This is a genomic window from Paenibacillus agricola (assembly GCF_011440305.1).
Classification (GTDB): domain Bacteria; phylum Bacillota; class Bacilli; order Paenibacillales; family NBRC-103111; genus Paenibacillus_S; species Paenibacillus_S agricola.
Genome location: NZ_JAAOIW010000007.1, coordinates 1 through 57,671, shown reverse-complemented (window position 1 = coordinate 57,671; position 57,671 = coordinate 1). Strand labels below are relative to the sequence as shown.

At 48.4% G+C, this 57,671-nt stretch carries 48 protein-coding genes, 1 other RNA gene, 1 pseudogene and 1 riboswitch (1 of these 51 running past the window's edge); of the genes and pseudogenes, 35 read left to right on the top strand and 15 right to left on the bottom strand.

Annotated features, from left to right (window positions below; translation table 11 throughout):
* The 4 genes from G9U52_RS19435 to G9U52_RS19420 form a co-directional block, all read left to right on the top strand.
* Positions 1–1,719: the 3' portion of a methyl-accepting chemotaxis protein gene (locus tag G9U52_RS19435; protein WP_166152312.1), read on the top strand. The gene continues 492 nt to the left of window position 1, outside the view; the window shows 1,719 of its 2,211 coding nt (coding positions 493–2,211); its start codon lies beyond the left edge, outside the window; it ends in the stop codon at positions 1,717–1,719.
* Between the two features lie 391 nt (positions 1,720–2,110).
* Positions 2,111–3,568 (top strand): circularly permuted type 2 ATP-grasp protein, encoded by a 1,458-nt coding sequence (locus tag G9U52_RS19430; RefSeq protein ID WP_166152552.1) that lies wholly within the window; start codon positions 2,111–2,113, stop codon positions 3,566–3,568.
* 62 nt (positions 3,569–3,630) lie between these two features.
* Positions 3,631–4,584 (top strand): alpha-E domain-containing protein, encoded by a 954-nt coding sequence (locus tag G9U52_RS19425; RefSeq protein WP_166152311.1) that lies wholly within the window; start codon positions 3,631–3,633, stop codon positions 4,582–4,584.
* Positions 4,581–5,441 carry a transglutaminase family protein gene (locus G9U52_RS19420; protein ID WP_166152310.1) on the top strand — a complete coding sequence of 287 codons (861 nt, stop codon included), beginning with the start codon at positions 4,581–4,583 and terminating at the stop codon, positions 5,439–5,441. Before G9U52_RS19425 ends, G9U52_RS19420 begins: the two co-directional genes overlap by 4 nt.
* 95 nt (positions 5,442–5,536) lie before the next feature.
* On the opposite strand, the gene G9U52_RS19415 is transcribed toward G9U52_RS19420, so the two are convergent.
* On the bottom strand, positions 5,537–8,455 hold the full coding sequence (locus G9U52_RS19415) for an ATP-binding protein (RefSeq protein ID WP_166152309.1): 2,919 nt from the start codon (positions 8,453–8,455) through the stop codon (positions 5,537–5,539).
* 270 nt (positions 8,456–8,725) lie between these two features.
* Here G9U52_RS19415 and G9U52_RS19410 point away from each other — a divergent pair, with 270 nt between their 5' ends.
* Positions 8,726–9,904: an EAL domain-containing protein gene (locus tag G9U52_RS19410; protein WP_166152308.1), complete on the top strand. Its 1,179-nt coding sequence runs from the start codon at positions 8,726–8,728 to the stop codon at positions 9,902–9,904.
* Positions 9,905–9,908: 4 nt separating this feature from the next.
* On the opposite strand, the gene G9U52_RS19405 is transcribed toward G9U52_RS19410, so the two are convergent.
* Together G9U52_RS19405 and G9U52_RS19400 are read right to left on the bottom strand one after the other, a co-directional pair.
* A complete protein-coding gene (locus tag G9U52_RS19405) occupies positions 9,909–12,935 on the bottom strand; it encodes a DEAD/DEAH box helicase (protein WP_166152307.1) in 3,027 nt (1,008 codons plus the stop codon).
* Complete coding sequence (locus G9U52_RS19400) at positions 12,932–14,506, bottom strand: SWIM zinc finger family protein (RefSeq protein ID WP_243767443.1); 1,575 nt, start codon at positions 14,504–14,506, stop codon at positions 12,932–12,934. Before G9U52_RS19400 ends, G9U52_RS19405 begins: the two co-directional genes overlap by 4 nt.
* A gap of 186 nt (positions 14,507–14,692) precedes the next feature.
* Between G9U52_RS19400 and G9U52_RS19395 the strand changes: the two genes are divergently transcribed.
* Positions 14,693–14,986 (top strand): hypothetical protein, encoded by a 294-nt coding sequence (locus tag G9U52_RS19395; protein ID WP_166152305.1) that lies wholly within the window; start codon positions 14,693–14,695, stop codon positions 14,984–14,986.
* A 14-nt stretch (positions 14,987–15,000) separates the two neighbouring features.
* Positions 15,001–15,306, top strand: a complete 306-nt coding sequence (locus G9U52_RS19390) for a 4a-hydroxytetrahydrobiopterin dehydratase (protein ID WP_166152304.1) — start codon at positions 15,001–15,003, stop codon at positions 15,304–15,306.
* Here the strand turns inward: G9U52_RS19390 and G9U52_RS19385 are convergent.
* Positions 15,251–15,760: a GNAT family N-acetyltransferase gene (locus tag G9U52_RS19385; RefSeq protein ID WP_166152303.1), complete on the bottom strand. Its 510-nt coding sequence runs from the start codon at positions 15,758–15,760 to the stop codon at positions 15,251–15,253. The two genes, G9U52_RS19390 and G9U52_RS19385, sit on opposite strands and share 56 nt — an antisense overlap.
* Before the next feature lie 158 nt (positions 15,761–15,918).
* Between G9U52_RS19385 and G9U52_RS19380 the strand changes: the two genes are divergently transcribed.
* Positions 15,919–16,755, top strand: coding sequence for a sulfurtransferase (locus tag G9U52_RS19380; RefSeq protein ID WP_166152551.1), 837 nt, complete (start codon positions 15,919–15,921; stop codon positions 16,753–16,755).
* Positions 16,756–16,764: 9 nt separating this feature from the next.
* Here G9U52_RS19380 and G9U52_RS19375 read toward each other — a convergent pair whose 3' ends face one another.
* The 4 genes from G9U52_RS19375 to G9U52_RS19360 form a co-directional block, all read right to left on the bottom strand.
* Positions 16,765–16,923, bottom strand: a complete 159-nt coding sequence (locus G9U52_RS19375) for a hypothetical protein (RefSeq protein WP_166152302.1) — start codon at positions 16,921–16,923, stop codon at positions 16,765–16,767.
* Positions 16,924–17,179: 256 nt separating this feature from the next.
* Positions 17,180–17,647: a C40 family peptidase gene (locus G9U52_RS19370; protein ID WP_166152301.1), complete on the bottom strand. Its 468-nt coding sequence runs from the start codon at positions 17,645–17,647 to the stop codon at positions 17,180–17,182.
* Positions 17,648–17,650: 3 nt separating this feature from the next.
* Positions 17,651–17,789: riboswitch (cyclic di-AMP (ydaO/yuaA leader) on the bottom strand.
* Between the two features lie 531 nt (positions 17,790–18,320).
* Positions 18,321–19,136: a hypothetical protein gene (locus G9U52_RS19365; RefSeq protein WP_166152300.1), complete on the bottom strand. Its 816-nt coding sequence runs from the start codon at positions 19,134–19,136 to the stop codon at positions 18,321–18,323.
* A 15-nt stretch (positions 19,137–19,151) separates the two neighbouring features.
* On the bottom strand, positions 19,152–21,320 hold the full coding sequence (locus tag G9U52_RS19360) for a M1 family aminopeptidase (RefSeq protein ID WP_207953078.1): 2,169 nt from the start codon (positions 21,318–21,320) through the stop codon (positions 19,152–19,154).
* A gap of 116 nt (positions 21,321–21,436) precedes the next feature.
* Between G9U52_RS19360 and G9U52_RS19355 the strand changes: the two genes are divergently transcribed.
* A complete protein-coding gene (locus tag G9U52_RS19355; protein WP_166152298.1) occupies positions 21,437–22,039 on the top strand; it encodes a YwhD family protein in 603 nt (200 codons plus the stop codon).
* Between the two features lie 254 nt (positions 22,040–22,293).
* Here G9U52_RS19355 and G9U52_RS19350 read toward each other — a convergent pair whose 3' ends face one another.
* Entirely contained in the window at positions 22,294–22,971 is a 678-nt protein-coding gene (locus tag G9U52_RS19350) for a SanA/YdcF family protein (RefSeq protein WP_166152297.1), read from the bottom strand.
* Between the two features lie 429 nt (positions 22,972–23,400).
* Here G9U52_RS19350 and G9U52_RS19345 point away from each other — a divergent pair, with 429 nt between their 5' ends.
* Positions 23,401–26,271, top strand: a complete 2,871-nt coding sequence (locus G9U52_RS19345; RefSeq protein WP_166152296.1) for a 2-oxoglutarate dehydrogenase E1 component — start codon at positions 23,401–23,403, stop codon at positions 26,269–26,271.
* A gap of 53 nt (positions 26,272–26,324) precedes the next feature.
* Positions 26,325–27,638: a 2-oxoglutarate dehydrogenase complex dihydrolipoyllysine-residue succinyltransferase gene (gene odhB, locus G9U52_RS19340; RefSeq protein WP_166152295.1), complete on the top strand. Its 1,314-nt coding sequence runs from the start codon at positions 26,325–26,327 to the stop codon at positions 27,636–27,638.
* 143 nt (positions 27,639–27,781) lie between these two features.
* Here odhB and G9U52_RS19335 read toward each other — a convergent pair whose 3' ends face one another.
* Positions 27,782–28,201 (bottom strand): organic hydroperoxide resistance protein, encoded by a 420-nt coding sequence (locus tag G9U52_RS19335; RefSeq protein WP_166152294.1) that lies wholly within the window; start codon positions 28,199–28,201, stop codon positions 27,782–27,784.
* Positions 28,202–28,470: 269 nt separating this feature from the next.
* Between G9U52_RS19335 and G9U52_RS19330 the strand changes: the two genes are divergently transcribed.
* The 3 genes from G9U52_RS19330 to G9U52_RS19320 all read left to right on the top strand — a co-directional run bounded on the left by G9U52_RS19330 (position 28,471) and on the right by G9U52_RS19320 (position 31,819).
* Positions 28,471–29,298, top strand: a complete 828-nt coding sequence (locus tag G9U52_RS19330) for a sugar phosphate isomerase/epimerase family protein (RefSeq protein ID WP_166152293.1) — start codon at positions 28,471–28,473, stop codon at positions 29,296–29,298.
* Between the two features lie 120 nt (positions 29,299–29,418).
* On the top strand, positions 29,419–30,432 hold the full coding sequence (locus G9U52_RS19325) for an aldo/keto reductase (protein WP_166152292.1): 1,014 nt from the start codon (positions 29,419–29,421) through the stop codon (positions 30,430–30,432).
* 193 nt (positions 30,433–30,625) lie between these two features.
* Positions 30,626–31,819 carry an MFS transporter gene (locus tag G9U52_RS19320; RefSeq protein WP_166152291.1) on the top strand — a complete coding sequence of 398 codons (1,194 nt, stop codon included), beginning with the start codon at positions 30,626–30,628 and terminating at the stop codon, positions 31,817–31,819.
* A 299-nt stretch (positions 31,820–32,118) separates the two neighbouring features.
* On the opposite strand, the gene G9U52_RS19315 is transcribed toward G9U52_RS19320, so the two are convergent.
* Positions 32,119–32,940 carry a dienelactone hydrolase family protein gene (locus G9U52_RS19315; RefSeq protein WP_166152290.1) on the bottom strand — a complete coding sequence of 274 codons (822 nt, stop codon included), beginning with the start codon at positions 32,938–32,940 and terminating at the stop codon, positions 32,119–32,121.
* A gap of 229 nt (positions 32,941–33,169) precedes the next feature.
* Here G9U52_RS19315 and G9U52_RS19310 point away from each other — a divergent pair, with 229 nt between their 5' ends.
* Entirely contained in the window at positions 33,170–34,042 is an 873-nt protein-coding gene (locus tag G9U52_RS19310; RefSeq protein WP_166152289.1) for an alpha/beta fold hydrolase, read from the top strand.
* A gap of 109 nt (positions 34,043–34,151) precedes the next feature.
* Here G9U52_RS19310 and G9U52_RS19305 read toward each other — a convergent pair whose 3' ends face one another.
* Entirely contained in the window at positions 34,152–36,230 is a 2,079-nt protein-coding gene (locus G9U52_RS19305; RefSeq protein WP_375790266.1) for a transglycosylase domain-containing protein, read from the bottom strand.
* 260 nt (positions 36,231–36,490) lie between these two features.
* Between G9U52_RS19305 and speE the strand changes: the two genes are divergently transcribed.
* Together speE and speB are read left to right on the top strand one after the other, a co-directional pair.
* Complete coding sequence (gene speE / locus G9U52_RS19300; protein WP_166152288.1) at positions 36,491–37,318, top strand: polyamine aminopropyltransferase; 828 nt, start codon at positions 36,491–36,493, stop codon at positions 37,316–37,318.
* An 89-nt stretch (positions 37,319–37,407) separates the two neighbouring features.
* A complete protein-coding gene (gene speB / locus G9U52_RS19295; RefSeq protein ID WP_166152287.1) occupies positions 37,408–38,277 on the top strand; it encodes an agmatinase in 870 nt (289 codons plus the stop codon).
* Between the two features lie 152 nt (positions 38,278–38,429).
* On the opposite strand, the gene G9U52_RS19290 is transcribed toward speB, so the two are convergent.
* Complete coding sequence (locus G9U52_RS19290) at positions 38,430–39,278, bottom strand: metallophosphoesterase (RefSeq protein ID WP_243767442.1); 849 nt, start codon at positions 39,276–39,278, stop codon at positions 38,430–38,432.
* A gap of 25 nt (positions 39,279–39,303) precedes the next feature.
* Positions 39,304–40,134, bottom strand: a complete 831-nt coding sequence (locus tag G9U52_RS19285; RefSeq protein ID WP_166152285.1) for an AraC family transcriptional regulator — start codon at positions 40,132–40,134, stop codon at positions 39,304–39,306.
* 117 nt (positions 40,135–40,251) lie between these two features.
* Between G9U52_RS19285 and G9U52_RS19280 the strand changes: the two genes are divergently transcribed.
* Entirely contained in the window at positions 40,252–40,518 is a 267-nt protein-coding gene (locus tag G9U52_RS19280; protein ID WP_207953077.1) for a hypothetical protein, read from the top strand.
* Between the two features lie 112 nt (positions 40,519–40,630).
* A complete protein-coding gene (locus G9U52_RS19275) occupies positions 40,631–41,059 on the top strand; it encodes a YwiB family protein (RefSeq protein WP_166152283.1) in 429 nt (142 codons plus the stop codon).
* Here G9U52_RS19275 and G9U52_RS19270 read toward each other — a convergent pair.
* The gene (locus G9U52_RS19270; RefSeq protein ID WP_166152282.1) at positions 41,045–42,226 is read right to left on the bottom strand and encodes a S8 family peptidase; all 1,182 of its coding nucleotides are present in this window, start codon (positions 42,224–42,226) and stop codon (positions 41,045–41,047) included. The two genes, G9U52_RS19275 and G9U52_RS19270, sit on opposite strands and share 15 nt — an antisense overlap.
* Before the next feature lie 371 nt (positions 42,227–42,597).
* Here G9U52_RS19270 and rpoE point away from each other — a divergent pair, with 371 nt between their 5' ends.
* The 16 genes and pseudogenes from rpoE to G9U52_RS19190 all read left to right on the top strand — a co-directional run bounded on the left by rpoE (position 42,598) and on the right by G9U52_RS19190 (position 57,353).
* A complete protein-coding gene (rpoE, locus tag G9U52_RS19265; protein WP_166152281.1) occupies positions 42,598–43,185 on the top strand; it encodes a DNA-directed RNA polymerase subunit delta in 588 nt (195 codons plus the stop codon).
* A 398-nt stretch (positions 43,186–43,583) separates the two neighbouring features.
* Positions 43,584–45,188, top strand: a complete 1,605-nt coding sequence (gene pyrG, locus G9U52_RS19260; RefSeq protein ID WP_166152280.1) for a CTP synthase — start codon at positions 43,584–43,586, stop codon at positions 45,186–45,188.
* A gap of 220 nt (positions 45,189–45,408) precedes the next feature.
* Positions 45,409–45,798, top strand: coding sequence for a response regulator (locus tag G9U52_RS19255; protein WP_166152279.1), 390 nt, complete (start codon positions 45,409–45,411; stop codon positions 45,796–45,798).
* A gap of 146 nt (positions 45,799–45,944) precedes the next feature.
* Complete coding sequence (fba, locus tag G9U52_RS19250) at positions 45,945–46,799, top strand: class II fructose-1,6-bisphosphate aldolase (RefSeq protein WP_166152278.1); 855 nt, start codon at positions 45,945–45,947, stop codon at positions 46,797–46,799.
* Between the two features lie 130 nt (positions 46,800–46,929).
* Entirely contained in the window at positions 46,930–48,183 is a 1,254-nt protein-coding gene (gene murA / locus G9U52_RS19245) for a UDP-N-acetylglucosamine 1-carboxyvinyltransferase (protein ID WP_166152277.1), read from the top strand.
* Between the two features lie 81 nt (positions 48,184–48,264).
* Positions 48,265–49,492, top strand: a pseudogene (gene rho, locus G9U52_RS19240) (transcription termination factor Rho); the annotation flags it as partial.
* A 525-nt stretch (positions 49,493–50,017) separates the two neighbouring features.
* Positions 50,018–51,298, top strand: coding sequence for a radical SAM family protein (locus G9U52_RS19235; RefSeq protein WP_166152276.1), 1,281 nt, complete (start codon positions 50,018–50,020; stop codon positions 51,296–51,298).
* Between the two features lie 68 nt (positions 51,299–51,366).
* Positions 51,367–51,564, top strand: coding sequence for a 50S ribosomal protein L31 (gene rpmE, locus G9U52_RS19230; RefSeq protein ID WP_166152275.1), 198 nt, complete (start codon positions 51,367–51,369; stop codon positions 51,562–51,564).
* Between the two features lie 92 nt (positions 51,565–51,656).
* A complete protein-coding gene (locus tag G9U52_RS19225) occupies positions 51,657–52,067 on the top strand; it encodes a hypothetical protein (protein ID WP_166152274.1) in 411 nt (136 codons plus the stop codon).
* A 43-nt stretch (positions 52,068–52,110) separates the two neighbouring features.
* An RNA gene (gene ffs, locus G9U52_RS19220) (signal recognition particle sRNA large type) lies at positions 52,111–52,374 on the top strand.
* 158 nt (positions 52,375–52,532) lie between these two features.
* Positions 52,533–53,594 (top strand): ATP-binding protein, encoded by a 1,062-nt coding sequence (locus G9U52_RS19215; protein WP_166152273.1) that lies wholly within the window; start codon positions 52,533–52,535, stop codon positions 53,592–53,594.
* 65 nt (positions 53,595–53,659) lie between these two features.
* Positions 53,660–55,468, top strand: a complete 1,809-nt coding sequence (gene dnaX, locus G9U52_RS19210; RefSeq protein WP_166152272.1) for a DNA polymerase III subunit gamma/tau — start codon at positions 53,660–53,662, stop codon at positions 55,466–55,468.
* 78 nt (positions 55,469–55,546) lie between these two features.
* The gene (locus G9U52_RS19205) at positions 55,547–55,858 is read left to right on the top strand and encodes a YbaB/EbfC family nucleoid-associated protein (protein WP_166152271.1); all 312 of its coding nucleotides are present in this window, start codon (positions 55,547–55,549) and stop codon (positions 55,856–55,858) included.
* 29 nt (positions 55,859–55,887) lie between these two features.
* Entirely contained in the window at positions 55,888–56,484 is a 597-nt protein-coding gene (recR, locus tag G9U52_RS19200) for a recombination mediator RecR (protein WP_166152270.1), read from the top strand.
* Positions 56,485–56,763: 279 nt separating this feature from the next.
* Positions 56,764–57,039: a DUF2508 family protein gene (locus tag G9U52_RS19195; protein ID WP_166152269.1), complete on the top strand. Its 276-nt coding sequence runs from the start codon at positions 56,764–56,766 to the stop codon at positions 57,037–57,039.
* A gap of 44 nt (positions 57,040–57,083) precedes the next feature.
* A complete protein-coding gene (locus G9U52_RS19190; protein WP_166152549.1) occupies positions 57,084–57,353 on the top strand; it encodes a pro-sigmaK processing inhibitor BofA family protein in 270 nt (89 codons plus the stop codon).
* Positions 57,354–57,671: the final 318 nt, after the last annotated feature.

Below are 57,671 nucleotides of genomic sequence, written 5' to 3'. Positions count from 1 at the left end.
ATCGTCCCCATTATGGAAAAGGGTGTTTGGAAGGGTGCGTTATGCGGCAGGGTACCCAATGACGTGATTGGCGACCTGATTCAACGGGAATCAGGCCATGTTTACCCGGATTCGGGAGATAATTATATATTTATGGCCCGGCCGGGCTTGAATAAGCAAATTGAACCGGGTATAGCGCTGTCGCGCAGTCGCTTCGAGGATCGGACATTTACCCATGGAGAGAACCTGAAAGATGGCGTAACGACGGATTGGGGTACGGTATCCATCAAGGAGCATACGGAGCTGGAAATTATGTTTACCGATCCTGCAACCGGCAAGCTGCATCCGGGAGTGGCCAATACGATTGCTAACGGAAGTAATCTATTCGTGGAATTTCCAGGTTATTCCGATTATCGGCACATTTCAGTTATTGGTAAAGGCGTCACGTTCCAACTGCCGCATTGCCCGGATGTATGGGGGATGATGTGTGAAGGCGATTTGGAAGAAGTGTACCGTATTCGCAGTATAGGCTGGAAGATTGCGCGGGTGCAGATGCCGTTGATTGGGGGATTTGCGCTTGTAACTGCGCTATTGATATACCTTCTAATAGGGGGCGTGTCGCCGCTTATGGTTTCGTTAATCATTGGTTTCATGAATTTGCTTTTTGGTCTATGGGTCGTTGCAACGCTTCACAGGAAAGCTGCAATGCCGGTAGTTGAAAATTTGCAAAAAATTAGCCAATTTATCCGGATCAATGCCGAAGGAAAAGGCGACCTGACACAAAGGATTGACCACAACCAATTCGGCCATGATGAGACAAAGGAATTGGCGATGTGGATTAATAACATGATCGATTCGCTGGAAGGCATCATGCTGCAGGTGAAAAGGGCGGCCTCTGATGTGCTCTCGAACCAGAAGGTGCTGCATCAATCGACGGTGAGCACGGAAGGATCCACGGAACGGATGAGCGAGATTATCCATGATATGATTCGGAGTATCCGCAGGCAATTGAAGGATATTGATATTGCCAAGGATGTCGTCGGGGATATGCAGGGGACATTGCAAGCATTGGAGTTGAAGGCTTCTGAGCATATTGCGGTTGCTCATACGGAAGTGGAACGTATTGGCGAGAAGATGGGACAGATTTCTGCGAAAGTAGCCGACACGAATCGGACGATTGTTACATTTATGGAAACAACACAGCAAATCCGCAGTGTGCTGCAGGTTATTGAGGAAATTTCCAGCCAAACCAATTTGCTGTCGCTGAATGCTTCTATTGAAGCGGCCCGTGTCGGGGAGCATGGCAAAGGGTTTGCCGTTGTAGCGGGAGAGATTCGCAAGCTGGCAGACCGGACGCGCAGGTCAACGGAGGAAATTAACGAAACCGTCCAGCTGATCTATAAGAATGCCAAGGATGCTTTCGCCTCTATGGAAGAAGGTACGCAGGTCGTCGAAGAAGGCACGCAGCTTGTAGCGGCTGCTTCCATGATTTTGAGCGGAGCCAATGCGGAGGATATGCAAAAAACGCAGGTGGTTGAAGAAGTTGTTGGGCTGATGGAGCAAATTGCCGAGGTCAGTATGGAAAACCGTAAAATTTCGACGGAAGTAGAAGGCAAGGTTCAGGAGTTATTGGCGGATATCGTAAACGTTCGCCATACATCCAACCATGTAGAGGTGATCACCGACTTTTTGCAGCAGCTGGTTAACCAGTTCCACCTTACCGATAGCCGTCGTAAATGAGTTGTGAATAGTTCTTGAATAAGTCATGGACTGCCTATAGATTGAGGGTTATTCTCGTTATCCGGCATGTTGCCTTTTCCCGAAATTGTGGATGAGGAGCATGCTGCTTTTTTTTGTTGTCTTCATTGAACTTGGAGGTTTCTTGTTTTAAAAAGCTTTGGCATATCCCATGTGAAGTAATGTCAAATTTAAAGAAATATTTGTTAAATACCTGTCATATACATTGACACAAAATAGCTCAAAGCGTATGATAAACAGTATTAAATGCTTTAACATTCGGAAATAGCTTTTAATATTACGCAATATGTAACAATAATTAACATTAATTAAGCAAATGAAGGGGGGACTGGGTTTGCAGGTCTTATCAAGACTTGTGAAGTCGGGACATCTTATGACAATTATCAATCAATCTCACCACACTCCATATCCCTTAGAATCATTTTATGATGAGATGTTCCAGGACGACTCTGTGGTCCGGGAACATTATGCACAGGCACATCGATGTTTCTCGCGGCTGAAAGAAGATGAGCTGGCTGCCAAGCAGAAAGCGATGGATCGTCGCATGCTCGAAGAAGGCATTACGTTTACACTATACCAGCCAGAGCAATCACATCCGCTTGAGCGGACGATTCCTTTCGATATGATTCCGCGTATTATTCCTAGTGATGAATGGGCTGTACTGGAAAAAGGCTTGCTGCAAAGAGTAAAAGCCTTAAATTGTTTCCTCCAAGATATGTACCACGAGCAGAAGATTATTGCTGACGGTGTGATCCCTCGTAAAATGATTTTAACGAATCGTTATTTCCGCCCGGAAATGATGCATGTCGATGTACCAGGCGGTGTATATATTACTACTTCAGGTATTGATTTAATACGCAATGCAGATGGCAGCTATTATGTTCTGGAGGATAACCTGCGGTCCCCCTCCGGATTTTCTTATTTATACAAGAGCCGCTCTGTGATGAACCAGCTGTTCCCGGAACTGGCTTTCTCTTCGTCGATTCGTGATGTTGAGCATAGCTTGAATCATTTCCTATCCTCACTACGAAGCTTGTCGCCTACCTCCAAGGCAGAGCCGGTCATTGCCTTGCTAACTCCAGGCGAATTTAATTCCGCTTATTACGAGCATGCCTTCCTTGCCCAACAAATGGGGATCCACTTGGTGGAAGGCCGGGATCTCGTAACGATTGACCATAAAATTTATATCCGCAGCATGAAAGGCCTCCAGCAGGTCGATGTACTCTATCGCCGGATCGATGATGATTATCTTGACCCGCTTGCTTTTCAGGCGGATTCGGCTCTTGGCGTAGCTGGCATCATGAATGCTTATCGGGCAGGCAATATTGCGATTGCTAATGCACCGGGAACCGGTATCGCTGATGACAAAGCCATTTATATCTATGTTCCTGACATGATTCGTTATTACTTAAACGAGGAACCAATTTTGAAAAATGTTCCTACCTATTTGCTGGACCGCCCTGATGAGAGAGCTTATGTACTGGAGCATCTCCATGAAATGGTTGTGAAGGAAACGTCACTCTCTGGCGGCTATGGCATGCTGATTGGACCTTCTGCAAGCGAGCAGGAGCTTGCTGCATTCGCCGAGCAAATCAAGCGCGATCCTGGGCGTTACATTGCCCAACCGACGATGCAGCTTTCACGGGCGCCGGTCATGCTTGATGGCAAAATGACGCCGCGTCATATTGATTTACGCGCCTTCGTCTTGGTAGGCAGCGAAAGCACACATGTCATACCGGGTGGCCTTACTAGAGTAGCGTTAAAAGAAGGGTCGTTAGTCGTTAACTCGTCACAAGGTGGGGGCTGTAAGGATACTTGGGTATTGTCATAGGCTTGTGATAGGGCCTTTTGCAGAAGCTAGACCAATAAAGAAATTAATGAAGGGTGATGTCTATGCTCAATCGAAATGCAGAAGCTTTATTCTGGGTAGGTCGTTATGTGGAAAGAGCGGAAAACCATTCAAGACTAATAGATGTCCATTATCATATTCAACAAACAGCCGACTTTCAGGATGAGGAACACAAATGGGCGAGACTCGTTGATGCACTGGGAGCGCGTGATGCTTATAAGCAACAATTTGAGGCATTTACAGAGAAAGATGTGCTTTCGTTTATCACCTTGGATCGGGGCTATGCGAATTCATTATTTTCCTGCGTTAGCAAGGCGAGAAATAATTTGCGCACGCTGCGGGAAAAGCTGCCGAGTGAAATGTGGGATGTGCTGAATTCCTTTTATTTATGGCTGGGTGAGAAGCAGGTTGATGATATAATGAAGGAATCGCCACATGTCTTCTACAGGCAGATTAAAGAGCGGATGGCAACCTTTCAAGGTGTGGAGCATTCCGTGATGCTGCGGCAGAATGAATGGCATTTTGTAGAAAGTGGACGGCTGCTGGAGCGGACGGAGAACACGGTTCGCATTCTGCAATCGGTAACTGGTACCTTGACGGAAGCTGAAGCGGTCCCTTACCCCGGCATGCTTGCCGTGTTGAAATCGGTTAGTGGCTACCAGGCCTTCCGCCGCTTTTATGCAGATGGCATGTCTGAGCAGCATATTATGGAATTTATGATTATCAGCGAAAGCTTTCCGCGTTCGATCCTGTTTTCTTTTACCGAATTGGAAAAACACCTAAAGGGCATCCAATTGGATGCAAGTGGGCAGCATCTTCCCCACGAGAAGGCGATCCGCCAAGCAGGTAAAATGAAGGCGGAGCTAGCTTGCCTGGATAGCGAGGATTTCACGCCTGAGCAAGTAACCAACATCTTGGATAAACTAACAAGCTCCTGCCTGGGTTTGGGTGCAACGATGGCAGTAGCCTTTTTTCAAATCGAGGAGGCAAGTGCATGAAGATCGAAATCAGCCATGTGACCAGGTATTCCTACTTGGAGCCGGTCATGGACAGTGTCAATGAGCTTAGGCTGACGCCACGAACGAATTACCGCCAATCCTGCTACCACCATGAGGTTACCACGGAGCCTGTTGCTTCGTTGTTTACCTATGAAGATTATTTTGGTAATCGCGTCCATTCGTTCTCCGTCAACAAGCCTCATAAAGAGATGGTTGTGAAGACGAAGGCGATTGTAGTTACGCAGGACCAAAGCTCGATAGCCAAGTTTGGGTTGCCTTTCAAGGGGCAATTGGAGCTCCTTAAAGGGGAGCACCTGCAAAATCGTTATATCGAATTTTTGCTACCAACGGTCTACACAGAAATTAATGATGACCTCTATGCTTATTCGGTAAAATATCCGTTGGGTGAGGAAGGCTTCTATGTTTGGGCAAAAAACCTGATGTCCGGTATTAATAGCGATTTTATTTATGATCCTACTGCAACACACGTGAATACCCAAGTTGGGGATACGCTTCGCCTTCGCCGGGGCGTCTGCCAGGATTACACGCATCTGATGATTGCTGTATGCCGCAGCATCGGGATGCCGGCACGTTATGTAAGTGGTTATCATTTTGTGGGTGACCTTCATGGCGGCAGCACCGACTTTGAGCAGGCCTCGCATGCATGGGTGGAGGCGCATGTGCCAGGCACGGGCTGGCTAGGCTTTGACCCGACCAATAATGCTGAGGTGGACTGGCGTTACGTGAAGCTGGGCCATGGACGGGATTATAAAGATATCGTTCCGGTGAAGGGTGTTTACCGCGGCACTGCCAAACAGAAGCTGGACGTCACCGTAGATGTGCGCCTGCTGGATTAAATGAAGAAACCCGACGCTCTTGGAACAACCGGATCATAAACGTGGATAGAAAATGATTCGGTTGATCTGTAGCTCCGGGCTTTTCGTTTATCAGATTAAGGCTTTTTGCTGTCAGCACCAGTATTGGATTTTAATTCGAAAAGCATCACGTCCTGGTCATGGGTAATGCCGGAGACTTGGATGCCATTTCGTTCCAATGAGGTTTTGATCAAGGCTTCATCCTGCATAGGGAAAACGTAGGACGTATGGGATTGCTTATTGTTAAGAAGATTTTCAACCACCTGAACCAGCTTCTTCATGGAAAAAGGCTTTCGCATATATTTTTCAATATCTTTCTCATGATAGTTCAAAGGTGCTTCTAAAGCGGTCGACACAATAACCGGTGTGTTGCAAAAATCAGAGTGTTGATAAAGCTCTGCCATAAAATCCCAACCATTTTTGATCCCTTCCAAATGAATATCCACGATACATAAGCGGGGTGCCAATGATTGTATGCGGTGGAGGGCTAGTATACCTTCTTCGGCTGAGCGTAAATGTACAATTGGAATATCCAGCGTTGAGAGGGCAACTTGAATGAGCTTGGCCAGGTTGTCATCATCCTCAAGGATGATAATACTGCCATCAACATGAGGAACCTGGTAGATTCCTAGCCCTACAGTAAAGGTGGTGCCTACCCCCATTTCCGAAGTGAAGGTAATGGAGCCGTTATGCGCATCAATAATTTCTTTTACGATAGCGAGGCCTAATCCGGTACCGCCGATTTGCCGCCGGTCAGAATTGTCAACCCGATAAAACTTGGTAAATAGCTTATCCTTGGCATCTTCGGGTATCCCTAGTCCATAGTCTTGCACGCGAAGCTGGACCTGGTCATCGATGATATCGATAGTTACATCTACTTGATTGGCTTGCGGAGAGTATTTGAAAGCATTGCTAAGCAGATTATGAATAATTTGTTTAAAGCGGTCGGAATCTCCACGAACCCAGATTTCCTTGTTGGAGGCGTGAAGTTGTATATGGTGGCTTTGCTCGCCTTTCCATTGGTCGGCAACCTCCAGCACTAAGCTTGCGAGATTGAGAGGGGCGAAATGATAGGTTTCTTTACCAGACTCCATTCGTTGTAAATCTAGAAAGTCATTAATTAGAGTGGAGAGGCGAATGGCTTCCTTATATATCGTCTGTAAATATTTTTCCTGCTTATCTGGCGCCAGCTTGCGGTAGAGCAAGATTTCCACAAAGCCTAACACACTGGCAAGCGGGGTGCGTAGCTCATGGGAGACGATACTGATGAATTCATTTTTCATCACATCGACCTTCTCTTCCTCGGTGCGGTCACGGAACACGAATAGATAACCTTGCTCGAGCTGGGTTTCCTTCCCGCCAACCTTTGTTGCATACAGCTCTACAAAGCGCTGCAGCCCCTCAGGATCGGCGAATTCAAAGCGTTCTGTCGTTGTGTTTAGAGAACCTTGGAATAATCCTTCTATATTCAAACGCGTTTGGACTAGGCTGGGATTGGTTTGTTTAATCTTTAAGCCCAATTCGGTCCAGCTTTTCCCTATAAACTTGTCTATCTTCAAGAAATCATGCATGCGATGGTTGGCAAATTGGATGAAGCCCTTGGCATCTACAAGCACCATGCCTTCATGGGTGGATTCCAAAATATTTTCGATTAAATCCCGCTGCCCTTCAATATGGATTTTTTCGTTTAGCAGCAGGTCGTTTAATTGGGAGAGCCGGATCGACTGGTTACGGCGGTCTTCATTCATGAGCTGGGCATGAAAGGCAAGCCCAAACTGCTTAGCTAAGCCCCGCGCTAAGCGAATCTTGGCTTCGTTTCGTGTAAGGATGTACCCCGATAGCAGCAGAAAGCCGATAACATTCTGGCTGTCGTCGAATAATGGATAATATTGGTCTAAAGCCGATCCGGTCGCTTGGTGGAAGCCACGCTCGGCGTCGGAAAGGTCCCTCTGGCATTCTATGGGCGCTTTCTCGGTAAATACCCGCAAGGCGGGTCCAAAGATCGCGGTTTTCACCGAGGGTGGCAGCTCCTGTGGGTAGCCGGTCGCATATAAAATACGGTAGGATTCGCTGCTTTCCGAGTGGGCTATGGGCAATGCACTTTCTTTGACCACGAGCAGGGCGGCATCCAGCTTCAGGGATTGAAGCAGGCTTGGAATAGAAGCGGCAAGAAATTCGGACATCTCAAGGGCGCCCGTCAATTTTTCCTGATACGTACTAATGGCTTCGAGCTCCAATTCCCGCTGGGAGAGCATTTCTAAGGTCTGCTCCTGCTCCTCTTGTTGGGCGATAATTTCTTCGTTTTGCACTTCAAGGCTTTCTGCCATATAACGGTACGTTTCTTCGCTTTTGCGTAGCGAGGTTTCTGCTCGGTTGGCACGGTTGAATATGATCGCGGAGAATAGCCCAACGACCAAGGCCAAGGCACCGCCAACTGAAATGATAATACGGGCAGAGCGGCCGGCCTCCATGGCGTCGGCATAGGCTTCCGTGGCAATCGTATCGATTTCGGTACGCAGCTTAAGATGGAGCTGGCGGAAGCGGTCCATCATAACTTTGCCGCTGTTGGAGCGAGCCAAAGCTTCATCGCTTTTCCCGGCGCGCACCAACTCGATTTGGGTGCTGTTAAAATTCTGCAAACGCTCGATCTGCGGAAGTAAATCGTCTTCCATTAAGCTTTTCAAGCTAGCATGTTTTTTTTGATACATGGCTAAAGTGTTAAGGTCTTTGCTTAGCTGGAGTTTGCCCTGCTCGTAGATTTCTAAATATCTCTCATCACGTGTTACCCCGAAGCCGCGTACTCCTGATTCTTGGTTGACTAAATCCTCGATTAGATTTCCGGCAACAACAGCCAGCGGGAACGCTTCAGTGACAACGCTGTTCATCTCCCGCTCCATATTCGTTGAGGCGAGGTAGCTGGATATGCTGATGAAGGCGAGTAGAGTGACAATAATGATGACGTAGATGATGGAAACTTTAGATCGAGTCAAATTCATGCTAAAACCACCAATCAGTGATGTATTTTCTGGAGGGGGATAGAGTTAGGGTGACCTAGGAATTACCAGCCACATGGTATTTCGAAAGTATTCGACAAAGTTAGAGCTTATCCTGCGTATTTTCACAAAAACATGAGTATTCGTTTATTTAACAATAAAGAATTGCCTGTTTACACATTCTGCCTTACAATAGCTTTAAAGAACATGTCAGGAATCTTATCACTTAACTAACGCTTTCAGGCAGTAGGGAGATGAATGGAGTTGTTACAGATGAACCCTTTGCTGGAAGAACGTGAACTGAAGCCTTATTATCAGCCGATTTTATCCTTGCAAACTCAAAAAATTATTGGATATGAAGCACTAGGACGCCGAATCCAGGATGGGAAACCCTACAGTCTAGGTTCATTCTTCCATGATCCGACTATTAATGATGAAAGCCACCTGCAAGTCGACAGGATGCTGAGGGAAAAAGCAATTTCGAACCTGGCTCGATCCAAGGGGGAGGCCTTGTTATTTTTAAACCTAAAGCCGTCTTGGATTTATAGAAAGTATCGGGAAACCGGTGTACTTCAAACCCTGCAGCTGGTGGAGAAATATGGTTTAGATCCATCGCGTGTAGTGATTGAGATTACTGAAGAAGAGTTTCATGGGAAGCTGGACGAGCTCTCGGCTATTGTTGATGTATATCGGCAGAAGGGCTGCCTCATTGCCATTGATGATATCGGCAGCGGGTACAGCAACTATGACAGGATTGCCTCCATTAAACCGAATATTTTAAAAATTGATTTGAAGCTATTAAAAAAAAGCAGTCTCCATGATGGTTACAAAGCCCTCTTAAATTCGTTTTCCATTTTATCTGCACAAATGGGTTCCTCCTTATTAATCGAAGGTGTAGAGACGAAGCAGGATCTGTGCCATTCCTTGAAAACAGGGGCAAGGTATGTACAAGGGTTTCTGTTCTCGGAAGCCAAGGCGGAATTTCAGCACGTAGAGAACTACTCGCCCATGCTGAAGGAAGAAATACGGATCTATACCGAAAATGAGGTTACCCGTTATAGGGATCTATTTGCCGTTCAGGAAAGCCTCAACATCCTGGTGGATTCGGAGGTGTTGATCTCGTCAGCCGAAGATGCAGACGCTATGATCGGAAGCCTTCTGTGTGATGTAAACGAGAATGTGGTACGGATATATATTTGCCGTGAGGATGGTTCACAGGTATCTTCGAATTATACGAGGCATGTAGAGGAAGGGTGGCAGCGGGACGCGCAATTCCAAGGCTCGAACTGGATTTGGCGCCCATACTTTATACCCAATATGCTGCGGATGAGCAAACAACGTGATGGCATGTTATCACAGGAATATATGGATCTGGATACATCAAGGCTTATGCAAACCTTCTCTTGTCCTGTAGGTGATTCGCATTACATATTTCTAGACCTGTATGTTTAAGGGGTTATCCTTCTAGCCATTCATTGCGCAAGGAAAATAACTCTTTCAAATCGGTAGTGGACATTTCGGTAATCCATTGCTCGCCGCTTCCAACGATTTGTTGGCTAAGCTCTTGCTTTTTCTCGATCATTTCATCGATACGTTCCTCCAGGGTACCCAGTGTGACGAATTTATGCACCTGAACATGACGGGTTTGCCCGATTCGAAAAGCCCGGTCGGTCGCTTGGTTCTCTACCGCGGGATTCCACCAGCGGTCAAAATGGAATACGTGGTTGGCAGCAGTGAGGTTTAGCCCCGTGCCGCCGGCTTTAAGCGACAGTAAGAAAATACTTGGCTGCTTATCTGCGGCGGGCACCTCGTCTTGAAATTCAGCAATCATCTTGTCTCTCGCTATTTTCGGTGTACCCCCATGCAGGAAGATAACGGGCTCGGCGAGCTCTTTCTCCAAGATGCGCTGCAGCAGATGGCCCGTTTCTACAAATTGCGTAAAGATTAGGCATTTATCGCCTTCCTGGCGCAGCTCCTGTACCATTTCGAGCAGCCGCTCGACTTTATTGGAGCGCTGCTCCCAAGGTGAGCCTACAGGTTCTTTAAGCATAAGCGACGGATGGTTGCAAATTTGCTTGAGCTTCGTCAAAGCCGCAAGAATTAAGCCCCTCCTCTCCATAGCTGTCAAGCGATCCAGCCTATCAAACATATCCTTAATGTAATTCTCGTATAAAATGCCTTGCTCCGACGTAAGGGACACGAAGGTTTTATATTCGTTCTTATCCGGTAAATCAAGCTGGATAGCCGGGTCCTTCTTGACTCTGCGCAACAAGAATGGGCGGATCAGCTGCTGTACCTTGGATACCAGTACAGGATCATTCGATTTCTCAATCGCATGGACATACCGCTGTGAGAAATCGCGCAAGGTGCCCAAATACCCAGGGTTTAAAAAGTCGAAAATCGACCATAGCTCCGTTAGCCGGTTCTCAATAGGTGTTCCTGTCATCGCGATGCGATGGCGCCCTGTCAAAGAACGGATCGAGGTGGCTTGCTTAGTGTAGGCATTTTTAATGTTTTGTGCTTCATCCAGGCAAATCGAATTCCATTCAAACTGCGCGAGCTCGGTTTCATCCAAATGGGACAGCGTATAGGTGGTCAAGATAAGGTCATGCCCTAGGCAGGTCTCTTTGAAGAATTCGCCCTTGGCCCGTGCCGGGCCGTAGTGCAGATGGACCTTTAGCTGCGGTGCAAATCGCTTTAGCTCCTTTTGCCAATTGCCGAGTACAGAGGTTGGGCAGATCAGCAGGGAAGGGATCCGGTTTATTGCCAGATTGCTGGGGCTGTCTCCAGCTAGCGCCGCCTTATTATCCATTTCGCGGATGTGCAGCAGATAGGTAATCATTTGGATCGTTTTGCCTAGCCCCATATCATCGGCCAGACAGCCCCCAAGGCCCATCTGGCGCAGGAATAAGAGCCAGGAGATGCCTTCAACCTGATAAGGGCGCAAGGTTCCTTGAAAGGTGTCAGGAGGTTCAATACTCGGAGGCCGCTTGGTATGATTAAGCAATGCGGCCATTTCCTCCAGTTGCTCGTTCAGCTCGACCTCCATCTGCAGGGAACGGTGCAGCCCCAGCTCCTCCTCGCCTGCAGAGGAGCCGAGCAAATGCAGCTCCAGCACATCCCTCAGTGTGAGGCCCTGCTTCTTCTGTACCTGCTTCATCACTTGCTCAAGCTGGGCAAGATGGGCCGGGTCCAATTGAACCCATTGGCCACGTATTTGCACAAGCTTGCGCTTTTCTGCCACCAAGGCACGGAATTCCTCTTCCGTTAGCTCGATGTCGCCAAGCGCGATCTTCCAGTCGAACTGCATCAGCTGTTGCAAGCCGAACATCGCTTGCGGTGCGGTGCCGACGGATGATTTGATCTTCGCTTTAAGTCGCGGGCGCCAGCGGCGGATCCGTTCCCACCAAGCAGGCAAGAAAACCGAGTAGCCCGCTTCCATCAAGCGCAGGCTGCCTTGGGTGAGCAGCTCCCAGGCTTCGTCATGGGAAAGCTCGGTGCGTATAGCAGCAGCGTCTTGATCCTGCTGCTGAAGTGAGGGGACTATGCGCCGCCATTTGGCCAGGTCTCTGGACGCCCGTTGCAGGTGGGGGCGCCAGGCATCCGGCAGCCTGGATAGTGCTGGGGATAGTGGAAAATAGCTTTCGGCATCGAGGGTGAGATTCATCATGCTATCACCACTAGGTAAAGCTTCGTGGTTATGGGCGCCTTCATGGTTACCTTCATGGTCGCTGTAGAAGGAATCGTCCAGCTCAGCCAATGCGAATACATCGACCTCATGCAGCACGTCCTTATTGGAGCGATCCTGTAAAATAACGCTAATCGGCCAATGGCCCTGCCCATGCGGCGGCTCGCTTAACTGCAGGCAGGTGCGGAAAGGGGTGCCATCGGTTTGCCAGCCAATCGAGAAAAGCCAATCCTCTTCGTCCATCCACAGGTCGGTGGGGAGCTTGCCCCTCAGCATGAGCGGGTATTTCTTCTCAAGAAGCATAATACTTTGGCGCAAAGCGCCGTCCTCCATACCCCATTCGGGTATGAGCTGGTCGATCCATTGCTCGGCGAGCGGCGTTAACGCATCAGCAGCGACGCTATCGGGCAGAGCCAGCCTCCAGCTGAGCTCGCCTGCCTTCCATTTGCGGAAGTCGGGCATGCAGCGGCCTTGCACCAGCGCCTCCTTCACATGGGGCGCCAAGCGCATCAGCTCCAGGAGCTCGCGGCTCCAATCGAGCTTCATATGCAGGACGAAGCTTGGGGTGCAAAAGTAATCCAAAGCGGCAAGCGCTGGCAGCTGTAAGCCCTCGATATTATTGAACTCGGTGACCTCAATAAAAGTGCCATAGAAAGAAGGCTGATGCCAAGCGAATAAAAGGTTCTTCAAGTCAGAGGCATCAATTGCCCCGCCATTAGGGCGCGAACCGTATAAGAAAAAGCAGCCCGGAGCCATCCAGCGGGTTTGAACGGTTATCGCAGATGCATCAATCATGGAATCCACTTTCCTTTCCGTAGTTCCTCTTGCAGCGCGCGCAGACGGGAATATCGCGTTGCCAGGCGATAAATAAATTCATCCCAGGTATCGGGCTTATCCAGCTTTTTATAGTAGGCTTGAAGCTTTTTCAAATACTTCACGGCCATCAAGTAGGCGGTGCGGTTCTTCTCGGCGATACAGCGTTCTACCGCCTGGTGGTAGATGGGCAGCAGCAAGGAGGGATCCTTGGCCTCCACCAGCTTTAGGTCTGCCGAGTACAGGTCAATCGGAGGGACGCGATTGGCGATTTGCAGATCGACCCAAGACTTGAAGCGCTCCGATTTCATTAAATAAGACGTGTAAAAATAATAAGTACGGGGCAGCAGGCTGATCATGACATCGACCCATTCGCTGTCATCGGGCTGGAGGCTAACGGCTTCCATCCAATACGTACAAAACATCCTCAGCTCTTCTTGTTGTGCACGCTGCATGGTTGGCAGCAGCCACCTGAGCCATGAAAGCATGCGATCCCATTGCTGCGCCTCGTAGAAACGGTGCAAATACAAGAAAAAATCACGTGCTTCCCGTTTGCTAAGCTGCTCCAGCAAGGTTCTCGCTGCGGAGTCCTGCCGCTCCATCACTTGAAAATGCGCAAGCGCCATCAGTAACACATCCCGCTTGCGTGTTAGCGGCGTGGACTTGGCAGCAAGTAGCTCTAGGCGCTTCTGTTCCTTAGCCAGCCGTTTGGGCTGCTCGGCCAGCCGCCACCAGAAGCTGCGGTATACGCCAAGCCATTGCATCGGGGAGTCGCTGCCGCCTAGCGCCATTTCGCCAAGAAGCGAGAGGGTTTGATCCAGCGCGGCTGAATGATGGTCCGCCAGACGCTTACAATCCAGCTTCGGCATCAACAGATCCATCTGTTCCTGACATAGCTTGGCTACAACCTTGCTGCCGGATTCAATGTACAAGGAAAGGTAGGAGGACTTGGAGTCGACCAGGAACTGCTCAACCTTACGCATCACAAATAAAAGCACATGTAGCTCAAATAACCTGCGTACTGAATTCTCCCAGGCGTTGGCCAGAGGAACTAACGAGTCTTGAGTGGCATGGTAGAACAACTCTATAGAGTGCTGCTGGGAAAGAGAATATCCATAAAATTGCTGGTCAAAGAAACGCTGCCATTGGCTCGGAGGCTGGCTGGCTAGCGGGGCTTCGAGCCGTTCGGCTTTTTTCTCTGCTTTAAGCGTTCCGGTAGCTGCCCTCGTTTGCTGCTGGCGCCCCTTAACCAGAATGGCCTGCTTCAATTGCTGCAGCAATATTTCCGGTCTTGCGTAAGGTGCGTAGAGTGTGAAAATAACCGCAGCCATATGGCGGCAGGACTTACTCTTTGTGCAAGAGCAGGAGCTCTTTGTAAATTGTTCCAGGTCCAGAATGACTTTGTAGATCTGTGCACCATGTACCTGAGCATGGATTTCGATCCCATGCATAAGCTGGATGTCCTTGACACGTCCCTTGTGGACAAATTCCCATCCCCGCTCCAATACTGGCACTTCAAAGTCATGCTGCATCCGTTCAATTAAATAATTCATTCGGTTTTTTGGGATTTGCAGCTTCAACATGAGAAACGTTCCGCCTCCGAACTTTTTGTCTATCCTTATAGTGTAACAGATTTTGAAATGGAATGCTTATTTCGCCCAGTTGCATAGAGAGCTTTTTTCGGGTTAAAATGCTTAGTAAGGGTTTTCATGCAATTTCCAACCGGAGGAGTGACAAGGATGGGCATTAAATTCGGGCGCGAATACGAGGATATTATTCATGATTTCACAGAGGCGTTGATGAGCATCGACGAGTGCTGTACTTTTTTGGAGATGACTGCTGAGGAATGGAACGAATTGGAGCTTGAAGAGCGTCGGGAATGTACCCAAACGATGGCTGATGACTTATTTTATGGACTTGGCAGCAATTCGAGAATGGTGATTGGCAATTGTGCCATCAGCCATGATAAAGAGAAGCATGTGATTGTCATCCACCACGAAGAAACGCTCATTCATATTGTTTACTTAGTGTAAAGGGGTGGGAATGAATGGCCAAGCTGTCGGAGGAGGCCCTGATCGAGCAGTTGGAGCAAAGGGCAGGATGGACGCGCGAGGAGGGCAAATGGATCGTGAAGAAATACCGGTTCGCCCAATTTCTCGATGGCATCGCCTTTGTCCAGGAGGTGGGCCGCATCGCTGAAGAAGAGCTAGACCATCACCCCATGATCGCGATTGATTATAAAATGGTAACGCTCCGGCTTACCTCCTGGCATGCAGGTGGATTGACGGAGCTGGATTTTATAGCGGCGGCGTGTTTCGATGAGGCTTCCAAACCATACAATAGAAGGTCGTAAGACCGGTAGGTGTTTTCTTCGTATAGGTATCGGTTTGCACGAATCCTGCCTGCTGGTAAGTGCGGTAAGCGCGTATATTCCAAGCGAGTACCTCCAAATCAATCTCGTTGGAGGGCTTGCTACGCTTCGCTTCTGCGGCAATAGCTCGTACAAAGGCAACCCCGTGGCCTTGGCCGCATAAATCTGGACGCATGCCGAGCCCGATGCGGGTCACTCCAGCAATAGGGAACAATTGGGCAAAGCCCCATAGTCCCCCCTCTTCATTAACAACCGCACGGTATTGTTCGTCGCGCAGCCGCTCATCAGCAAATTCATCTTGCCCAGCCAGCATAATCTCCCAAGGATGCCAGTTATAAATATCGTAGGGCGTGGGATAAGACCAAGTGCAAATATCTTGGCAATGCGCTTCAGTTAAAGGAACGACATGGAATACAGAGGCAGACGGTGCTAGCATAAGGGCAAGCCCCTTTCATGGATTTTCCGAATAGCTATCCTTTTATTTTACTCGTATTGGTTAGGGTTGTCGACTTGCCCAAAGCTATTGATGAATAGGTGTGTTGCTGTATAATGGTAATATTAGGTAAATACAACTTGCTGAAGGAAGTGTTAAGCATGCTGCACGTGGTTACTCAGGATTGGTTATTCGAGCATGGAACAGATGAGCATATCGTTATTGTCGATTGTCGCTTTACACTCGGCCAACCGGAAGCGGGGCGTAGGGCTTATATGGCTGACCACATTCCCGGGGCTGTGTACTTAGATTTGGAGCAGGATTTATCTGCACTCATCACCGAGCATGGGGGTAGGCATCCGCTTCCTAACTGGGAGTTATTTGCCGCCAGGTTAGGCGCATCCGGTATTAATCATGCATCTACGGTGATCGCTTATGATGACCAAGGTGGGGCTATGGCTTCGCGCTTATGGTGGATGCTGCACTATTTGGGGCATACAAAGGCTTATGTGTTAGATGGCGGTTACGCAAAGTGGAAGCAAGCTGGGTATCCGACAACGGATGAGCCTCCGGTTGCGAATGCTACTCTATTTAACGCGATTCCCCAAGAGGAGATGCTGGTTGGTATGGAGGAGCTTAAGGGGAGCTTAGGGCGTCCTGGCACGGTGCTAGTCGATTCCCGGGAAGAGCTCAGGTACTTAGGCGTTGAAGAGCCCATTGACCGTGTGGCCGGCCATATCCCGGGAGCGAAGTCATATTTCTGGAAGCAAAGCCTAGATGAGCAGGGCAAGTGGAAGGATGGGGAGGCGCAAAAGGAACGGTTTGCCGACCTTGCAGATGCAGAAGAGCTGATTGTTTATTGTGGCTCGGGTGTAACAGCCTGCCCTAATGTACTGGCACTTATGGAGGCCGGATTTACTAAGGTGCGGCTTTATTCAGGCTCGTGGAGCGATTGGATTAGCTATAAGGGCAACCCCGTAGCTGTAGGAAGCGAATAGCACGGAGTGTCAGTAGGCAACGCTTGTAAGGTTAATAAGCGCGCCGGGTTCGACATCCTTTAGTTCGAGAATAATCACGTGCAGGCGGGGCTGCTGCAAAGCATGTATATAATCAAAGGCATGCATATCGTCTAGGCGAAGATCCTTCCGATGAATAAATAAGAACATGCCGATCAACCTCTTTTAATCATATATAATTGCCGTTTAGGGGTATGAATTAAAATTGTGAGAATAATCTAATTATTCACACAATATTTGATTCAGCCCTTTTATCAATGGGTAATAAAAAGAAGAAAGCCCTTCAGGTTTGTCCGACGCTTTGCGGGCGTAAAGGAAGCAAACACTGAGGGCTCCAATAAAAAAAAGTTCACGTCAACAGTAGAAGAGTTGTCTTAGAAAGTTAGGTTTCTTCGACGGTGCTCTATTAATTATCTGACATCATAGCTTCGTACTGGTCGTCAGATAAAATACGTTTGGCCGTAACATAGTACTTTGCATAGTAATTTTCACTAAGCATGTTGACAACGACGCCTTTGTTTGTTGCGGAATGATAAAACTTGCCATCCCCAACATAGACGCCTACGTGAGAAATTCCTACGCCATCTGTTTTAAAGAATACGAGATCGCCAGGACGCAACTCGTCTTTTTCAACTTTGGTACCAAGTTCTGCTTGACCTTTGGACTGGTGCGGCAGGTTGATATCAAACTTTGCAAAAACGAAAGCTGTGTAACCGGAGCAATCAAAGCCGTTCTTTGTGGTACCGGAATACTTGTAAGGCGCCCCTACACCGTCGTTGACTGCTTGGCTCAAGGGAGTTTCGGCAAACGCGCTGCCTACATGCACACTGCAAAACAGTGCTAGAGATAAAGCGATACCAAAAAACTTTTTCAAAAAATTTTCCCCTTCCGGTGCCTACGAGGTTAGCTGAGGGTTCGGTTGAAGGTTCCCTATGATCACTTTGTTACGAGATCAATTCACCCAGGATGGATCCCCCGTTCTCCGAATTACTTCGGAAATTCGGCAATATCTTAGTTTTTTTATTGCTTTTATAACAATTCGCACATAATCTTGAATATCCTCCTTTAGTCACAGAATGTTCATAATTTAAGGTCGAAACGTGAAACTTTTTATAAACTATCATAAATGCTTATTCAGCAAGGCTTTTTGGTTTATTGGAAGGCTTTTTTTTATGCCAAAAATACAATATTAGAGATATTGATAACATTTTTTCTAATTACATCGTTTGAATGTCGACAAAAGTACCATGAAAAATGCTGATTTTCAAGTATATTAGGACTTAAGTGACTGTACACGGTTTGGGCTGTTTAAATCGCGATTTGATGGTGGCGTTTCAAGAAAATAGGTGATTAATCCACATGGAATGACCGCATAATCTCAGGTGGTAGCCATGATTCCTTGCAAAGCAAAGGCCGCATTCCTCTTAGGCTGTTTACGCCAAGGGGGTGCGGCCATTTCTATTTGGCAAAGCTTTTCTGTAAGCTGTATGACTCTTTAGAAAGGCTAGTCGTTTTTGCGTTCATTCGGTAATCGGCTTTTGCGTTCATTATTCGTTTTTTGCATTCCATAATGTATGTTGGGAGGTGATCATCCATATTTTTCCGAACACCTGCACAAGCCGGTAAGCCTGGACAACCAAGAGGGCAGCAAAGCCTGCCCACACCATAGCTGAGGCCATAACAAGGGCTGTAATAGTTACAGTAACGACCAGTGTGATCAAAGCGAGCAGCATCACAGGAGCTAAATTGCGAATGAGTAGCCCGAGGGACCAAGTCGGGGATTTACCGCCTGCAAGCCCAAATTGCATATACATAAATACGGTATTCAAAAGAAATAAATATGCCAGATACCCGAGAATCCAAGGTGCCATATACCAAGTTATCGCCGCTAGGGAATGCTGCGTGCTATAGGCCTCCATCAGCTTTGGGCCCAGTAAGTAGAAAGGGACGATTACAAGCACGATTTGGATCGCATATAACAGGATAAAGGGGAGAGCCAGCTTGCGGATGCCCTGCATAAACCGGTAGCCCGCGTTCAGCTCCAAATGCTCCAATGAATAATAAAGACCGGCGCTGAGCAGCGGGGTGAATAACAGGCGTACAAGCAGCAAGGCCAAGCCCCACCATAGGTAAGGATACATGAGGTCGGTTTTCATAAGCTGAAATTGCCCCTCCAGCCAAAATAAATGGACAGCCTCGCGTGGCAGCTCCGGGCTTGGATAACGGTGCAGCAAGGGGACAACAATAGACCGGATAAGGGCATATAGAAGCACGCCCCATAGCAGGTTATATATAAATAATAGGCATACGGCAAAAGGCTGGCTCCAGGCTTGCAACAAGCCGTTTTTTAGCAATTTCCCCATCTACGCATTCCCCTCTCACCAAACAATCCAATCAAATAAGGTTTCAAGCAGCTTGGTTACTCCCAAATTCCAGCGTATGGCGAGCTGGGGCTCCACGTCTGTTTTCATAAAGTTGTTCATCCGTTTGTTTTCCAATACGACTTTATATTGGGGGTCAATGGCAGCCCAATCCAGCCGGGCGGGGTGATGGAGCTTGAAGTTTACATCCGCGTCGAGCCCATCCCATATTTGGTCAATCTGCGATCCGTCGGCAAAATGAAAGCGGATTGGCACCTGATGGTAGGTCCCCCCATACTTTTGAATGCGTACGTTGTTTTCATACATGGGAATTTCGTCTACGGATGTCTTTTTGGTTTGGATGCCTGTGATAGCGTAATCCACCATTTGCCCGCTGTAAACGTACTGTGTGAAAAATTCAGCCCAGCTGGTTTTGGTCGTGTCCTCCAATATTTTTTGGAAATCGGCAGTTGCCGGATGCTTAAATCTCCAAGCTCGAAAATACGCTTTTAATACGCGCTGCATCGTTTCGCTGCCTACCTGATCTTCGATCGCCCGCAGCACGAGTTTACCTCGTGTGTACACATTTTCGGCGTAGGCATCATGCTTGCCATAGCTCCAGGAGTTGAGATTAAGCGATTCAGGCTGGGTCATGTAGCTGGCTTCCACGGTCGTGTTCGGCCTGACGCCATATTCCCGTTCCATCAGCTTATCCTCCGCGTAGGAGGTGAACGCTTCATCGAGCCAAGCCTCCTCGAATTCATTGCTGGCGACCATGCCATACCAGAACTGGTGCCCAATCTCATGGACAATCACGCGTTCCAACTCCAGGTCGGGCTGGTCGTCGGCTGCGCCCCAGCCTGTAACCAGCGTCGGGTACTCCATCCCTCCAGCGCCATTGCCATTAGCGGGAGGCACGACGATCGACAAGGTCGAATAGGGGTAGCTGCCGTACCATTCGGAATAGCGGGCTAGCGCTTTTTTGGCGGCGGTCATATACCTGCCCTTCAATTCCTTATGGTTGGGGTCGAGGTACAGCTTAATGCGGACACCGGGCACTTGGGGAGTCGCATAAGGCTCCTCATAGTAAATGAAATGCGGTGAGGCTGCCCAAGCAAAATCATGCACATCATCCGCGTAAAACGCGTAAGTTTTTTTCTTTCCATCATCGGTGGGCGGCTTGAGCGGGAAGCCGGTTGCGGCGACGGTATAGCTTGACGGCACTTGAACCCGTACATCGTAGATACCAAAGTCGGCGTAAAACTCCGAGTTCCCATGGTATTGATGCAGATTCCAGCCTTCTGTGCCTCGCCCTCTACTGCCTGTCGGCTCATACACGGCGATTTTGGGAAACCATTGGCCAGCCATCACGAAGTCGCCGGCATAGCCCATGCGGGCAAATACGGAAGGCAGCCTGACGGTAAATACCGACTCTAACGTCACCTTTTGCCCGGGATTAACCGCTTTGGGCAGCGTGACCTTCATGAGAGAGCGGTCGTCCTTATTGCCATCATCAGGTTGGACATATTGGAAGCTGCCCATCAGCTCTTCGCCGTCCAGCGTTTTCATGGAGTTGACCTCCATGCCGCCGTAGCTGCCATCCTTGCTTTTATCATCGCGCAGCCTGCCGCCCGATTCCTTCATAAACGTCGTTTTTTTCGAGCTGAAGGCGTTTGGGTACAGATGGAAATAAAGCTCCTGCACAGGCAGCTTCCCAGGATTTTTCCAGGTTAGCGACTGTGTTCCCGATAACAGCTTGCCTTCTGCATCCAGCTCTACATTCATATGGTATTCCACAATGCGGTTGCTAAGCGGGGTAGGGGCGGGCTTTTCGACAGGCTTAGCAGGTAGGCTGGGGGGCGCTTGTGGGTTAACGGGAGGCAAAGCCGGCTCCTCCGCTTGCGCTGCCAAAGCCGAGGAGGCGGGCTTGGCGAGTGGCTGGGCTTGGGACTGCTGCTGAGCTTGGGTCTGGGTCTGAGCTTGGGTCTGGACCGGGCTCGGGCTCTGGGCTCCCAAGGAAGAGGGGTGCGTCCAAGCACTGATGCTGTCTGGCTGGTTGGAAGCAGTTGGACTCGGTGATGCTTCAGGAGTGGGCGGAAGCAAGGCATGGCTTGCCCAAGTGAGCCCCATAGCTAGTACTAAAAGCGAACACCATTGCACAGAAAGGCGGCCAAATCGTTTTATCATTTCATTTTTCACCCCGTTGACAAGCATCTAAAGCATGTATATGTTTGCAAAACGGGGATTATTAGCTAAAATAAATAAGAAAGACAAACTTTATTTACAATGGGATGGTGCCATCGATGGATATAAATAAAGATCAGCCTGTGAACCAGGCTGCACAGACGCCAGCAGAGGCTGTTGAAGCGAAGCCGGCAGATGCAGTTGAGAAGCCAGCAAATGCTGCTGATGAGCCAGTTGCAGTGAAGAAGAAGATTGCCCTGAATATCGTTAGCGGCAAGGTGGAGCACCGCGGCTTTGGAGCGGGCTCGATTAACCTGAGCCAGCTATCGAGCGTAATCATCGAGGGCGATGAAGCATACCTGGATATGGGAGCGCTTCATGCCAAGAGCAAGGTCGAGAAGGGGATCAAGTTCTCTGTTAACAAGGAAGACGTTCCGAATGGCGAGTCCAGTTGGATCGTTTGGGTGGCGGCTGACCGCAAGGAAGAGGGCAATTATTATGCTGGAGTGACCTCTTGCGAAATGCTGATCGACCGAGAGGCGCGGCGCGGATGGAAAATTCTTGCGGATCACGTTAACCGGATGGACTATGCCTTGAAACGGCGCATTATGCTCGATAATGTGGGCGACAAGGAGAAAGCAGCGCTGAAGAAGCTACTTATGGAGTATAACCCTGAGATGTGGGCGAACTCCGGTGATGATTTAAAAGCGGCGCTCGGTTAAAGCACTGAGCACTGAGTTGAGGCACTGAGTTAACAATTAAGGCAATTATGTGAAATACATTGTACTTGGCAGGTTGTTGGTTGTATACTGGACGCTAGTATATCACCTATACTAGGACAGCAAAAAGGCGGGCCCCCGGGCCTGCCTTTTTGCCATATATCCTTTAATCGCTCGTAATAAACATGCTTCTCTATGACGGCGACCGTGAGTGCCTTCCCTCCCTGTTTATCAACTGTCCCGCTGGGAGCATTCGCTCAACGGCTTAAGCCGTCCGCAGTCAGCCTTCCGTCGCTTGTAAGCGGGATCGCGTCGCCCAGGTACGTTGGCTTCGGCTGGAGCAGGTGCACGAAGGCGTAGTCTTTAATGCGTGCCAATACCTCGCGCCGTTCATTATGTTCCATAAAAGCGTAGTCCTGCTTATCCGAAGCAACTCCGTAGGCATCCAGGCCCATCGCTCTGGCTGTATATACAGCACGCATCAGGTGATACTGTTGGGTAACGATGAGAACCTTCTTAGCCTTGAATATATCTCTGGCGCGATACATGCTTTCGTAGGTGCTGAAGCCGGCGTGGTCCATAAATATGTCCTGGGGCAGCACTTCCCTTTGCTCAAGGAAACGGCGCATGGCATTGACTTCGTCGTAGTCGGTTTGCCCGTGGTCGCCACTGACAATAAACCGGCTTGCTTTTCCGGCGTCCTTAAGCTCCAAAGCAACCTCAAGGCGGTCGCCAAGAATAGGCGAAACGGCTCCGTTGGAGTAAACCCGTGCGCCCAATACAAGAATAGCATCAGCGGCAGGAGCATGTTGCTGGCTGTAGATGTAGGGCAAGGCTGCCTCTTGTACATGGGCATTAATGCCCATCGCCCCGCCCAAGGCTACGAGGGTCAATGCCAAAAGTGCCAATAGCTTGCGGCCAATAGGTCGTTTCATAGTGGAATCTCCGCCTTATTTAACAATACTGTTCTTGCACGAGGTTAACATTCCGGGTTTACCTGAAAACACGGCTCTCCACCAAGCACTTATTAGATATATCACCTCATATTACCAATTAGACGCTTGTGCCCGGTAAGAAGTTGCTTAAGCACCCTGTTAATTGATCTCAATAATAGATTGGTTTAATACAAACTAAGCAATTTACGGTATGGAAATTCGTATTATAATTTAAGGTAGCTTATACTTAGTAATGAACCTGTCTGTAATGGTGATTTTTTTCACAATAATACAGCTATGACATCAGGAGCAGCACAATTTTGGTTCTGCGTGGGCAAAGTTATTAGGTTTGACCATATAAGGTTATTATAAGTAATAGGGAGTTTCAGCAAGGTATCCATAACATCATAGAAGTGGAGAGATTAACGAATGACAACTGGCAGTACAACCCTGGGACCCTGGGATGCTTATTTTGGACCCAATCTAGGTTACCTTTATGAGCAATATGATCAATATGTTAGCAACCCCGACTTGGTGGAACCCACGTTCCGTGAATTGTTCGACCGTTTTGGAGCTCCGCCAACAGAGCAGCCTTCCGATTCGGTATCTGTGCAAGCGAATTCCCAAGGGTCCGTGCAAGCAACGGCGGCGACGCAACAGGATCATCTGGCACTTATGAAAAAAGCAGTTGCTGCAGACAGGCTTGTGTGGAACATCCGCACCTATGGCCATCTTGCCGCGGATACAGATCCGCTTACATTGCGTGCTCCATCCGATACCCGTATTCTTGAGGCGGAAACGTACGGGCTGACCGAAGCCGATTTAAAAGCGGTCTCGGCTTCGTTAATTTGGGAAAACGCACAAGGTGCAGTAGTAACAGGCTTGGATGCGATCCAAAGGCTTCGCCAAATTTATACGAAAACAATTGCTTACGAATTCAGCCATGTGCACGAGGAAGAAGAACGGGACTGGCTGAATAAGCAGGTAGAAGCGAATACTTGGCCGACGCCACTTGCTACAGAGGAGAAAAAGTCGCTGTTAAAGAGGCTGGTTCAGGTTGAGCAATTCGAGCATTTCCTACAGCGCACCTTTGTTGGGCAAAAACGGTTTTCCATCGAAGGCTTGGACGTTCTTGTCCCTGTAGTTGATGAAATCGTCAACCGCTTTACAAAGGATGGAGCGGACCACATCCTTATGGGGATGGCGCATCGCGGCCGATTGAACGTGCTTACGCATGTTTTGGGCAAGCCTTATAGCAAAATATTTTCCGAGTTCCACCATTCCCCTAATAAGGATATGATTCCTTCCGAAGGCTCAATGGGGATCAACTATGGCTGGACCGGCGATGTCAAATATCATCTGGGTGCTTATCGTTCCGTCGCAGACGGAGAGCAGGGCGAAACCCGCTTGACACTGGCAAATAATCCGAGCCATTTGGAGTATGTCAATCCGGTAGTGGAAGGCTTCACACGGGCGGCCCAAGAGGATCGTACGGAGCCAGGCTTTCCAAAGCTGGATGTCAGCAAGGCAGTAACCGTCATTATCCATGGTGATGCGGCTTTCCCAGGCGAGGGCGTCGTTGCCGAAACTTTGAACTTTAACAATTTGCCTGGCTATCGTAATGGTGGAACGATTCATATTATTGCGAATAACCGTTTGGGCTTCACCACCGAAAGCTCAGATTCGCGCTCCACGCATTATGCGAGCGATTTGGCCAAAGGCTTTGAAATTCCGATCGTTCACGTTAATGCAGATGATCCTGAGGCTTGCGTCATAGCGATACGTTTGGCGAGCGAATACCGGATCCGTTTTCAAAAGGATTTCCTGATCGACCTGGTGGGCTATCGCCGATATGGCCATAACGAAACCGATGATCCAGAGGCTACACAGCCAATTATGTACAACAAGGTGCATAAACACCCGACTGTTAGCGAAATTTACGCCAATAAGCTGGTGCAAGAAGGCTTTGTGGATGCGAGCCAAGTAGCCCAGATGAAGCAGGATTCACTTAAGGATATGCAGGATGCGTATGACCTGGTTAAAAATAAAGAAGTTAACGGCAAAGAAAATAATCTTAGCGAGAAGCTGCTGGATCAAATCGATCCGACAACGCTTCCCACGGCTGTACCACTTGAAGAGCTTCAGGCGATCAATGCTGAATTGCTGAATTTTCCTAAGGATTTTCAGGTGTACCCGAAGCTTCAGCGCATTCTGGAGCGCCGAGCCCATGCCTTGGACGAAAATGGAAAAGTCGATTGGGCGCTTGCCGAAACCTTGGCTTTTGCCACGATATTGTCCGAAGGCAAGCCGATCCGTTTAAGCGGACAGGATTCACAGCGTGGTACCTTTGCCCACCGTCACTTGGTTCTGCATGACCCGAATACCGGGCGCAGCTATTCCCCATTGCATGTACTGCCACAGTCGAAGGCATCGTTTGCCATCCACAACAGCCCGTTGTCGGAAGCTTCCGTACTTGGCTTTGAATATGGGTACAATGTATTTTCGCCGGAAACGCTTGTGATCTGGGAAGCACAATACGGGGATTTTGCCAACGCGGGCCAGGTTATTTTTGACCAGTTCATCGCAGCGAGCAGAGTGAAATGGGCACAGCGGTCGAGCTTGGTCGTTATGCTTCCACACGGTTCCGAAGGCCAAGGGCCGGAGCATTCAAGTGCCCGCTTGGAGCGGTTCCTGCAGGCTGCTGCCGAGGACAACTGGACAGTAGCGAATTTGACGAGCGCGGCGCAATATTTCCATCTGCTTAGACGCCAAGCGGCGATGACCGAAACCGAATATGCACGCCCTTTAATTTTAATGGCACCGAAAAGCTTAATTCGTAACCAACGTGTAGCATCGCCTGGCATTGCATTTAGCGAGGGCTCCTTCCAGAGCGTGCTGGAGCAAACAGGCTTGGGTGGACAGCACGACCAAGTGGAACGTCTAATTTTATGCAGCGGTAAAGTAGCGATTGATCTGGAGGATGCGATTGCAGCCGAAGAGAAGGATTTGGATTGGCTGCATGTGGCGCGTGTGGAGCAGCTGTATCCATTCCCGCAAGCCGAGCTGGAAGCGATTATCGAGCGTTATTCGAACCTTAAGGAAATTGTTTGGCTGCAGGAAGAAAACAAAAACATGGGCGCATGGACTTATATGGAGCCTCGAATTCGTAAGCTGCTGCCTGAAGGTACAGCGATTCGCCATATTGGGCGTCCCGACCGCGCGAGTACGGCAAGCGGCTACCAGAACGTCCATAGCTTTGAACAACAGAAAATTATTACAGAAGCGTTGGAGCAGCTCTAATATCATAGATTTGTGAAAGTTATCCAATAATAAGCACAGGAGGCGGCAATTGCATGGATATTAAAATACCGGAATTGGGTGAATCCATCACAGAAGGAACGATTTCTTCTTGGATGAAAAATGAAGGAGACGCCGTAAAGTTTGGCGATTTGCTGCTTGAATTGGAAACAGATAAGGTGAATTTGGAGATCAATGCCGAAGCCGATGGCATTTTGCAAAAGATTACGCGCCAAGCTGGCGACACCGTACAAGTAGGCGAAAGCGTTGGCGTGATTAGCGCTGGCGCTGCTGGGGGAGCGGGCGGCCAGGAGGCTGCTAAAGCCCCAGCCGAAGGCTCGGGCGGCGCAGCAGCTGAATCAGCTGGCAAGCCAGCGGTTGCAGCCCCGGCCGATGCTGGCGGAGCCAAAAACGACAGCGGTCCTGCTGCCGAGACGAACGAGGACGGTGCTTACACCGCATCCCCGTCGGTCCGCAAGCTGGCAAGAGAGCGTGGCATCGACCTGAACCAGGCGCGCCCTGTTAACGGCGTGGATACGATCCGCGTTTCGCGCGGCGACCTTGACGCTTTCTCGTCCCAAGCCGCATCGAATGGCACACAGCAAGCTCAGCCGCAACAGGTGCAAGCACAGCAAGCAGGTCCTGCTGCAGGCGCAGCAGATGCGTCCAAGCCAACTGAGCGCAAGAAAATGTCCAGGCGCCGCGTTACGATCGCCAACCGTTTAGTTGAAGCGCAGCGCACAGCTGCCATGCTGACGACCTTCAACGAAGTGGATATGACCGCGATTATGGATCTCCGCAAACGCCGCAAGCAATCGTTTCAAGAGAAAAATAATGTTGGCCTAGGCTTTATGTCCTTTTTCACGAAAGCAGTTGTGGGTGCATTAAAAACCTTCCCTCTGCTGAATGCGGAAATTGAAGGCGAAGATATTTTAGTAAAAAAATATTACGATATCGGGATTGCAGTTGGCGCTAAGGAAGGCTTGGTTGTTCCGGTAGTACGTGATGCCGACCGGTTGAGCTTTGCTGAAATTGAGCGCAAGATTGGTGAATTGGCCGTAAAAGCGCGCGATAATAAGCTTGCGCTTGCCGATTTGCAAGGGGGCACCTTCACCATCACCAATGGCGGCGTATTCGGCTCGCTGTTGTCGACACCGATTCTGAATACCCCTCAGGTTGGTATTTTAGGCATGCACACGATCCAACGGCGCCCTGTAGCTATTGGCGAGGATGGCATCGAAAACCGCCCTATGATGTACCTGGCGCTTTCCTATGACCATCGTATCGTTGATGGCAGCGAAGCGGTTCGCTTCCTGGTAACGGTGAAGCAATTGCTGGAGGATCCAGAAGCGTTGCTGCTGGAAGGTTAATCTCTTAATAAGCTATTTCCATAACAAAAAGCAGCTACCCATCGTTTACTCAAGATGGATAGCTGCTTTTTTTGACTTGAATCTGCACATGCAGCTGATTATCATTTGTTTTCGCTATAAATGTCTAAACTATAAGGTGTCTATCATTTCGGCACTGGGGTACCAACTTTTAGCTTCACTTCAATGTTGTTGCGCGTTGCCTTGGAATAGGGGCATACCTGGTGAGCGGCTTCGGCAAGCTCCATAACTTGAGCCTCCTCTAGGTCAGGCACAGTAACCTCCATTTCAACGGATAAATGGTATTCCTTACCCTCGCTATGAAGGGTGACATGTGCAGTCACCTGAGAATGGCTTGCATCGATTTTTTTGCTTTTGGCGATGCTTTTTAGGGCACTATGGAAGCATGCAGCATAAGCCGCACCGAATAGCTGTTCAGGATTCGTACCTTCTTCGTCGCCCTCCTTGGCTGTCCCAAGCTTCAGGTCGAATTTGCCATCTGACGTACGGACAAAGCCATTTCTTCCAGCGTGTGATGTAACATGAGCGGTATAAGATTCTGCCATTTTAAATGTCCCCTTTCAGATTTAGTTGCCTATTTGTTGCATGTATGAGGTTGGAGAATAGTTTGCCACAAGTCCCTTGCTTACCTGTAATAAATACCCGCGGAGCCGATTAATGAACCTTCCAAACGCTTTCCTGAGACAGCAGTATGTCCTTCCTTTTGCCAGTAATTACTCTAAATAGATATCATGATTGTCGTGGATGTCGCACCCTATACGTTTGTTGTGGTATGATGAAAGCGCTTGAATATATTCGGGGAGGATAGAAAGGAATGTCGTACTTATCCGTGAGTACTTGGAGCCTGCATCGGATGCTGGGACCCCTTAGGTGGACAGTGTGGGATGCCAATGAAGGCATGCACAAAATGAATGAGCAGGAACAGCCGCAGTTGTTAAGCTTGCTTGAGCTGCCGGCTGAAGCAGCGAAGCGTGGATACCAGGCTTTGGAGGTATGTCATTTTCATTTTCCTTCGACGGAGCCCGATTACTTGGAGCGATTGCGGGAGACTTTTATAGCAGCGGGCATAACGTTCGATACGCTGCTGTTGGATTACGGCAACCTGACGACGTTGGACGAAACGCGGCGGGAGGCAGACTTCAACCTCATCCGCAATTGGATAGATATTGCCGCAGGAGCCGGAGCCAAGCAGATCCGCGTCATTGCGGGCGAAGCAGACCCAGCAGAAGAGGGTGCAATCCGGCAATCAGCTTCAGCCTTATCAGAGCTTGCGGATTATGCAGCCGGCAGGGGCGTCCGTGTTATTACGGAAAACTTCAGATTGCTGACATCAACGGGTGCAAGCTGCGTCAACCTTCTCCAGCTTACCGGCGATAAGGTCGGAATGATCACGGATTTTGGTAATTTCAAATTGCCAAGCAAGTATGATGAGTTTCTTATGACCTTGCCTTATAGTGTATCCGTACATGCCAAAGCACAATATGACGAATACGGAATGCCGGATGAATTAGAATTCCTCAGCTGCCTTGAAACTGTACGGGCAGTAGGCTGCAACTGTGCAATCGTGCTGATCTATGATGGACCGGGTGACATGTGGGAAGGGCTAGAACGAATTAAACGAATTGTTGAGCCTTATCTGTAAGAAGTGGCCCATACGAAGAGAGTTAATCAAAAGCAAACAAAGCTAGTGATACTTACGAAGTCAGTTTCCACGAACAATCTTGCGACAATGATCACGAAAACTCTAAAGGAGGAATTTCAAATGAATTATCGTTCATTAGGAAAGACAGGCTTGCGGGTTAGTGAATTATGCTTAGGCTCGATGACGTTTGGGGAAGCAGCAGACCAAGATGAAAGCTTTCGGATGATGGACCGTTTTTCGGAGCAGGGTGGCAATTTTATAGATACAGCCAATGTATATTCGCGGGGTATCTCCGAGGAGATCGTGGGCAATTGGTTAAAACAGCAGAAGCGGGACGATTATGTAATCGCCACGAAGGTGCGCTTCCCGATGGGCGAAGGGCAAAATGACGGCGGGCTTAGCCGCAAGCATATTTTGGCTTCGGTAGAGGACAGCTTAAATCGTCTGGGCACCGATTATATCGACCTGTACCAGGTGCATGCCTGGGATCCGGCTACGCCGCTTGAGGAAACCTTGAGCACACTGAATGATTTGGTACGAAAAGGGGTAGTCCGCTACATAGGCGCAAGTAATTTCCGAGCTTGGCAGCTGCAAAAGGCGATATATACGAGCCGGCAGCATGGCTGGGAAGCTTTTGTCAGCCTCCAGCCACAATATAATTTGCTTTGCCGTGCGACCGAATATGAGCTATTGCCATTATGTACGCATGAAGGCATTGGGGTGATCCCTTGGAGCCCCTTACGGAGCGGCTGGTTGAGCGGTAAATTCCGGCGTGGCCAGCAGCCACAGGCCGACACAAGAGTGGGGTCGAATAAGGCAACATGGGATCGTTTCAATAACGAATCGACTTGGAATATTATTGACACGCTGCATACCATCGCTGAAGAGACGGACAAATCTCCAGCACAAGTAGCGTTAAATTGGATGCTCAGCCGCAATGTGATTACAGCACCCATTATCGGAGCCCGCAACGTTGCCCAACTGGATGATAATCTAGGCGGAAGCGGATGGTATCTAACAGAAGAGCAAATCGCGCGATTAGACGATATCAGCGAGCTGCCAGTCAGCTACCCTTACGACCTAGCTGCAGAAAACCAGCAAAGAAGAGGGCGGGCACCTGAGGTGTCCAAATAAGAATAGCATTAGGGGGATGCATCGTGCAGCCCTCTTTTTCGTGTATCGGCAAGCATCCAAAAGGTTTACAGCAAACGGCAATGGTGCTACCATTACCACGATACAGAAAATTGAAAGCTGTTGCGATGATAATAATGGCTTGTAATCGGCAGGTCTTGGACGTATACGAGATAAGGCACGAGGAGTGTGGGCAGTGGAAATCTGGAAACGAAATTTGTGGCTCCTGTGGGTAGGATGCTTTATTACGGCGGCTAGCTTTTCTATGGTCATTCCATTTTTGCCGCTGTTTTTGATACATATGGGCGTTAACGAGCATCTTGAAATGTGGTCAGGACTTATCTTTAGCTCTGCATTTTTGGCTGGAGCGATTGCTGCCCCCTATTGGGGAGCGATGGGCGATAAATATGGCAGAAAGCCGATGATCGTACGCGCGGGTTTTGTGCTCTGCGTGATCTATTTGCTTACTTCCCTAGTAACAAATCCCTATCAATTGCTGGGCTTGCGTGTGCTGCAAGGGCTGCTTAGTGGCTTTATACCGGGATCTATCGCCCTGATCGGAACGAATACACCTGAGGACAAGATGGGATATGCGATGGCGACGATTTCTACATCAACAGCAACAGGTTCGATTCTGGGCCCGCTCTTGGGAGGGGTTATAGCTAATATATTCGGCAGCCGGATTGCCTTCGCAAGTGCTGGTGTATTTGTGCTGATGAGCGCGTTGCTTGTCCTATTCTGGGTAAAGGAAGAAAAATTCGTGCCCAGCAAGGGGCGAAACTCCATTATAGGGTCTATGAAAATGGCTGCCAACAACCGCCCATTTATGGTCATATTAGGCCTTATGCTGCTTACCCAATTTTCCGTAATGACGATTGAACCGGTATTGCCCTTATACATTGTACAAATCGGAAGCTCTTTAGAAGATGCATCGCTAATGGCAGGCATTGTTTTCTCGCTTGTAGGTGTGGCTGGCGTGCTCTTTGCATCAAGGTGGGGAAAGCTAGCAGATAAAATCGGCTTCCATCAAATTTTATTTATTGGGCTATTGGCCGGAGGCTTGGGAAATTTGGCGCAAATCCCTTTTCATGATATATGGGGATTCTCGATTGTACGGTTTGTATATGGAGCTTTTTTCTGTGCGGTGTTCCCAGCCTTAAATGGACTAATTATTCGTACGACAGCCATTGAGTTTCGTGGACGGGCATTTGGGCTGAGCCAAACGGCGAATATGCTGGGGGGGATGCTTGGCCCTTTGGTAGGCGGGGCGATCAGTGGGATGTTCTCGATCCATAGCGTATTTTGGGTGACCGGTATCTTATTAATTATCGCCGCTGGTGCTGCCTATTGGTCCAAAGGCTCCGCCACACAGCGTGCTTATGATGCGTAGGGAGCTTTTGACCGAAGGCCAGACAAGTCCAGAAGCCATCACCGTGCCGTTCCTGCTATATCCAGGACTGGCAATGACAACTTCGCGGCAGAAGTTAAATACCGCCTCCTGCACAATGCCTCGATTTCCGAGATCTCTGTGGACACCGTTTGAGATCCTTCTTTTATCAAGATCCTGCTTGCTGTCAATGATTATTTGTTTATATGTAAATTGTATGTCAGCTATGAGTAAAAATGAGAAAAAAGCGATATTCCGCCATCCTTCTGGCAAAAAAATCGCTTATTGGTAAAAAGCTTAAACTAGGCTAATTTGTCTCTCATAAAATTAAGAGTCTTGGCAAAAGCGTCCTGTGCAGGCTCGGCGCGGTAGGAGGCGCGGGTATCGTTACCGAAGGCATGGGGCGCGCCCTCATAAATTCGATAATCGAATGGCTTGCCTTGCTGCTCCATAGCCGTAGCAAAGGCGGGCACCTGGTCGGTGATTCTTGTATCCAGCTCGCCAAAGAAGCCGAGCATCGGGCATTGCACCTGCGCAGCCTGCTCCGCTTGCGGCAGGTTGCCGTAGAACACGACTGCGCCGCGCAGCTCCGCATCGCGCAGAGCGAGCTGGGCGGCTAACGCTCCGCCCAGGCAGAAGCCCACCGCGGCAACCGGGCGCCGCCGCGGACCGCTCTCGTGCGTGCGCAGAAAAGCTGCGCTGGCCTCGAGCGTGGCCACATACGCAGCCGCGTTCGCGCCGGCCGCGAAGATCCGCTCGAGCGTCTCGCCGATGGCACGGCCCTGCGCTTCGGGCAGCGCGGCCAGTGCCTGGCTCCGCGCTTGCGCATCACGCCATGCTGCCGGGGGCAGCGTATCGAGGAAACGCTTCGCATCCTCGATGCGCTGCTCCTGCAGCTCGTGCGGCTTCCCGCCGGCCTGGTGGAACAGATCCGGCGCGAAGGCAATAAAACCAGCCTTGGCGAAGCGGGCGGTTACATCCTGGATATGGGGGTCAACACCCCATATTTCCTGGATAACCATCACGGCCGGCTTCTCTAGCGGTGCCGGTCCTTCGGGAAGCACCAAGTAACCCGAAAGCTGCTGCTGGTCGCCATATTCGATCCATTCACTTTGCAAACCCATGCGCTCACGCTCCTTATCTCATCTATACTGCTAGTTATTGCAAGGTTAACTTGTGCCGTATTATCTGTCATTACTTAAAGATAAGCCAGTGGGGAAAGGAATACAAGCTTTGGCCTTGTTTGCTCTTTTGAGTGAGGAGTGCGTTATCAAAGTTTGAAGTTGGAAAGTAATAGGGTAAGAAAGAGGAGAACATAACCAAACTAATGCGCATCAACAGGAGGGAATAATAATGGGACAATATATCCAGGTTGAAGACAAGGTAAAGCTATATGTAGAAGATATCGGTGAAGGCACACCTGTTGTGTTTATCCACGGCTGGCCGTTAAACCATAAAATGTTTGAGTACCAGTTTATTCAGCTTCCTCGTCAAGGCTACCGATGTATCGGCATTGACCTGCGCGGCTTTGGCAAATCCGATAGCCCATGGGAGGGCTATTCCTATAACCGGATGGCGGATGATATTCGTGCCGTTATTGATGAGCTGAAGCTGGAAAATGCTGTGCTTGCGGGCTTCTCAGTAGGCGGCGCGTTAGCTGTCCGTTACATGTCCCGCCATGCAGGCCATGGTATTTCCAAGCTTATACTGATGGGGGCGGCGGCACCTTCCTTTGTCCAAAGGGACAATTTCCCGTTCGGGGCTCCTGAGGAGCAGGTGGAGAATCTATTGGTCGCGACCCACACGGACCGTCCGCAAATGGTGACGGATTTCAGCGAATTGTTCACGGCTAATAGCGGCAGCGATAGCTTCGCAGCTTGGCTGCATCAGCATGGTGTAGATGCTTCTGCGCAAGGCACAGTTCGCGTGCTGGAATCGCTGCGCGATGAGGACTTGCGTGGAGATATCGCCAGTATTCATGTACCGACTGCTATTTTCCATGGGGAACAGGATAAAATTTGCTCTATTGAATTAGCCAAGCTGCTTCACCAGGGCATCGCCAACTCCAAGCTAGTCGTTTTCGAAGAAAGCGGGCATGGCATGCTGTTTGATGAGCCGCAGAAATTCAGCGAGGAATTAACCGGATTTTTAGCGGGGCAGCAAGTGCCGCTGGAAGCGATAACGAGTGAGGATGTTATATTAAACAGTGATAAGGTAATTCTATAATAGCTAGTGAGGCGGCATGGGCGGTTTCGGCGACTGTTTCCAAATAAAACCTCCATCTCCACTTGTAAGGTGGTTATGGAGGTTCTTTATTTTATTCTCTATTAGTCGTTTATTCGCCCCACCAGCGCTTCAAATCCTCCCACCACGTTCCTTTAGGTTTGACAGGCGTGCCAACGCTATCCTTTTTGGGCTGCTGCTCCGTGCAATATTGCGTTGGCTCCGTCCCTTGGATGAATGTTTCCAGCCGTGATTTTGGGCAATCCTCATTGGCTAATTTGCCTGAGATGGGGTCGATATTGACGCTAACTACGCCTGGGGGGATGGGAAACAGCTTAGGGGGCACGGATTCAAGCGCCCGCTCTGTAAATTCAGCAAAAATCGGTGCCGCCAGATGGGATTCGAGCGTGCTGATATTGCGGTCTTTATCATAGCCGACCCAGACGGCTGTCGATAGCTCTGGCGTATAGCCAACAAGCCAGGCATCGGTATTCGTCGTACCGGTTTTGCCGGCAACGGGACGCTTGAGCACTGCGGATACACGGTTGCCCGTGCCGCCTTGCTCGAACACGCCCTCCATCAAATGGGTCATCACATAAGTGTACGCAGGGTCAAAGACCTGCTCTTGGACGGGCTTCGCTTCATACAAAACGCGCCCAGTGCGGTTCTCGATGCGTAGGATCGCTACCGGATCGGTCCGCATGCCGCCACTGGCGAAAATTGCAAAAGCCGAAGCCATCTCGAAGGGGCTGACCGGGAAGGTGCCAAGCGCGAGCGAAGGCAATGGCTTCATAGGGCTGGTGATCCCCATTCTGCGTGCGGTGGCAATTACATTGTCGGCACCTACCTCGATAATCGAATGGACGGCAAAAATATTGTCTGATTTCGCAATAGCCTGCCGCAGGTCGATCCAGTTAAAATAAATATTGCCGAAGTTATTCGGCGTATAGCTCTGCCGACCATTGTCGTAGGAGAAGGTGGTCGGCTCGCTTTTGAAGCGCGTTAAGGGCGTAAATTGCTTTTGCTGCAAGGCAGTTATATACACGATCGGCTTGAACGCCGAGCCGGGCTGTCGGGTGTTGGCGAACACGCGATTGAATTGGTTCTCTGCATAGCTGCGTCCGCCGACCATCGCACGTACGTAGCCATTGCGAGGATCAATAGCAATCAGGGCTGCTTGTAGCTCCCCTTGCTTATCCATTTGCTCGGTGACAACCTGCTCGGCGATTCGTTGGGTGGTGGCATCAAGGGAGGTATACACCTTCAGTCCGCCTTCCTCGAACAGCTCCTCCGAAATGCCGAATTGCTCGGTTGCCAAGTTGCGCACATAGTCGCGGAAGTAACCGCCAATCGGCGGCTTTCTTGGCTCCAGAGCCAGGATATCCAGCTTATCCTTGCTTGCCTGGTCGGCTTCCTGCTGGGTAATCGCCCCGGCAGTGACCATCGTTTGCAGCACGGTTCCTTGCCGTTCCTTGGCGTTTTTGAGATCATAATAGGGTGAGTAATAGCGCGGGCCCTTAGGGATGCCTGCGAGCATGGCGCTTTCTGCCAGTGTCAAATCGAGCGCATCCTTGCCGAAAAATAGCCTTGACGCCGCTTGTATGCCGTAAGTGGAATGCCCGTAGTAAATTTGGTTTAAATATTGATCGAGAATTTCATCCTTGCTCATTTGCAGCTCCATTTGCACCGCATAGTAGGTTTCCTTGAGCTTCCTCGTCCATGTCCGCTCGTGCGTCAAATACATATTGCGGGCTAGCTGCTGCGTAATCGTTCCGGCGCCCTGTACCTTGGCCATATGCTGGAGGTTCACGACAGTGGCACGTGCAATGCCTTTGACATCAAAACCTACATGGTGGTAAAAGCTCCGGTCCTCAATAGCAAGTGTAGCTTGGATTAAATAGGGCGAGATCTCCTGGAGAGTAACGCTTTGACTGTTTCTGCCGCCGTTTAATGTCTCCAGAATTTCCCCGTGGATGTCAATAATTTCAGTGGATGGATCCATCTTGGATACAGGCAGCGCCTGCGAACGCATATATAAAAGAGCTATAAAAAGCACTGCTGCACCTACAATAAACGCGGAAAATACGAGTGAGCTTACTGTCTTTATACGTCGGAACCAGCTGGTTGGGGGAACTTCCTCGGTGCTTTGCCGCTGGGTACGTGAGGGGTGGTTGTTTGGCTCTTGGGACACAGCTATCCGTCCTTTCGGTTATTGCTACAAAAAAGTGCCTATTAGCAGTATGGAAGAAATTCCCGAACGCTAATCATCAAAAGTGCGTTTAATGTTAATTTATTTTGAACACGCTGTTTTTTGGGTTGTTTGAGGTTGCATTTTCGAGTGGATACACTATAATACAACTTGACGCATAGCTATTGGCTGTCTGTGCCAATTCACCCGGGTTTTGAGGAAATATCGGCTTGGGATTCGTAAAAAAGAAAGGTGAGGTTAAGATGGAATTGTGGTATACAGAGAAACAAACAGAGCAGTATGGGATTACGATGAAAATTCGCGAGACGCTTGTAACGGAGAAAACCGATTTTCAAGATCTTGCTATCATTGATACAGTAGAATTTGGGCGTATGCTTGTATTGGACGGGATGGTCATGACGACCGTTAGAGATGAATTTGTGTACCACGAAATGGTGGCACATCCTGCGCTTTATTCACATCCGAACCCTAAGCATGTGCTGATCGTGGGTGGCGGCGACGGTGGGGTGGTCCGTGAAGTACTGAAGCATCCTGAAGTGGAAAAAGCGGTTCTTGTCGATATCGACGGCAAGGTTATCGAATATTCCAAAAAGTATTTGCCGGAAATTGCCGGGGAATTGGACAATCCGCGTGTGGAAGTCATCGTAAACGATGGTTACATGCATATCCATGACCATAAAAACACGTATGATGTGATCATGGTCGATTCGACTGAGCCTGTAGGCCCTGCGGTTGAGCTGTTCAGCAAAGGGTTCTATCAAGGGATCTATGAATCGTTGAAGGAAGATGGGATATTTGTTGCGCAAACGGATAACCCGTGGTTTAAAGCGGATTTGATTCAAAGCGTGAACCGTGACGTTAAGGAGATCTTCCCAATTGTTCGCGTTTATTGTGCGAATATTCCTACGTATCCTAGCGGCTTGTGGACCTTCACACTGGGCAGTAAAAAATACGATCCGTTGCTCGTTGATGAAACGGCCATTCCGGAAATCGACACCAAATATTACAGCTCACGATTGCACAAAGCAGCTTTTGCGCTTCCGAAATTCGTTGAGGATTTGTGTAAATAGCTGTCGAAGCCATTCGGCTATTTCCTGAATCATGTATAAAGTAATTCGGCTGTTCCTAAATCATGTACGTATAAAAGGAAGTGTGAAGCATGCGATTAGATCAAGCTTACTCAGGAAATGTTTTTATGCTGAGCTCGGATAATTATGAAGCCTCGAAGGCTGTTATATATGGAATGCCGATGGATTACACCGTCAGCTTCCGCCCCGGCTCCAGATTTGGCCCGGCCCGTATCCGCGAAGTGTCCGTTGGACTTGAGGAGTACAGCCCTTATTTGGATAAAAGCTTGGATGAAATGACCTATTTCGACGCAGGTGACCTGATGCTTCCCTTCGGGAATGCAGCACGTAGCTTGGAGATTATCGGTGATTATGTGCGTGGGCTGCTGAATGACAATAAATTTCCGCTCGGCCTTGGCGGTGAGCATTTGGTATCCTGGCCGGTGTTCCGTGAGATGTATGCCAAATATCCGGATCTTGCCATTGTGCACTTTGACGCCCATGCCGACTTGCGTGAGCAATATGAAGGCGAGCCGTTGTCGCACTCTACGCCTTTGCGTAAAGCAGCCGGCTTGATCGGCGGCCGCAACATTTATCAATTTGGCATTCGTTCCGGCTCTCGTGAAGAATTCCAATATGCCCGTGAAAATATTAATTTTCATCCCTTTGAAGTGCTGGAGCCTTTGAAAAAAGTGCTGCCTGAGCTTGCAGGACGTCCGATCTATCTGACCATTGATATTGATGTGCTCGATCCTTCCTGCGCACCAGGTACAGGTACAGCCGAAGCTGGCGGTATTACCTCGAAGGAGCTGTTAGGGGCTATCCATGCCATGGCAGCAGCTAACCTGAATGTAGTTGGAGCCGATGTGGTTGAAGTCGCACCTGCTTATGATCCAACTGAACAGACGCAAATCGTTGCGGCTAAACTGATCCGTGAAATATTGCTGGGGCTTGTGAAGTAGAACTTTTCGAGCATTTCGAGCATACCCCGCTTTAAAACAGAAAAAAGAACCTCCGCCTGACTTAGGTCAGGGACAGGGAGGTTCTTTGGCTTATCTTTTGGGATCAGCTCATTGTGTGATGAACACCGATAGTCTCACTGCCTCGGGCGTCGTCACCCGCTACGTAAGGTGAAGACCGTTAGCTCTGGGCGGCACCAAAAGCGAATTGGCATAACGGAGACGCCAATACCTCGGTTTGTATACACCTGCAGCTTGCCTCCGCCAAGTGTGTAGTGGCCATCTGCATATTTGGAGCCGTAGGTGGGTGTATATATATGGCCATAAAAGGGTAGCCGCACCTGCCCGCCGTGGCTATGGCCGGATAGCTGCAAATCGACCGCATGCTGCACAGCAATGTCGGCAAAATCAGGGCAGTGCGAGAGCAACAGCGTAAAGGCATCCTTCGGTACGGATTTGAGCGCTTTTGGCAAATCGGGCTTGCCGTCCCACATATCGTCTACGCCGCTTAACCATATCGTCGAATCGCCACGCTTTAAGGGAATCGCTTCATTCATTAGCAAGGCGAAGCCACTGTCGACCAAGATGCGCTTGATATTCTCGGGCTCTTTGCCGTAATAATCATGGTTGCCCAGCACCGCCCCTTTGCCAAGCGGAGCTTGAAGCCTTGAGAGTGCCTCTACAGCAGGTACGGCATCAGCTCCTACTGTATTATCGAATAAATCTCCTGTAAAGCAGACCAGGTCAGGCTGAAGCGATTGAATGTGATCAATCAATTGATTTAATTGCTCAACTGTATGGTAGAAGCCCAGATGGACATCGCTGAATTGGACGATTCGCAGGCCTTCGAATGCCACAGGCAGCCGTTTTAGACGCAAAACCACTTCCTTTGTGTAAAGCCAGCCTGGTTCCGCATATCGGGCATACGAGTATCCGGCAGTAGGGATAAAAATAAGGGCTGATAGTGCATAAGCGCAACTTTTTAAAAAAGCTCTTCTTTTCATGAATATCATCCGTTCGTATGGATTCTTATAGCAACCGATGATTTTTGCGGAAGCTGCTTGGGGTGATTCCCTCCTGGCGCTTAAAAAGCTTTATAAAATAACTGCAGTCGCTATATCCAACTCTGCCTGCTACCTCGCGTACCTCAAGCTCCAGCTCTTGCAGCAGCAGCTCCTTAGCCTTGCGCAGCCGGTAACGGTTCAGGTAGGCGATCGGCCGGATGCCCAGCGTCTGTTGGAATAGCAGGCAGGCATGCTGAGGAGTGACACCTAGCTTGTCGGCAATTTGCTGTAACGTGATCGTTTCGTTATAGCTATTTTCAATCAGTGTAAACACCGGTGTCAACTGCTCCATATGCTGCTGTTTGGAGCGAACCTCCGAAGAGGAGGCGTGCAAGAATAAGTCCAATAGCAGCTCGTATGCGAGCGTCGAGCATTCCATACTGCGCAGCGGGTTTTGAGACTGGAGGGCAGTCAGAATCGAATGCATCAAACCTAGTGTAGTATCGGGATTGGTCAGGTAAAGCACAGTAGAGGCATTGAAGTGCATAGAGTCCAGCAGGCTTGCCATACAGGCTCCATTAAAAGAAACCCAGCGTACGGACCAAGGGGTGGTAATGGGCTCGTATTCATGTACCTCGTGAGGAAACAGCAGCATCCCCTGTCCCTTATGTACGGTATAGGTTTTGCCGTTGATGGATAGCTTGCCCGAACCGCCTAATGATTGGATCCATTGATAGTCTGGAAAGCCCTGCTCCCGGTTCATGAGCATCTGGTTATGCCAGCCGCCAGCACTTGTTACATATACAGGAAGTCTCAATTCCATCTCGGTTATGACGCCGAATATATTTGTAATCATCTTGTCTTGTCTCCCATGCGATTTGCGCTTGAATCTATGGTACCACAATGGGGGGCGCCCTCCCAAACCCTCCCTCTAGGGAGGGCCCCAAAGGGCTTTGCCCTCTGGACTCCCTCGGTGGTGAGGCTGCGAGTGCTCGGGGCGCTTCCGTCCTTACGGACACGCTTGGCTGTAGATGTGGTGCCCGTGGAAGGACTGCGAGTGCTCGGGACGCTTCCGTCCCTCCGGGACACGCTGGACTGTGGTGCGCTTGCCCTTAGCGCGGACTGCGGAGCGTTGGGAGGTCGCATCGTCCCTGCGGGACTGGCTGGTTTGGTTTTCGGAGCTTGGCTCAGACCAAGAGCGGGTCAGGCATCCGCGTCCTGTAAGTGGCGCCTTGCCTGACAGTAAGCGAGCCTCCCGCCAAACAAGCCTTTATCGTGGTCCAGGGGGCGCAACCCTTGGGGTCCCCTTTTAGGGGATTTAGGGGTAGTATATTAGGAAAAGGGGGTTCTTTATGGGGGAATCGGTGAAAGTGAAGATACAGATTGAAAGCTATATAGATGAGGATCCGGGGATTAAGCAGGATATGGAGGGCGATTTGTACCTTAAAGGGAACCATTATTATTTGCGGTACAAGGAAGCGGACCCGGAGATGGCGGGAACTACAACCTTGATTAAGCTGGAAGATGGGCTTGTACGTATTATTCGCCAAGGCAGTGTTCGTTCGGAGCAAACCTTTAAAGCGGGGCAGCGGTTAAAAGGATACTATGACGCCCCGCAAGGTAAGCTGGAATTGGAGACGGATACCGAGCAATTAACATTAGAATTGGAGCAAGGGCTTGGTACTGTAGAGTGGAGCTATAGCTTATTCGTAATGGGAGAAAAGGCTGGTGACTACCGGTTAAGGTTAACGGTGGGGAGGCTCCCGTTACGACTTATTTGAAACAAGGATCGGCTTGATTACGGCGCTAACCGCTCTTAAGGCGTGGATTTCCCTAATGCCCATACCGGGCTTAAGCAGTAGCCGGGCATGCCTTTTGACGATGGTCTTGATCTGGGTAGGATTCAATCCGGGTCTTCGGGACAGCATCAGGGCGATGACTCCGGAAACATGGGACGTTGCCATGGAGGTGCCGCTTAGCTCGTGGTACTTGCCTTTTAGCCAGGTGGAATATATTTTTTCGCCTGGTGCGTAGATGTCGATCATTTTGCTGATATTGCTGAAGGATGCGATTTTTCCGCGGCGGGTAGAAGCTCCAACGGCGATTACCTGGGGTAGCCTTGCGGGGTAATCGATCCTTTTTTGCTTGCCCTCATTCCCAGAGGAGGCTACGACGATTACGCCCGATCGAAAAGCATGGCGGACGGCTAATTCCAAAGCCTTGCTATAGGTTTTCATCCCAAAGCTCATGTTAATAATATGGATCTGGTTTCGCACACACCAGTCAATGCCGCCGATAATATCGGAGACGAAGGCACTCCCTTGGTGGTCGAAGGCTTTAACTGGATGAATAATCGCTTGCGGTGCGACACCAATGATTCCCCGTGGGCGAATAGAAGCAGCGGCAATGGTTCCCGCTATATGGGTACCATGGCCATTGTCATCGTTGGGCAGCAGGTGCCGGTTCACCAGATTCACTCCATAGGATAAGCAATGGCGCAAATCGGGATGGTTATAATCAGCACCGGTGTCGATAACTCCGATCCGAATGCGGTCTCCTTTGGATTTGGCCCATGCTTGTGGTGCGCGAATATGTTTAATGCCCCAAGGAACGCTAGCGGTATCACTGGGCGTGGCACTATTTAAAGGCTGCACAGCATTCACTACCTTGATCGAATGGACATTCATTTTAGCATCCACTTCGATCGAATGGGCAAAAGGGACTGGGGATAGTACTGCGGTTGTATTTAATGTGCAAGAAATCGCGTTGATCACAGCAAGTGGCTGTATGCCATTCAATAAGTCTGTATCTTTTGTAGAACGGTGCAGCTCGCGAATGCACGCGAAATAATCGCGACGGCTGGAGAAACGAATGATATGCTTGCAGTCGACGCTCTCTGCACCGTGCATGGCTGTCCGCAGCCATTTAACAAAAGTGGATGGTTCCATTTGGCCATCGCCCCTCCCGCACATCGTAATGCCTGATGTATCCTATGTGAAAGGGGATTGTGTGGCATGTGCAGATGGCCTTCTTTAAATAAATGGGTCCTTACCCGTGTCATAAAGGATCATGCATCATAGGATAAACAAAGAGAATGCTTTCGTTCTCTTCCCTACCCTTGTGGAGGGCAGCAGGGTGGACGCTGTTCAAGTCCCCGCGGATACAGTCAAGGCGAAGGGGATTTATCCTTCGCTTCTTAATAATCCTTTGAACAGACACTAGAAGCAGTTGCTTTTTTACATAAAATAAGGTTTACTATTAGGAGTATAAGGGATAATGAAATTTAGGCTAGTGAAATTGTTTGAGGGGATGTGCTTGGATGAGTGCGCAGTACACTCTAAAGGTCGGTGCAGAAAAAGCCAAGGAAATGCCAATGGTCGACCTTGCATTTGAAGTATTAAGAGCAGCGAATACACCTTTTTATTATCGTGACCTGATGGCAGAAATTTCGAAAATTAAAGGCCTGTCAGAAGATGCAGTCATGCAGGTAATCGCTCAACTATATACGGAAATCAATATCGATGGTCGCTTTGCGTGTGTAGGTACGAATTTGTGGGGCCTGAAGCGCTGGTACCCGATTGAGAAATCCGAAGATACTGTGGGTAGTGGCAAACGTCCGCGTATCATTAACGATGAAGACGATGATTTGGACGATGAGGATCTGTTTGCAGAAGAAGAAGATGTTTTTGTTGAAGAAGAGGACTTTGATTCCTTTGATAAGCCTGCTGAGGATGATTTTGAAGCAGAAGAGGAAGAAATCGAAGAAGAAACCGAATTTTCGGCAGAAGAAGAGATCGATGAAGAAGATGGCGACGATACCGATCTGGACGATGAAGACGCGGATCTCGATACAGATTTGGATACGCTAATTGAGGAAGAGCTTGAGGACGACGAAGAAGAAAAATAAGTCGAATCCCTGCTTGTTCACTCTTGACAGCACCCCTCGTATAATTGTAAACTATCTTTTGGGCTTTTGAAAAAGTATTCAATAGTAACTATAAAGTGCCCCGCTATTGCCGGGGGACTTTTTCTTTTTTTTTGAAAAGTTTTTAAAATTGTATACACACACGCTTCTAGCACACAAAACAGCGAATCCCGAAGGGACAGCGCGCCTTATGGAGCCGTACGAAACAGCGAATCCCAAAGGGACAGCGACCTTATAAGGAACCGAACCAAAAAGTAAAGCGTGTCCGACAGGACGAAAGCGACCCGAGAACAACACAGCTCCGCCCTAAGCAACGGGAGCCCTCCCTATAGGAAGGGTTTGGGTGGGTATATCAATTCATAAAGGAGGGTTCAACTGTAATGACGAAGTATATTTTCGTAACGGGCGGCGTAGTTTCCTCATTGGGAAAAGGAATTACGGCTGCATCGCTGGGAAGGCTGCTCAAAAACCGCGGCTTAAAAGTAACCATCCAAAAATTCGATCCTTACATTAACGTAGATCCGGGAACGATGAGCCCTTATCAGCACGGTGAAGTATTTGTTACTGATGATGGAGCAGAGACGGATTTGGATCTTGGCCATTATGAGCGTTTTATCGATATTAACTTGTCCAAGAGCAGCAATGTAACGACAGGGAAGGTGTATTCCTCGGTTATAACCAAGGAACGCCGTGGCGAATATTTGGGCGGCACTGTACAAGTGATTCCGCATATTACGAATGAAATTAAGGATCGTGTATTCCGTGCTGGGCGTGAAGCGCAATCCGATGTAGTCATTACCGAAATCGGCGGCACCGTGGGCGATATTGAAAGCTTACCGTTTATCGAAGCGATTCGCCAAATCAAGAGCGATATCGGCCGTGATAATGTCATGTATATCCATGTTACGCTTATTCCTTACCTAAAGGCAGCAGGCGAAGCCAAAACAAAGCCTACACAGCATAGCGTCAAGGAGCTGAGGGGCTTAGGTATTCAACCACATATTATCGTGTGCCGTACGGAGCATTCGCTTGGGGATGACATGAAGCGCAAGCTGGCACTATTCTGCGATATCGATACCAACGCGGTTATCGAATGCCATGATGTGGACACGCTGTATGAAGTTCCGATGATGCTGCGAGAGCAGGGTATGGACGATATTGTGGTGAAGCATCTTGGGCTAACCAGCAATCCGCCAGATATGGCCGAATGGGAAAGCTTGGTCCAACGCGTCAAATCCTTGAAATATACGACCGAAATCGCAATAGTTGGCAAATATGTCGCCTTACATGATGCTTATTTAAGCATTGTTGAAGCTTTGGGACATGCAGGAATCGAATGTAATACCGAAGTGAAGATCCGTTGGGTTAATGCGGAGGATGTGTCTGACAACAATGTAAGTGAGCTATTCAAAGGCATTCAAGGGATTCTGGTCCCAGGCGGCTTTGGGGATCGTGGAATCGAAGGAAAAGTATCGGCGATCCGGTATGCCCGCGAGAATAATATTCCATTCTTCGGTATTTGTCTAGGCATGCAAGTAGCCGTTGTGGAATTTGCGCGTTCAGTATTGAATCTTCAAGGTGCGAACAGCTCCGAGATTAATCCGGCTACACCGTATCCTGTTATTGACCTGCTTCCTGAGCAAAAGGATATTGAGAATCTGGGCGGCACGATGCGCTTAGGTTTATACCCTTGTAAGCTTGCAGAGGGCTCGCTTGCTATGCATTGCTATGATGATGAGCTTGTTTATGAGCGTCACCGCCATCGCTATGAATTTAATAATGAGTTCCGCGATATGATTGAGAAGGCTGGAATGCGTATTACCGGAACCTCGCCGGACGGGCGGTTGGTTGAAATTATTGAATGCCCAGAGCATCCTTGGTTTCTGGCTGTTCAATTCCATCCGGAATTCGCATCAAGGCCAAATAGGCCACAGCGATTATTCAAGCATTTTGTAGAGGCTGCGTTTATCATAAAAAAAGATTAATTAAAATATATGGCCATTCGACAGCATATACTTACTTAGTAACAACCGCATTCCCCATCAAGCCTATCAACTCGATTCAAATACTGCATGAATTGTAAATCTTTTCAACTTATTTGTGAAAAGCAGCAGGAATCTGGCTGTGAATATCGAATTTATCTTGTTAGCTTGATGGAAAGGCCATATTTCCGAAACACGAACGTGGACTTGGGAGGCTGGATGGATGAAGAAGTTACTTATTGTGGATGATCAGAATGGTATCCGGATATTACTGACTGAGGTTTTCAGTACGGAAGGGTACCAAACTTATCAGGCGTCGAACGGAAAGCTAGCGCTGGAAATTGTGAGAAATGCTTCTCCAGATTTAGTTTTACTGGATATGAAAATTCCAGGGATGGACGGTTTGGATATTTTGAAACACATTAAAAGCATTGACGCTTCAATCAAGGTGATTATGATGACAGCTTACGGAGAGCTGGACATGATTAAAGAAGCGACAGATCTTGGGGCGATTATGCATTTCACTAAGCCTTTCGATATTGATGAGCTCCGCCAGGCTGTGAACAGCCAACTGGGAGAGTCGAAGAATAGCACATATGCAATGGGATCCTAATTATAGGGTCTTTTTTTTTATCCACAGCTTATGAAAATAGAGAGCTTGGTTATCATTTCAATTAAACTATGTTATAATAACGCAGTATGACAGAAGAGCGGTCTTGATACTTGACTCGGTCAATAAATTCTAGGAGGAAGAAACACATGCCATTGGTTTCGATGAACGAATTTTTGCCAAGAGCAAAAGCAAATAAGTTCGCAGTAGGACAGTTCAATATGAATAATTTGGAATTTGCCCAAGCGATTATGGAAGCAGCAGAAGAGTTAAAGTCTCCTTTCATCTACGGTGTAAGTGAAGGAGCTTTGAAGTATATGGGTATCGAGTTTACCGTTGCCATTGCGGAAGCTGCAGCGAAGAAGTCGGGACTACCGATTGCGCTTCACTTGGATCACGGCAGCAGCTTTGAAGTAGCTATGAAATGTATCCGTGCCGGTTTTAGCTCCGTTATGTTTGATGGCTCTCATCATTCTTTCGAAGAGAACATCCGTTTAACGAAGGAAGTTGTAAAAGCAGCACGTGCTATGGGCGTATCCGTTGAGGGTGAGCTTGGTACAATTGGCGGCGTAGAAGATGACCTTAGCGTGGACGAAGCTGATGCTAGCTTGGCCAAACCGGAAGAAGCAATTCGTTTTTACGAAGAAACCGGCGTTGATTGCTTAGCTATTGCTGTTGGAACCGCGCATGGTATGTATGCAGGCGAGCCTAACATTCGTTTCGACATCATCGAGAAGGTTGCTAGTGCCATTCCCATTCCTGTTGTGCTTCATGGTGGTTCAGGCGTGCCTGACGACATGATCTTCAAATCCATCGCTGCAGGCGTAGGCAAAATCAATGTTAATACCGAAAATCAAGTAGCTTGTACAGAAGCAATTCGTGAAGCATTAAATAAAGATGGCAAAATCTACGATCCTCGTAAATACCTCACTCCCGCCCGCAAAGCCATGGTTGAAGTAGTTAAATCCAAAATTCTATTGTTCGGAAGTTCCAATCAAGCATAAGAATGGTTAAAGGAGGAAATGCATCGTTATGATGTATTTCCTTTCTATTATATGATTTATTAGCCTACAATTTAGCTTTATTTCATTTATTTAATGTATTAAAGCGGTGATGTGGAGGGAAAAGGGACGAATGGAGAAATTAATGGTCACCGGAGGTCGCCCGCTAAGAGGGACGGTCCAAATTAGCGGTGCCAAGAACAGCGCAATAGCGTTGATACCAGCTGCAATTTTATCGGAAACCATGGTTACCTTAGATAATTTGCCGGTATTAAGCGATGTTGCCATATATTCAGAGCTGTTAGAAGAGTTAAACGCACCTGTCATATGGAAAGATGACCAAATGATTATTGATCCAAGCGCATTAAGATCTAAGCCTATGCCGAATGGGAATATTAAGAAATTGAGAGCCTCCTATTACTTGATGGGGGCATTGCTTGGCCGCTTTGGAGAAGCAACGATTGGGATGCCTGGAGGCTGTAACTTTGAGCCGCGCCCGATTGACCAGCATATTAAAGGTTTTGAAGCATTGGGAGCACGGGTAATTACCGAGAACGGATCTTTGCATATTAGGGCTAAGGAGCTCCGCGGAGCCAAGATTTATTTGGATGTAGTAAGTGTTGGGGCTACCATCAATATCATGTTGGCTGCGTCTCGCGCCAAAGGTGTTACTTTAATTGAAAATGCGGCAAAAGAGCCTGAAATTATAGATGTTGCAACACTATTAAACGCCATGGGCGCCAGAATCAAGGGAGCCGGAACGGAAACGATCCGGATCGAGGGTGTTGATTCTATGCACGGTTGCCGTCATTCCATCATTCCCGACCGGATTCAGGCTGGAACCTATATGATTGCAGCTGCTGCTACGCATGGTGATGTTGTTGTTGACAATGTCATCCCTAAGCATTTGGAGGCTATCACGGCTAAATTGCAGGAAATGGGCGTCCAAGTATACGAGATGGATGAATCGATCCGCGTTGTAGGGCAGCCGGAATATGAGAGTGTGGATGTCAAGGCTCTAGTGTATCCTGGATTTGCTACAGATCTCCAATCGCCGATGGCAAGCTTATTAACACAAACCAAGGGTGTCAGCATCCTGAGTGATTATGTATACAGTAACCGCTTTAAGCATGTTCCTGAATTAGCCCGTATGGGCGCGAAGATTAGAGTAGAAGGGCGTTCAGCCGTTATCGAAGGTGGCAAGCTAAGCGCGGCGAAGGTGAAGGCAACTGATTTACGTGCAGGGGCTGCCCTTGTTATTGCTGCCCTAACCGTTGAGGACGGAGTGACCGAGATTACAGGGGTTGAATATATCGATCGTGGCTATGACCATTTGGTAAGCAATCTATCAAGTTTAGGCGCAGAAGTTTGGCGCGAAGAAGAATAGCAACGCATAGACCCTCCAGATTTGGGTCATGCTGAGAGTAAAATGGGAATAGTAAAATATAATAGTTTGGTGGTCGAGATTATGGATATTCCTCTGGCGCAGTTAGAAGCACAGAAGCTGACAGAATTGTATCAATTAGCCAAGAAGCATCAGATTGCTTCCTATGGCCAATTGAAAAAGAAAGAATTAATATTTGCTATTTTACGGGCTCAGGCAGAAAAAAGCGGGCTAATGTTCATGCAGGGCGTTCTCGAAATTTTATCGGATGGCTTTGGGTTTTTACGCCCGATTAATTATTTGCCAAGCACGGAGGACATTTATATTTCCGCTTCACAGATTCGTAAATTCGACCTGCGGAGTGGGGACTTGGTATCAGGCAAATGCCGGCCTCCCAAAGAAAACGAACGCTACTTCGGGCTTCTGCACGTAGAAGCAGTTAACGGCGAAGATCCAGTAACTGCGGCCGAGCGCCTGCATTTCCCAGCACTAACCCCGCTGTATCCAGAAAAGAAAATTTTGCTGGAAACCTCTCCAACGCATCTTTCCACACGGCTTATGGATTTATTGGCTCCAGTTGGACTGGGTCAGCGCGGCCTGATCGTTGCTCCTCCCAAAGCAGGTAAAACCTTACTGCTCAAAGAAATTGCAAACAGTATTTCAACCAACCATCCAGAAATCGAGCTGTTCGTGCTCCTTATAGACGAGCGTCCTGAGGAAGTAACGGATATGCAGCGTTCAGTAAAGGGTGAAGTCATAGCCTCTACATTCGATGAGCTACCCGAGAACCATATTAAGGTCGCTGAGCTTGTTCTTGAGCGTGCACAGCGTTTAGTGGAGCACAAAAAAGATGTTGTCATCTTAATGGATAGTATTACGAGATTGGCACGTGCCTATAACTTGGTTATCCCGCCATCGGGCCGTACCCTATCTGGGGGTATTGATCCAGCAGCCTTTCACCGTCCTAAACGGTTTTTCGGAGCAGCACGTAACATTGAAGAAGGGGGCAGCTTAACCATTCTGGCAACGGCGTTAATTGAAACCGGCTCCCGGATGGATGACGTGATTTATGAAGAATTTAAAGGAACGGGCAATTTGGAATTGCACCTGGATCGCAAATTGGCAGAACGGCGCATTTTTCCATCCATCGATATGCGGCGTTCAGGAACACGGCGAGAGGAAATGCTCCTAAGCAAAGACGTCTTGGAGAAAGTATGGGCGATCCGCAAGAGCATGAACGATTCGCATGAATATATTGAAGCCTTCCTTAAAAAGCTTGGCGATACTAACACCAATCAAGAGTTTTTGGATTTGTTAGAAAAGACCGGAAGTCTTACGAATAAGACGTCGGTTAACAGCTCATCATCCTATATGAATAAGCCAGGCAATTCTTCTGCTTCATCCTCAGCATCCTCTGGAACGAGAAAACCGCCGGTCAGCAGAAGCAGCAGTTCTTCGTCAACGTCATCAGCAGCAAAAACGTCATCTACACAAGCATCGACCTCAACGATGACACCTACACCGGCGGCAGTATCCATGCCAGCGCCTGTATCGGCGCCAATGTCTGCAACATCATCGGTATCCACATCGGAGCCAAAGGCGCCTGTAACGCCATCGGTATCCACATCGGAGCCAAAGACGCCTGTAACGCCATCGGTATCCACATCGGAGCCAAAGGCGCCTGTAACGCCATCGGTATCCACATCGGAGCCAAAGACGCCTGTAACGCCATCAGTATCCGCATCGGAACCAAAGACGCCAGCGGCGCCAAAAGTGTCGGCATCCAAGCGTGTGAAAAATTCCGCGTCGTAATTTAACAGGTTAGGAGTACACAGCTATGAATCTAGTCTACGCAGACCTTGACGGGAATGTATTCGACCACCCGGACTTTGTTGCGCTCGGCCGTAATGGGGAAATGGTTACGGATATTATGGAAGACGAGTTGATCCGCCTACCCGAGGGGGCAACTATGGTTAGTCTGCCTTTCACGAAACCGATCGGCTTAAACACAAGGACAGGGGAAATGCAGGTTGTGCCCGGAGAGGTACAGGCTGTAGGTGCGCTATTGCCGCAAGGTTTTACACGGCTGCTCATACCAAGCTATGTGAAATCCGATGCCAGTAAGCTGCTTCCACTGTTTGGTTATACGGCCGTAGTATGGAAGGATGGGGAGTTTTTTGTTGCTGCCCATCCAACGGATGACCCCGAGCCATGGAATCCGCGCAATTGCGATACGGATGAGCTGGAAGTTAAAGTCCAGCAATTTATGGAGCAATATAGCGAAAACCGTTTATTTCAGCATTTGTCCAAATGCGCTCTGGAGTATGAATGCTTGACGGCTTCCAATACGTTCCTCAATCGTTTGGAAGGCTCGGTTCCGGTATCCTTTTCTTGTAATGCAGGCTGTTTTGGCTGTATATCGGAGCAGCCTGACGACAGCGGATTCCTTGCGCCCCAGACGCGAATGAATTTCAAGCCGACGGTAGATGAGGTTGTGCAGGTCATGCTCCAGCATCTGAAGACGCCTGATAACATTGTTAGTTTTGGCCAAGGGTGTGAAGGGGAGCCTTCTACACAAGCTCCGACGATAATTGCGGCCATAAAACGGGTTAGAGAGCAAACGGATATGGGCTACATTAACATTAATACGAATGCCGGACTTACCGACCATATTCGTGGTATCGTGGATGCGGGCCTCAATTTAATGAGGGTTAGTACAATCAGTGCGTTAGATGGGCACTATAATGCTTATTACAAGCCGCGTGGCTATACATTGAAGAATGTAGAGAAATCGTTGCGTTATGCGGCGGACCATGGGGTGCTTACGTCCATCAACTATTTGATCTTCCCAGGTGTAACGGATCGGGAGGAAGAAATAGAGGCGATGGTGGAGTTTGTGCGACGCACGGATTTGAAGCTGATTCAGCTTCGCAACTTGAATATCGACCCTGAAAGCTATTTGAACTTAATTCCCAAAGCACAAAGCGACCTGCTGGGCATGAAGCAAATGCTGGAGATTTTTGAACAGGAGCTCCCTGATGTGGTCCTTGGTTCATACACCCATATCCCTGAATCGCTGCAACATAGAAAGAACTTGCATCAATCTTCCCATTCATGATAATATATTTATGTATTTATAAAAACTCTGATTCACATGGTGTTTCAGGGCAAAAGAGGTGAAAGACTATGAAAGAAGCTATCCATCCTACTTACCACAACACAACAATTACTTGTGCTTGCGGTAATGTTATTGAAACAGGTTCGGTTAGAGCAAATCTTCGTACTGAAATTTGTTCCAATTGCCATCCGTTCTACACTGGTAAACAAAAGTTTATCGATGCTGGCGGACGTGTTGATAAATTTAAAAAGAAATACAACGTGTAATTCGGCTCATTATAGCGGATTACCGTATAAACCAGCCTTCTGTGGCTATGCTAAGAGCATGAGTTCTTAGACTAACACGGGAGGTTTTTTTTATGTTGAAATTTCGGTTGTTTTCCTTACTTGTGGGAGCTTTGCTCATGGTTCCGGTAGCTCTGGTAGCATGCCAGAAGCAGGCTGCCCAATCCCCATCCCCATCGGGGGTCAAGCCTTACGCTAACGATGGTATGCTTGGCATTACTGATGTTAATCCCAATATGCCGATGAGCCCTACCTACCACACGTACCAAAAAGATACCGACCTGATGGATGCCACGATCAAGCAGGTGCCTTACATCGTCGATTCCAATATCGTAGTCAATGGTCCAGTCGTTACAGTCAATTTATATGTTCCCGGCGACCTCTCCGAGCAGCAATTTAAGATGGTGGAAAATGATGCTTATGATAAATTATCGAAAGCGATGCCAAGGTATACCATGAAAGTGTTCGTTTACCGTAAATCATAGCCGAAGTTGCTATTTGGCTTTGAATCGACTATAATTATCTTTACCGTGCTAGACGGGGATGTAGCGGAGCCCTGTAACCCGCAATCCGCTATAGCGGGGTTGAACGCCTTCATGCGGTATTGCGATGTGAGGTTTGGGTTCTGGAATGGATGTTGAGAGTTGGGTCCGTCGCAATGGATGCTTGTGAATCCGGTCAGGTTCGGAAGGAAGCAGCCGTAAGCGAGATGTTCCATGTGCCGATGGGTTGCCTGACTTGAGTCGAGACCAGAAATTCCACTTGGATCGTAATATCAAAGTAGGTGCACGGTATTTATTATTTATTTACATGTACAACAAATAGAGCATCATGAGCGAAGCCGTTAAGTGGCTGAGTCATGGTGTTTTTTTATATTTTAGAAGGAAAATGAAAAATTTAGGAGAATTGTATACTAAAGTTAACTTGGTTTGGCTGTAGGGGGTGGAGTAGTGCAGCGTCAATTAAATTTGTTACAACAATTTGCGGGTGCTTTTTTGAAAGATGTAAATCTTGGCGTTTTTTTAATTAATACTAATTTTGAATTAGTTGATATTAGTGAAATGGCATGCCGGGTATTGGGGTTAAATAAAGAAGAGGTCATGAACCAATCCATTGAGCAGATTTTTGCAAAACTCCCCGCACAGCACCGTTTGGTACACCGTAATATTTTGGAGGGTATGGTCGTACGTAATCATGCGCTGTCATGGACCAATAATCAAGAACGGTATGAATTGCTGTTGGACTCTAATGTGTTACGTGATGATGACAATAATATCGTGGGGGCTTATATTATCTTTAAAGATGTTACTAATCTACGTTCCTTGGAAGAACAGGTGCAAAGAAGCGACAGGCTGGCCATGATTGGCCAAATCGCAGCAGGTACAGCCCACGAAATCCGCAATCCACTAACCTCCATCAAGGGATTCCTTCAAATGCTTCGTAAAACACTACAGGTTCAGGGTATGGAAAAAGAATCCGGGTTTACTGATATTATGCTAGGCGAAATTAATCGGATTAATGAACTGGTAAACGAGTTTTTATTGCTGAGCAAGCCTAAAAATGTGACTTACCATGCATTGGATATTTCCAAGGTGATTAAAGAAATATTTCCGATCATTAACAATGAAGCTACACTCCATAGCGTAGTTGTCAGGTACGAAGCTGCTGGCCAGCTGCCGCAAGTCATAGCGGATTCGGAACTGCTCAAGCAGGTTTTTTTGAATATATGCAAAAATGGGATTGAAGCCATGGTGGATGGCGGACATTTAGTATTAACGGAAAGAGTGGATGTTGAAGAGCGGATCGTCAATATAGAGATTCGGGATACAGGACCTGGCATCCCGATGTTTGCTATTGATAAAATATTTGACCCGTTTTTTACGACTAAGGATGAGGGGACGGGGTTAGGCTTATCCATCTGCCAGCGGATTATTCATGATGTGGGTGGGCATATCCGTGTTTCCTCCAAAGGCTTTGGCACTACATTTACGGTCGGAATACCGTATCCTTAAGTACTTCATTAGCAGGTGCAAGTGTAGTATACTATAAGGGATGAACCATTATTGGAGCTGACGCTATGGCACATATCGCATTATACCGTACATGGAGACCGCAGGCTTTCCGAGATATTGTTGGCCAGAAACACATCGTTCAAACGCTTCAAAATTCGTTGCGCGAAGGGCGATTTACGCACGCTTATTTGTTTAACGGGCCACGTGGAACTGGGAAAACGACGACTGCCAAAATATTGGCGAAGGCCGTCAATTGTTTACATGGTCCTGCTGAGGAACCGTGTAATGAATGTGCCAATTGTATCCGCATAACAGAAGGCGCTGTGATGGATGTAGTGGAAATTGATGCCGCCTCCAACCGGGGTGTAGAAGAGATCCGCGATATTCGTGACAAGGTGAAATATGCTCCAACCGAGGTTCGCCAAAAGGTGTATATTATCGATGAAGTACACATGCTGACAACGGAAGCTTTTAACGCTCTTCTTAAAACCTTGGAAGAGCCGCCTCCACATGTCATGTTTATTTTGGCAACTACCGAGCCTCATAAGCTGCCGGCGACTATTATTTCCCGTTGCCAGCGTTTCGACTTTCGCCGTGTTTCACTGGATGAACAGGTGGAAAGGCTCCGGTTGGTATGCAAAGAAGAGCAGATTGAAGCTGATGAAGATGCATTGCGCTTTATTGCCCGATTATCCGATGGCGGGATGCGGGATGCTGTAAATCTGTTGGATCAAATTATGGCGTTCTCGGGCAAGCATATCACTTACGCAGACGTAGTTTCGATTACCGGGGGATTGGCCTCGGATCAATTTCAAGTACTGGTAGAAGCCATTAAGCGGCGAGATGTGGCCGCGGTATTACAACTGATTGAAACCTTTATGCAAGAGGGTAAAAGTGCAGATAAGTGCATGGAAAATTTGCTTTATTATTTCCGCGATTTATTGATGGTCAAGATGGTGCCGAATTCCCAAGCGGTTACAGACCGTATTATTGATGTCAAGGCGTTCGTTGCCGTTGCGGCCGCTTTTACGGCTCAAGAGCTCATCTCGATGATGGATACACTGAACTATTACCAAACGGAGATGAAGTATTCCGTACAGCCGCAAACGTTGCTTGAGGTGGCCTTGATGAAGCTATGCAGCTCGCCCGAGAATGACTCGCTTATGAGTGTTGCTGCATCCCTAGAGCCGGCTCATGCAGCGGCAGGGCATCCTTCAGGAGCAGCGGGGCTATCCGCTGTGAAGGATTCTGCACCCGATGGGCTCGTCGGGCAGCTTACAAGCCGCATTCTGCGCTTGGAGGAGCAACTCGCCCAGCTGTTGAAGCAGGGAGTAGCGCCTGCCGGTGGCGCTGGGACTGCCCATAACGCGAATAGCGGGCTTTCGGGCTTGGGGGGCAGGGCTTCACCCAGCCCGTCTGTAAAGAAAGGCAGTGTCAAGCTTGACGGCTTTATGTCAGGCCGAGATACTGAGGAATGCAAAGCGATACTGCAGAAGTGGAGCCAAGTATTGGCGCGGGTCAAAGAGCAGAAGATTACGATTCATGCTTGGTTAGTGGACGGCGAGCCAGTATCGTTGCAGAACGAGCAGGTATTGGTTGCTTTTAAAAGCACGATGCATCGGGAAACAACGGAAAAACCCGCTAATAAACAAATTATTGAGCAAGTAATGGCTGATGTTCTAGGCAAGCCTTTAAAGCTGGTTTCGATTATGTTAAAGGATTGGAAGGCAGGCGTCGATGAATCGAAGAACGTAGTGAGCAGTAAAGAAGAGCTCAAGCTCGTTCCAGAGGAGGAGCCAGCTGCCAATGAAGATTGGATCGACTCGGCGATTGATGTGTTTGGCGCTGACTTAGTGAAGATTAAAGAGGATTAAAGATTTAAGCAGATTGATGATTTCGATGAATATAATGGATATGGATGAAGCTTATATAAAACGAAGGAGTTGGATGGTATGAACAATATGAACCAAATGATGAAGCAGGTAAAGAAAATGCAAGAGCAAATGCTGAAGACACAAGAGGAGCTTGCCCTTAAAACCATTGAAGGGTCAGCTGGCGGCGGTGTAGTTACCGTGCAAGTTAACGGGCAGAAAAAAGTCACTTCAATTATCATTAAACCGGAAGCTGTAGATCCAGAGGATGTTGAAATGCTGCAGGATTTAGTGCTAACCGCAGTTAACGACGCTATGACCAAAGCAGAAGAGCTGGCCAATAAAGAAATGGGACGTTTAACCGGCGGCGTGAACATTCCTGGATTATTCTAATAATTTAACACTATAAGGAGCTATCCCTTTTGTTTTATCCCGAACCGTTAGCGAAACTAATTGATGCCTTTTCCCGATTGCCTGGCATTGGGCCGAAGACAGCAGCGCGGCATGCTTTTCACGTGTTGCGAATGAAGGAAGAAGATTGTATTGAATTCGCCAAAGCGTTAGTCAATGTAAAAAGAAACCTGCATTACTGCTCCATCTGCTGTAATATTACAGATACAGACCCTTGCCGCATTTGCCAAGATAAAGGGCGGGATCATTCCATTATTTGCGTGGTCCAAGAGCCTAAGGATCTAGTGGCGATGGAAAGAACCCGGGAATATAACGGGTTTTACCACGTGCTTCATGGAGCTATCTCTCCTATGGAAGGGATTGGTCCCGATGAGCTTCGTATTGCCGACCTGTTGAAGCGCCTCGGCGATGAGCAGGTACAGGAATTAATCCTGGCGACAAACCCCAATATTGAAGGGGAAGCGACAGCCATGTATTTGTCCCGTTTGGTGCGGTCATTCGGGCTGAAGGTCACCCGTATTGCCCATGGGCTTCCAGTGGGCGGGGATTTGGAATATGCAGATGAGGTTACATTGACGAAGTCGCTAGAAGGGCGCCGCGAAATATAAGGGTTGCCACTACATCAGGACAAATGGTTAGAAGCTTTGCATGATTGTTGTGCAAGGCTTTTTTTTGCGTCTGCAATAGCGGCCTGGCCACGAGCTTTTGTATGCAATCTGTTGCACTCGGCTAGAGCATATAAACAATGATAGACTGGGCCCCGCTCGTTAGCTTAGAAGAGTTCTACCAATCCTCTAATTTACATACATATGTAGAGTAGGACAACTTGGTTGTGGCTGTATGGCTAATGGAATCTATCTCACACGCCTGAAGGCAGGGGGGAAGGCATGAGGCTATGGCATCGTTTAACTCGGGAGCAGCGAAGAGACACTGAGCAACTCGCAAATGAAAAGATGCAATTGATGCAGGAAATTAAACGTGCCCATATCGATTGGATGACCGCGCAGCACCGTCTGGATCTTGTATTGGAAAAAGAAGAGATTGATTATGCGATATTCGCTTTGGAGGCTACCCAGAAACGGCTGGATATACTTATTAAGCAAGCAAAGCGTATGAAACTTTCGGCGGTAGACGTCTGTAAAAGCAGACGGATACAAAGCTAGCAGGGCTTTCGAGCATAACTTAGGGGAGGATAGATTTGAATATCATGGCGAAGCCGTATTTGTGGTGGGCGATTTTTAGTGTGTCTGGATTATTGCTCCTATTTTTGCTGTTCCGGTACAAATATGCTTTTCAATGGCTGGGGTCTATATGTCTCAATGTGGTTGTTGCGGCTTTCTTGTTGTACATCCTGAATTTATTCGGGGCTTACACCCAACTGGAGATTCCGATTAATCCCGTGACGGTAGGGACAGTGAGCATACTTGGTGTACCTGGGTTGGTAATGCTGGCTGCTTTAAAGCTTTGGGTGATTTGAGAGCCAAATATAAGGCGTATTGCTTGTTAAACTAGGAAAATAGTAGAAAATCAAAAGTATTGCAAAATAAAGGTTGCAATCATGTATAGGCATGTGTTATATTGATTAAGTCGCCGCTGAATCAACATATTAAAGCGGTAAAGTGTTAAAGCATAAGAGTCAAAAGCTTGAACGCAAATGACAGATGTGAATTGTCCTTTGAAAACTGAATCAACGAGTGAGTAAAAATAGAGAATGCAAGTTCTCGCCAGATGTAAAGAATGAGGCAACTCAAGTTCTACCTTAATGGAGAGTTTGATCCTGGCTCAGGACGAACGC

What these genes read in the sequence shown, in the direction of transcription:
- G9U52_RS19430 (WP_166152552.1), top strand. Translation starts at nt 2,111, where the DNA reads ATGACAATTATCAATCAATCTCACCACACTCCATATCCCTTAGAATCA.
- G9U52_RS19425 (WP_166152311.1), top strand. Translation starts at nt 3,631, where the DNA reads ATGCTCAATCGAAATGCAGAAGCTTTATTCTGGGTAGGTCGTTATGTG.
- G9U52_RS19420 (WP_166152310.1), top strand. Translation starts at nt 4,581, where the DNA reads ATGAAGATCGAAATCAGCCATGTGACCAGGTATTCCTACTTGGAGCCG.
- G9U52_RS19415 (WP_166152309.1), bottom strand. Translation starts at nt 8,455, where the DNA reads ATGAATTTGACTCGATCTAAAGTTTCCATCATCTACGTCATCATTATT.
- G9U52_RS19410 (WP_166152308.1), top strand. Translation starts at nt 8,726, where the DNA reads ATGAACCCTTTGCTGGAAGAACGTGAACTGAAGCCTTATTATCAGCCG.
- G9U52_RS19405 (WP_166152307.1), bottom strand. Translation starts at nt 12,935, where the DNA reads ATGATTGATGCATCTGCGATAACCGTTCAAACCCGCTGGATGGCTCCG.
- G9U52_RS19400 (WP_243767443.1), bottom strand. Translation starts at nt 14,506, where the DNA reads ATGAATTATTTAATTGAACGGATGCAGCATGACTTTGAAGTGCCAGTA.
- G9U52_RS19395 (WP_166152305.1), top strand. Translation starts at nt 14,693, where the DNA reads ATGGGCATTAAATTCGGGCGCGAATACGAGGATATTATTCATGATTTC.
- G9U52_RS19390 (WP_166152304.1), top strand. Translation starts at nt 15,001, where the DNA reads ATGGCCAAGCTGTCGGAGGAGGCCCTGATCGAGCAGTTGGAGCAAAGG.
- G9U52_RS19385 (WP_166152303.1), bottom strand. Translation starts at nt 15,760, where the DNA reads ATGCTAGCACCGTCTGCCTCTGTATTCCATGTCGTTCCTTTAACTGAA.
- G9U52_RS19380 (WP_166152551.1), top strand. Translation starts at nt 15,919, where the DNA reads ATGCTGCACGTGGTTACTCAGGATTGGTTATTCGAGCATGGAACAGAT.
- G9U52_RS19375 (WP_166152302.1), bottom strand. Translation starts at nt 16,923, where the DNA reads ATGTTCTTATTTATTCATCGGAAGGATCTTCGCCTAGACGATATGCAT.
- G9U52_RS19365 (WP_166152300.1), bottom strand. Translation starts at nt 19,136, where the DNA reads ATGGGGAAATTGCTAAAAAACGGCTTGTTGCAAGCCTGGAGCCAGCCT.
- G9U52_RS19360 (WP_207953078.1), bottom strand. Translation starts at nt 21,320, where the DNA reads ATGATAAAACGATTTGGCCGCCTTTCTGTGCAATGGTGTTCGCTTTTA.
- G9U52_RS19355 (WP_166152298.1), top strand. Translation starts at nt 21,437, where the DNA reads ATGGATATAAATAAAGATCAGCCTGTGAACCAGGCTGCACAGACGCCA.
- G9U52_RS19350 (WP_166152297.1), bottom strand. Translation starts at nt 22,971, where the DNA reads ATGAAACGACCTATTGGCCGCAAGCTATTGGCACTTTTGGCATTGACC.
- G9U52_RS19345 (WP_166152296.1), top strand. Translation starts at nt 23,401, where the DNA reads ATGACAACTGGCAGTACAACCCTGGGACCCTGGGATGCTTATTTTGGA.
- odhB (WP_166152295.1), top strand. Translation starts at nt 26,325, where the DNA reads ATGGATATTAAAATACCGGAATTGGGTGAATCCATCACAGAAGGAACG.
- G9U52_RS19335 (WP_166152294.1), bottom strand. Translation starts at nt 28,201, where the DNA reads ATGGCAGAATCTTATACCGCTCATGTTACATCACACGCTGGAAGAAAT.
- G9U52_RS19330 (WP_166152293.1), top strand. Translation starts at nt 28,471, where the DNA reads ATGTCGTACTTATCCGTGAGTACTTGGAGCCTGCATCGGATGCTGGGA.
- G9U52_RS19325 (WP_166152292.1), top strand. Translation starts at nt 29,419, where the DNA reads ATGAATTATCGTTCATTAGGAAAGACAGGCTTGCGGGTTAGTGAATTA.
- G9U52_RS19315 (WP_166152290.1), bottom strand. Translation starts at nt 32,940, where the DNA reads ATGGGTTTGCAAAGTGAATGGATCGAATATGGCGACCAGCAGCAGCTT.
- G9U52_RS19310 (WP_166152289.1), top strand. Translation starts at nt 33,170, where the DNA reads ATGGGACAATATATCCAGGTTGAAGACAAGGTAAAGCTATATGTAGAA.
- speE (WP_166152288.1), top strand. Translation starts at nt 36,491, where the DNA reads ATGGAATTGTGGTATACAGAGAAACAAACAGAGCAGTATGGGATTACG.
- speB (WP_166152287.1), top strand. Translation starts at nt 37,408, where the DNA reads ATGCGATTAGATCAAGCTTACTCAGGAAATGTTTTTATGCTGAGCTCG.
- G9U52_RS19290 (WP_243767442.1), bottom strand. Translation starts at nt 39,278, where the DNA reads ATGAAAAGAAGAGCTTTTTTAAAAAGTTGCGCTTATGCACTATCAGCC.
- G9U52_RS19285 (WP_166152285.1), bottom strand. Translation starts at nt 40,134, where the DNA reads ATGATTACAAATATATTCGGCGTCATAACCGAGATGGAATTGAGACTT.
- G9U52_RS19275 (WP_166152283.1), top strand. Translation starts at nt 40,631, where the DNA reads ATGGGGGAATCGGTGAAAGTGAAGATACAGATTGAAAGCTATATAGAT.
- G9U52_RS19270 (WP_166152282.1), bottom strand. Translation starts at nt 42,226, where the DNA reads ATGGAACCATCCACTTTTGTTAAATGGCTGCGGACAGCCATGCACGGT.
- rpoE (WP_166152281.1), top strand. Translation starts at nt 42,598, where the DNA reads ATGAGTGCGCAGTACACTCTAAAGGTCGGTGCAGAAAAAGCCAAGGAA.
- pyrG (WP_166152280.1), top strand. Translation starts at nt 43,584, where the DNA reads ATGACGAAGTATATTTTCGTAACGGGCGGCGTAGTTTCCTCATTGGGA.
- G9U52_RS19255 (WP_166152279.1), top strand. Translation starts at nt 45,409, where the DNA reads ATGAAGAAGTTACTTATTGTGGATGATCAGAATGGTATCCGGATATTA.
- fba (WP_166152278.1), top strand. Translation starts at nt 45,945, where the DNA reads ATGCCATTGGTTTCGATGAACGAATTTTTGCCAAGAGCAAAAGCAAAT.
- murA (WP_166152277.1), top strand. Translation starts at nt 46,930, where the DNA reads ATGGAGAAATTAATGGTCACCGGAGGTCGCCCGCTAAGAGGGACGGTC.
- G9U52_RS19235 (WP_166152276.1), top strand. Translation starts at nt 50,018, where the DNA reads ATGAATCTAGTCTACGCAGACCTTGACGGGAATGTATTCGACCACCCG.
- rpmE (WP_166152275.1), top strand. Translation starts at nt 51,367, where the DNA reads ATGAAAGAAGCTATCCATCCTACTTACCACAACACAACAATTACTTGT.
- G9U52_RS19225 (WP_166152274.1), top strand. Translation starts at nt 51,657, where the DNA reads ATGTTGAAATTTCGGTTGTTTTCCTTACTTGTGGGAGCTTTGCTCATG.
- dnaX (WP_166152272.1), top strand. Translation starts at nt 53,660, where the DNA reads ATGGCACATATCGCATTATACCGTACATGGAGACCGCAGGCTTTCCGA.
- G9U52_RS19205 (WP_166152271.1), top strand. Translation starts at nt 55,547, where the DNA reads ATGAACAATATGAACCAAATGATGAAGCAGGTAAAGAAAATGCAAGAG.
- G9U52_RS19195 (WP_166152269.1), top strand. Translation starts at nt 56,764, where the DNA reads ATGAGGCTATGGCATCGTTTAACTCGGGAGCAGCGAAGAGACACTGAG.
- G9U52_RS19190 (WP_166152549.1), top strand. Translation starts at nt 57,084, where the DNA reads ATGGCGAAGCCGTATTTGTGGTGGGCGATTTTTAGTGTGTCTGGATTA.